Annotated in this window: 49 protein-coding genes, 2 tRNA genes and 3 pseudogenes (2 of these 54 only partly in view); 25 read left to right on the forward strand and 29 right to left on the reverse strand. The window is 62.5% G+C overall.

The features are described from left to right. On the forward strand, positions 1-733 hold the 3' portion of the coding sequence (gene glnL / locus N1078_RS07725; RefSeq protein WP_443218096.1) for a nitrogen regulation protein NR(II). It extends 353 nt beyond the left edge of the window; 733 of the gene's 1,086 nt are visible here — the last part of the coding sequence; its start codon lies off the left edge, out of view; the stop codon is at positions 731-733. Further along, a complete protein-coding gene (gene ntrC / locus N1078_RS07730) occupies positions 730-2,163 on the forward strand; it encodes a nitrogen regulation protein NR(I) (RefSeq protein ID WP_274087627.1) in 1,434 nt (477 codons plus the stop codon). The genes glnL and ntrC overlap by 4 nt, the downstream gene beginning before the upstream one ends. 289 nt (positions 2,164-2,452) lie before the next feature. Here the strand turns inward: ntrC and N1078_RS07735 are convergent, their stop codons facing one another. Continuing rightward, a complete protein-coding gene (locus N1078_RS07735) occupies positions 2,453-2,884 on the reverse strand; it encodes a hypothetical protein (RefSeq protein WP_274087628.1) in 432 nt (143 codons plus the stop codon). Here N1078_RS07735 and trmL point away from each other — a divergent pair. Next, positions 2,883-3,371, forward strand: a complete 489-nt coding sequence (trmL, locus tag N1078_RS07740) for a tRNA (uridine(34)/cytosine(34)/5-carboxymethylaminomethyluridine(34)-2'-O)-methyltransferase TrmL (RefSeq protein WP_274087629.1) — start codon at positions 2,883-2,885, stop codon at positions 3,369-3,371. The two genes, N1078_RS07735 and trmL, sit on opposite strands and share 2 nt — an antisense overlap. A 65-nt stretch (positions 3,372-3,436) precedes the next feature. Here the strand turns inward: trmL and secB are convergent, their stop codons facing one another. Genes secB through N1078_RS07755 form a run of 3 tightly spaced genes read right to left on the reverse strand, consistent with a single transcriptional unit; the run spans position 3,437 to position 4,633 of the window. Then, positions 3,437-3,922, reverse strand: coding sequence for a protein-export chaperone SecB (secB, locus tag N1078_RS07745; protein WP_274087630.1), 486 nt, complete (start codon positions 3,920-3,922; stop codon positions 3,437-3,439). 41 nt (positions 3,923-3,963) lie between these two features. Then, positions 3,964-4,218, reverse strand: coding sequence for a glutaredoxin 3 (gene grxC / locus N1078_RS07750; RefSeq protein ID WP_274087631.1), 255 nt, complete (start codon positions 4,216-4,218; stop codon positions 3,964-3,966). 1 nt (position 4,219) lies between these two features. Beyond that, positions 4,220-4,633, reverse strand: a complete 414-nt coding sequence (locus N1078_RS07755) for a rhodanese-like domain-containing protein (RefSeq protein ID WP_274087632.1) — start codon at positions 4,631-4,633, stop codon at positions 4,220-4,222. Positions 4,634-4,776: 143 nt separating this feature from the next. Here N1078_RS07755 and gpmI point away from each other — a divergent pair, with 143 nt between their 5' ends. From gpmI to N1078_RS07770, 3 genes are all read left to right on the forward strand, one after another. Beyond that, entirely contained in the window at positions 4,777-6,312 is a 1,536-nt protein-coding gene (gpmI, locus tag N1078_RS07760; RefSeq protein WP_274087633.1) for a 2,3-bisphosphoglycerate-independent phosphoglycerate mutase, read from the forward strand. A 125-nt stretch (positions 6,313-6,437) separates the two neighbouring features. Beyond that, the gene (locus N1078_RS07765) at positions 6,438-7,679 is read left to right on the forward strand and encodes a murein hydrolase activator EnvC family protein (RefSeq protein WP_274087634.1); all 1,242 of its coding nucleotides are present in this window, start codon (positions 6,438-6,440) and stop codon (positions 7,677-7,679) included. Between the two features lie 40 nt (positions 7,680-7,719). Continuing rightward, a complete protein-coding gene (locus tag N1078_RS07770; protein ID WP_274087635.1) occupies positions 7,720-9,021 on the forward strand; it encodes a S41 family peptidase in 1,302 nt (433 codons plus the stop codon). A 72-nt stretch (positions 9,022-9,093) separates the two neighbouring features. On the opposite strand, the gene N1078_RS07775 is transcribed toward N1078_RS07770, so the two are convergent. From N1078_RS07775 to N1078_RS07815, 9 genes are all read right to left on the reverse strand, one after another. Beyond that, complete coding sequence (locus N1078_RS07775) at positions 9,094-9,849, reverse strand: substrate-binding periplasmic protein (RefSeq protein ID WP_274087636.1); 756 nt, start codon at positions 9,847-9,849, stop codon at positions 9,094-9,096. A gap of 137 nt (positions 9,850-9,986) precedes the next feature. Next, complete coding sequence (locus N1078_RS07780) at positions 9,987-10,742, reverse strand: substrate-binding periplasmic protein (RefSeq protein ID WP_274087637.1); 756 nt, start codon at positions 10,740-10,742, stop codon at positions 9,987-9,989. Between the two features lie 364 nt (positions 10,743-11,106). Beyond that, positions 11,107-12,063 carry a stealth family protein gene (locus N1078_RS07785; protein WP_274087638.1) on the reverse strand — a complete coding sequence of 319 codons (957 nt, stop codon included), beginning with the start codon at positions 12,061-12,063 and terminating at the stop codon, positions 11,107-11,109. A 118-nt stretch (positions 12,064-12,181) separates the two neighbouring features. Further along, positions 12,182-12,952 (reverse strand): imidazole glycerol phosphate synthase subunit HisF, encoded by a 771-nt coding sequence (gene hisF, locus N1078_RS07790; protein ID WP_274087639.1) that lies wholly within the window; start codon positions 12,950-12,952, stop codon positions 12,182-12,184. Between the two features lie 112 nt (positions 12,953-13,064). After that, positions 13,065-13,802 (reverse strand): 1-(5-phosphoribosyl)-5-[(5-phosphoribosylamino)methylideneamino]imidazole-4-carboxamide isomerase, encoded by a 738-nt coding sequence (hisA, locus tag N1078_RS07795; protein WP_274087640.1) that lies wholly within the window; start codon positions 13,800-13,802, stop codon positions 13,065-13,067. Positions 13,803-13,838: 36 nt separating this feature from the next. Further along, complete coding sequence (locus tag N1078_RS07800) at positions 13,839-14,099, reverse strand: DUF2164 domain-containing protein (protein WP_274087641.1); 261 nt, start codon at positions 14,097-14,099, stop codon at positions 13,839-13,841. Further along, the gene (hisH, locus tag N1078_RS07805; RefSeq protein ID WP_274087642.1) at positions 14,100-14,738 is read right to left on the reverse strand and encodes an imidazole glycerol phosphate synthase subunit HisH; all 639 of its coding nucleotides are present in this window, start codon (positions 14,736-14,738) and stop codon (positions 14,100-14,102) included. It lies immediately after the preceding gene. Further along, entirely contained in the window at positions 14,738-15,331 is a 594-nt protein-coding gene (gene hisB, locus N1078_RS07810; protein ID WP_274087643.1) for an imidazoleglycerol-phosphate dehydratase HisB, read from the reverse strand. The genes hisH and hisB overlap by 1 nt, the downstream gene beginning before the upstream one ends. A 141-nt stretch (positions 15,332-15,472) precedes the next feature. Beyond that, positions 15,473-17,134: an OFA family MFS transporter gene (locus N1078_RS07815; RefSeq protein WP_274087644.1), complete on the reverse strand. Its 1,662-nt coding sequence runs from the start codon at positions 17,132-17,134 to the stop codon at positions 15,473-15,475. A 403-nt stretch (positions 17,135-17,537) separates the two neighbouring features. On the opposite strand from N1078_RS07815, the gene N1078_RS07820 reads away from it, so the two are divergent. The 10 genes from N1078_RS07820 to N1078_RS07865 all read left to right on the forward strand — a co-directional run bounded on the left by N1078_RS07820 (position 17,538) and on the right by N1078_RS07865 (position 26,413). Then, positions 17,538-19,763, forward strand: a complete 2,226-nt coding sequence (locus N1078_RS07820; RefSeq protein WP_274087645.1) for an AsmA family protein — start codon at positions 17,538-17,540, stop codon at positions 19,761-19,763. Further along, positions 19,760-20,833 carry an A/G-specific adenine glycosylase gene (gene mutY, locus N1078_RS07825; protein WP_274087646.1) on the forward strand — a complete coding sequence of 358 codons (1,074 nt, stop codon included), beginning with the start codon at positions 19,760-19,762 and terminating at the stop codon, positions 20,831-20,833. Before N1078_RS07820 ends, mutY begins: the two co-directional genes overlap by 4 nt. Beyond that, positions 20,830-21,102, forward strand: a complete 273-nt coding sequence (locus tag N1078_RS07830) for an oxidative damage protection protein (RefSeq protein ID WP_274087647.1) — start codon at positions 20,830-20,832, stop codon at positions 21,100-21,102. The genes mutY and N1078_RS07830 overlap by 4 nt, the downstream gene beginning before the upstream one ends. A gap of 287 nt (positions 21,103-21,389) precedes the next feature. After that, positions 21,390-21,465: transfer RNA gene (locus N1078_RS07835), tRNA-Phe, on the forward strand. A 248-nt stretch (positions 21,466-21,713) separates the two neighbouring features. Then, complete coding sequence (locus N1078_RS07840) at positions 21,714-22,487, forward strand: ABC transporter ATP-binding protein (protein WP_274087648.1); 774 nt, start codon at positions 21,714-21,716, stop codon at positions 22,485-22,487. 19 nt (positions 22,488-22,506) lie between these two features. Next, positions 22,507-23,259 (forward strand): ABC transporter substrate-binding protein, encoded by a 753-nt coding sequence (locus N1078_RS07845; RefSeq protein ID WP_274087649.1) that lies wholly within the window; start codon positions 22,507-22,509, stop codon positions 23,257-23,259. Positions 23,260-23,310: 51 nt separating this feature from the next. Next, entirely contained in the window at positions 23,311-24,006 is a 696-nt protein-coding gene (locus N1078_RS07850) for an ABC transporter permease (protein WP_090254729.1), read from the forward strand. Continuing rightward, entirely contained in the window at positions 24,003-24,773 is a 771-nt protein-coding gene (locus N1078_RS07855; protein ID WP_274087650.1) for an ABC transporter permease, read from the forward strand. The genes N1078_RS07850 and N1078_RS07855 overlap by 4 nt, the downstream gene beginning before the upstream one ends. Before the next feature lie 41 nt (positions 24,774-24,814). After that, a complete protein-coding gene (locus N1078_RS07860) occupies positions 24,815-26,089 on the forward strand; it encodes a methyltransferase (protein ID WP_274087651.1) in 1,275 nt (424 codons plus the stop codon). 248 nt (positions 26,090-26,337) lie between these two features. Further along, positions 26,338-26,413 (forward strand) — tRNA-Thr (locus N1078_RS07865). A gap of 899 nt (positions 26,414-27,312) precedes the next feature. Here N1078_RS07865 and N1078_RS07870 read toward each other — a convergent pair. Continuing rightward, positions 27,313-27,576, reverse strand: coding sequence for a helix-turn-helix domain-containing protein (locus N1078_RS07870; protein WP_143508064.1), 264 nt, complete (start codon positions 27,574-27,576; stop codon positions 27,313-27,315). 97 nt (positions 27,577-27,673) lie between these two features. Here N1078_RS07870 and N1078_RS07875 point away from each other — a divergent pair, with 97 nt between their 5' ends. The 3 genes from N1078_RS07875 to N1078_RS07885 all read left to right on the forward strand — a co-directional run bounded on the left by N1078_RS07875 (position 27,674) and on the right by N1078_RS07885 (position 29,184). Then, positions 27,674-28,135, forward strand: coding sequence for a hypothetical protein (locus N1078_RS07875; RefSeq protein ID WP_143508063.1), 462 nt, complete (start codon positions 27,674-27,676; stop codon positions 28,133-28,135). 15 nt (positions 28,136-28,150) lie between these two features. Further along, positions 28,151-28,558: a hypothetical protein gene (locus N1078_RS07880; RefSeq protein ID WP_143508062.1), complete on the forward strand. Its 408-nt coding sequence runs from the start codon at positions 28,151-28,153 to the stop codon at positions 28,556-28,558. A 227-nt stretch (positions 28,559-28,785) separates the two neighbouring features. Further along, positions 28,786-29,184: a DUF6957 family protein gene (locus tag N1078_RS07885; protein WP_260678994.1), complete on the forward strand. Its 399-nt coding sequence runs from the start codon at positions 28,786-28,788 to the stop codon at positions 29,182-29,184. Positions 29,185-29,312: 128 nt separating this feature from the next. On the opposite strand, the gene N1078_RS07890 is transcribed toward N1078_RS07885, so the two are convergent. Then, positions 29,313-30,269: an SDR family oxidoreductase gene (locus N1078_RS07890; RefSeq protein WP_274087689.1), complete on the reverse strand. Its 957-nt coding sequence runs from the start codon at positions 30,267-30,269 to the stop codon at positions 29,313-29,315. Between the two features lie 254 nt (positions 30,270-30,523). Between N1078_RS07890 and N1078_RS07895 the strand changes: the two are divergent. Next, positions 30,524-31,429, forward strand: a pseudogene (locus tag N1078_RS07895) (LysR family transcriptional regulator). 266 nt (positions 31,430-31,695) lie between these two features. On the opposite strand, the gene N1078_RS07900 reads toward N1078_RS07895, so the two are convergent. From N1078_RS07900 to malE (N1078_RS07930), 7 genes are all read right to left on the reverse strand, one after another. Beyond that, entirely contained in the window at positions 31,696-32,331 is a 636-nt protein-coding gene (locus N1078_RS07900; protein ID WP_274087652.1) for a glutathione S-transferase family protein, read from the reverse strand. Positions 32,332-32,438: 107 nt separating this feature from the next. Beyond that, positions 32,439-33,554: a maltose/maltodextrin ABC transporter ATP-binding protein MalK gene (gene malK / locus N1078_RS07905; protein ID WP_274087653.1), complete on the reverse strand. Its 1,116-nt coding sequence runs from the start codon at positions 33,552-33,554 to the stop codon at positions 32,439-32,441. 75 nt (positions 33,555-33,629) lie between these two features. Continuing rightward, positions 33,630-35,258, reverse strand: a complete 1,629-nt coding sequence (locus tag N1078_RS07910; RefSeq protein WP_274087654.1) for an alpha-glucosidase — start codon at positions 35,256-35,258, stop codon at positions 33,630-33,632. 257 nt (positions 35,259-35,515) lie between these two features. Beyond that, positions 35,516-38,260: an HTH-type transcriptional regulator MalT gene (gene malT, locus N1078_RS07915; protein WP_274087655.1), complete on the reverse strand. Its 2,745-nt coding sequence runs from the start codon at positions 38,258-38,260 to the stop codon at positions 35,516-35,518. 278 nt (positions 38,261-38,538) lie between these two features. Continuing rightward, the gene (gene malG / locus N1078_RS07920) at positions 38,539-39,429 is read right to left on the reverse strand and encodes a maltose ABC transporter permease MalG (RefSeq protein WP_274087656.1); all 891 of its coding nucleotides are present in this window, start codon (positions 39,427-39,429) and stop codon (positions 38,539-38,541) included. Positions 39,430-39,439: 10 nt separating this feature from the next. Beyond that, on the reverse strand, positions 39,440-40,963 hold the full coding sequence (gene malF, locus N1078_RS07925) for a maltose ABC transporter permease MalF (RefSeq protein ID WP_274087657.1): 1,524 nt from the start codon (positions 40,961-40,963) through the stop codon (positions 39,440-39,442). A gap of 100 nt (positions 40,964-41,063) precedes the next feature. Further along, complete coding sequence (gene malE / locus N1078_RS07930) at positions 41,064-42,251, reverse strand: maltose/maltodextrin ABC transporter substrate-binding protein MalE (RefSeq protein WP_274087658.1); 1,188 nt, start codon at positions 42,249-42,251, stop codon at positions 41,064-41,066. Between the two features lie 255 nt (positions 42,252-42,506). Between malE (N1078_RS07930) and N1078_RS07935 the strand changes: the two genes are divergently transcribed. Further along, positions 42,507-44,567, forward strand: a complete 2,061-nt coding sequence (locus tag N1078_RS07935; RefSeq protein WP_274087659.1) for an alpha-amylase — start codon at positions 42,507-42,509, stop codon at positions 44,565-44,567. An 86-nt stretch (positions 44,568-44,653) separates the two neighbouring features. Next, positions 44,654-45,733, forward strand: a complete 1,080-nt coding sequence (locus tag N1078_RS07940; RefSeq protein ID WP_274087660.1) for a hypothetical protein — start codon at positions 44,654-44,656, stop codon at positions 45,731-45,733. Between the two features lie 395 nt (positions 45,734-46,128). On the opposite strand, the gene N1078_RS07945 is transcribed toward N1078_RS07940, so the two are convergent. The 4 genes and pseudogenes from N1078_RS07945 to N1078_RS07955 form a co-directional block, all read right to left on the reverse strand. Next, a complete protein-coding gene (locus N1078_RS07945) occupies positions 46,129-46,662 on the reverse strand; it encodes an REP-associated tyrosine transposase (protein WP_274087661.1) in 534 nt (177 codons plus the stop codon). A 143-nt stretch (positions 46,663-46,805) separates the two neighbouring features. Continuing rightward, a pseudogene (locus N1078_RS19640) lies at positions 46,806-47,321 on the reverse strand (methyl-accepting chemotaxis protein); the annotation flags it as partial. Positions 47,322-47,660: 339 nt separating this feature from the next. Further along, a pseudogene (locus N1078_RS19645) lies at positions 47,661-48,845 on the reverse strand (HAMP domain-containing protein); the annotation flags it as partial. A 56-nt stretch (positions 48,846-48,901) separates the two neighbouring features. Beyond that, entirely contained in the window at positions 48,902-50,569 is a 1,668-nt protein-coding gene (locus N1078_RS07955) for a glucan 1,4-alpha-maltotetraohydrolase domain-containing protein (RefSeq protein ID WP_274087663.1), read from the reverse strand. A gap of 422 nt (positions 50,570-50,991) precedes the next feature. On the opposite strand from N1078_RS07955, the gene N1078_RS07960 reads away from it, so the two are divergent. From N1078_RS07960 to malE (N1078_RS07970), 3 genes are all read left to right on the forward strand, one after another. Then, complete coding sequence (locus N1078_RS07960; RefSeq protein WP_274087664.1) at positions 50,992-52,266, forward strand: maltoporin; 1,275 nt, start codon at positions 50,992-50,994, stop codon at positions 52,264-52,266. Positions 52,267-52,391: 125 nt separating this feature from the next. Then, positions 52,392-53,315, forward strand: coding sequence for a MalM family protein (locus N1078_RS07965; protein ID WP_274087665.1), 924 nt, complete (start codon positions 52,392-52,394; stop codon positions 53,313-53,315). Positions 53,316-53,469: 154 nt separating this feature from the next. Next, positions 53,470-54,702 carry a maltose/maltodextrin ABC transporter substrate-binding protein MalE gene (malE, locus tag N1078_RS07970; RefSeq protein ID WP_274087666.1) on the forward strand — a complete coding sequence of 411 codons (1,233 nt, stop codon included), beginning with the start codon at positions 53,470-53,472 and terminating at the stop codon, positions 54,700-54,702. Between the two features lie 259 nt (positions 54,703-54,961). Here malE (N1078_RS07970) and N1078_RS07975 read toward each other — a convergent pair whose 3' ends face one another. The 3 genes in view from N1078_RS07975 to pgl are tightly spaced (at most 19 nt apart) and all read right to left on the reverse strand, a layout consistent with a single transcriptional unit that may run on beyond the window. Then, positions 54,962-55,810 (reverse strand): aldo/keto reductase, encoded by an 849-nt coding sequence (locus N1078_RS07975; protein ID WP_274087667.1) that lies wholly within the window; start codon positions 55,808-55,810, stop codon positions 54,962-54,964. Between the two features lie 8 nt (positions 55,811-55,818). Next, positions 55,819-56,496, reverse strand: coding sequence for a bifunctional 4-hydroxy-2-oxoglutarate aldolase/2-dehydro-3-deoxy-phosphogluconate aldolase (locus N1078_RS07980; protein WP_274087668.1), 678 nt, complete (start codon positions 56,494-56,496; stop codon positions 55,819-55,821). A gap of 19 nt (positions 56,497-56,515) precedes the next feature. Further along, positions 56,516-57,085, reverse strand: partial view of a 6-phosphogluconolactonase gene (gene pgl / locus N1078_RS07985; RefSeq protein ID WP_274087669.1) — the 3' portion only. It continues 144 nt past the right edge of the window; only the last 570 of its 714 coding nucleotides appear in the window; the start codon falls outside the window, past its right edge; the stop codon is at positions 56,516-56,518.

The following is a 57,085-nucleotide window of genomic DNA, read 5'->3' on the forward strand; positions in this document are numbered from 1 at the left end:
GCGTATCACCAAGGAAGAGGCGCAGCTGTCAAAGCAGGAAACTACCAAAATGCTGGTGCGCGGCTTGGCCCATGAAATCAAGAACCCCCTCGGCGGCATCCGCGGCGCCGCGCAGTTACTGGCCCGCCAACTGCCCGAAGAGAGCCTCAAGGATTACACCAATGTGATCATCGAGGAGGCCGACCGCCTACGTAACCTGGTCGACCGCATGCTCGGTTCGAACAAGCTGCCCTCGCTGGCCATGACCAATGTGCATGAAGTACTAGAGCGCGTATGCAGCCTGGTGGAAGCCGAGAGCCAAGGCAGCATCATTTTGGTGCGTGACTACGACCCGAGCATTCCGGATGTGCTGATCGACCGCGAGCAGATGATCCAGGCGGTGCTGAATATCGTACGCAACGCCATGCAGGCACTCGCCGCGCAGAGCGACCTGCGCCTGGGGCGCATTACCTTGCGCACCCGCACATTGCGCCAGTTCACCATTGGCCATTGCCGCCATCGCCTGGTAACCAAAATCGAAATTATCGATAACGGCCCCGGCATCCCCGCCGAACTGCAAGAAACCATCTTCTACCCCATGGTCAGCGGGCGTGCCGACGGCACCGGGCTGGGCCTGGCCATTACCCAGAACATCATTAGCCAGCACCAAGGCCTGATCGAGTGCGAGAGCCATCCTGGCCATACCGTGTTCTCGATCTTCCTGCCTCTGGAACAAGGAGTAACGCCGTCATGAGCAGCAGTGAAACCGTCTGGATTGTCGATGACGACCGCTCTATCCGCTGGGTCCTGGAAAAGGCTCTGCAACAGGAAGGCATGACCACCCAGAGTTTTGACAGCGCCGACGGCGTCCTCAGCCGCCTGACCCGGCAGCAGCCCGATGTCATCCTCTCCGATATCCGCATGCCCGGCGCCAGTGGCCTTGAGCTGCTGGCGCGCATTCGTGAGATGCACCCGCGCCTGCCGGTGATCATCATGACCGCGCACTCCGACCTCGACAGCGCCGTGGCCTCCTATCAGGGCGGGGCGTTTGAATACCTACCCAAGCCATTCGACGTTGACGAAGCCGTCGCCCTGGTCAAGCGCGCCAACCAGCACGCCCAGGAGCAGCAAGGTCTTAGCGTACCGATCGAGCAGCCGCCCACGCCGGAGATCATCGGTGAAGCACCGGCGATGCAGGAGGTGTTCCGCGCCATCGGCCGCCTCTCACATTCCAATATCACCGTATTGATTAACGGTGAGTCCGGCACGGGTAAGGAGCTGGTTGCTCACGCCCTGCACCGCCACAGCCCGCGGGCAGCCTCACCGTTTATCGCCCTGAACATGGCGGCGATCCCCAAAGACCTCATGGAGTCCGAGCTGTTCGGCCATGAAAAAGGTGCCTTTACCGGAGCGGCCAATCAACGTCGCGGGCGCTTCGAGCAGGCCGACGGCGGCACCCTGTTTCTCGACGAAATCGGCGACATGCCGGCCGACACGCAAACCCGCCTGCTGCGCGTACTGGCGGACGGCGAGTTCTACCGGGTCGGTGGCCACACCCCGGTCAAGGTGGATGTGCGTATCATTGCCGCCACCCACCAGAACCTGGAAATACTGGTGCAAGCCGGCAAGTTCCGCGAAGACCTGTTCCACCGCCTCAACGTGATTCGCATCCACATCCCACGCCTGTCTGATCGCCGTGAAGATATCCCCACCCTGGCGCGGCATTTTCTTAGCCGCGCCGCGCTGGAACTGGCCGTTGAACCAAAACTGCTGAAAAGTGAAACCGAAAACTACCTGGCGCAGCTCCCTTGGCCGGGTAACGTGCGCCAACTGGAAAACACCTGCCGCTGGATTACCGTCATGGCCTCAGGCCGTGAAGTGCATGTCGGCGACCTACCGCCCGAGCTGCTCAGCCAGCCACAGGAAAACGCTCCGGCCAGCAGCTGGGAACAGGGTTTGCGGCAGTGGGCGGAGCAGGCACTGGGCCGCGGCCAATCCAACCTGCTGGATACGGCAGTGCCGGCCTTTGAGCGGATCATGATCGAAACCGCACTCAAGCACACCGCCGGCCGCCGCCGCGACGCGGCCGTACTGCTGGGCTGGGGGCGCAACACCCTGACGCGCAAGATCAAAGAGCTGGGCATGAATGTCGACAGCAGTGATGACGAGGACGGCGACGACTGAATCGCCGCCACGCCGCGCACCATACAAACGGGCCCATTACAGGGCCCGTTTTCATTACGTCGTCACTTACACCCAGCGTGCATCAAAGCAATGCACGCGCACCGCTGCGCTGCACAGCGGCGGTTCAACCACCAGCCCCCGCACGCTGCACAAGCCGCCCTATGTCACCTTAAACCCAGCATTTACAGGGCCTGCAGCCAACGTAATAAAACTGGCACACAGTCTGCATAGACTCATGCAATCCCAGTTTCGGGGACCTTGGTACAGGCAGGCCGGGGAATCCCCTCTTTTATTGCTCCACCAGGCTGACCAGCAGCCGCCAGCGCCCGTCCACCTCTTCAGCGCGCCACTCGCCGCGCAAAGGACGGGCAGCCAGCACTCGCAACAGCAAATCCTTTCTTTCACGCTGCAACCGCCAATTGGCCAAGCGCCCCTGCACCTGTAACTGGCCTTGTTGTTCGCGGCCAAAACTCTCTAGCCGCAGGATAAAAACACCTCCCGCATGCTCTTCGCGCGGCACCGGTTCGACGTTGAACCACAGCTCAAGCCCCTGCTCACGCACTTCAACGCGCTCCAACCAGAGCGGGTCTGGCTGGAAAAGCCGGCCGATCATCAAACCGATCAAAAAGCCAAATAGCGCCAACGAACCGATCACCCGCACCCACGGACGTGGCCGCGGGTCTGTAGAATGCTGCTCGCCTTCAAGCTCGGAGCCGCGCATGTTTCACGTCATCCTTTTTCAACCGGAAATTCCACCGAATACCGGCAACATTATCAGGCTCTGCGCCAACAGCGGCTGCCACCTGCACCTGATCGAACCCCTGGGCTTCGACCTGGATGACAAACGCCTGCGTCGCGCCGGCCTGGACTATCACGAATACGCCACACTGCAGCGCCACGCCGACCTAGCCAGCTGCCTGGCAAGCCTCGGTCAGCCGCGTGTATTCGCGTTCACCACCAAGGGCTCGCAACCCTTCCATCAGGTCAGCTATCAACCCGGCGACGCCTTCCTGTTCGGCCCGGAAAGCCGCGGCCTACCCCAGGAGGTGCGCGACAGCCTGCCCCCCGAGCAACGCGTGCGCCTGCCAATGCGCGACGGCTGCCGCAGCCTCAACCTGTCCAATACTGTTGCCGTGGCGGTGTACGAGGCCTGGCGCCAGCATGAGTTCGCCATGCCCGAGGCGATTACCGCAACGTCGCAGGAATAGACCGCCTTATTTTGACTGCCAATAAAAAAGCGCCCTCAGGCGCTTTTTTATTGCATGGCAGCGGCTCAGTGAGCAACGGCAGGCGCAGCGGCCTGCTGCATGCGCTGCAGCTCTTGCGCGTACAGCGCATCGAAGTTCACCGGGGCCAGCATCAGCGCCGGGAAAGAACCCCGCACTACCAGGCTGTCCAGCGTCTCGCGGGCATACGGGAAGAGGATGTTCGGGCAGAACGCACCGAGGGTATGGCTCATCGAGGCGGCGTCCAAACCCTGGATCAGGAAGATCCCGGCCTGCTGCACTTCGGCAATAAACGCCGTCTCTTCACCGTTTTTCACGGTTACCGAGAGCGTCAGCACCACTTCGTGGAAGTCACCGTCCAAGGACTTCTGGCGAGTGTTGAGGTCCATGGCGACGCTCGGCGTCCACTCCTGGCGGAAAATCTCCGGGCTCTTCGGCGCTTCAAAGGACAGGTCACGCACGTAGATGCGCTGCAGGGAGAATTGCGGGTTCTGTTCGCCCTGAGCGGCGCCGTTGCTAGCTTGTTCTGTCATGGCAAAGCCTTCTTGTCGTTAGGTACGGATAAACAGGGGAGTTAAACCTTGAGCAGCGCGTCGAGCTTGCCGGCGCGCTCCAGGGCATACAGGTCATCGCAGCCGCCCACATGGGTGGTGCCAATCCAGATTTGCGGCACCGAGGTCTGCCGTGCCTTGCGGGTCATTTCCGCACGCACATCCGGCTGACCGTCGACCTTGATCTCTTCGAACGCCACGCCCTTTTTCGCCAACAGCTGCTTGGCGCGGGTGCAATACGGGCACCAATCGCTGGAGTAGATGACGACAGGCTGCATCTCACTTCACCAGCGGCAGGTTGTCGCCACGCCAGCTGGCAATGCCACCTGACAGTTTGGCGGCAGTGAAACCGGCCTTTTTCAGGTCACGGCAAACCGTGCCGGCATGCTGACCCATGGCGTCGACCACGATCAGCGTCTTGGCCTTGTGCTTGTCCAGCTCAACCATACGACCGGCCAGCTTTTCGTAAGGGATATTCAGCGCACCGACGATATGCCCGGCAGAAAAATCCTTCTGCGCGCGAATATCCAGCACCAAGCCCTGCTCGCTGTTAACCAGCGCAGTCAGCTCGCGGCTGCTCAGGCTCTGCCCGCCCTTACGCGCTTCGGTGAAGATCAGCAGTGCAAGCACGGTCACAAACAACCCGCTCAGTACGTAGTGAGTAGTGGCAAATTCAATCAAGTTGGCGAGCATTGTGCGGTTCCGGGGCGGTAAAATGTCGGCCAGTATACACAGCCACACAGACCGGCCAAACCCCGCCCGACGGTGACGTTTGCTACACATGGCCGTAAAATGCCCAGCCTTTATTCGCCCCTCACGCAGAGCGAGCCTGCTTTATGAGCGCCACGCCCAAACCCTTGGTACTGATCATCCTCGATGGCTTCGGCCACAGTGACAGCCCCGAATCCAACGCCATCATGGCGGCCAACACGCCGGTCTACGACCATCTGCGCGCCACCCAAGCCCATGGTCTGATCTCCGGCTCAGGCATGGATGTCGGCCTGCCGGACGGCCAGATGGGCAATTCCGAGGTCGGTCATATGAACCTCGGCGCGGGCCGCGTGGTGTATCAGGACTTCACCCGGGTGACCAAAGCCATCCGCGATGGCGAGTTCTTCGCGAACCCAACCATCACCACGGCGGTGGACACAGCCGTTAGCGCCGGCAAGGCCGTGCACATCCTCGGTTTGCTCTCCGAAGGCGGCGTGCACAGCCATCAGGACCACCTGGTGGCCATGGCTGAGCTGGCCGCCCAGCGCGGTGCAGAGAAAATCTACCTGCATGCGTTTCTCGACGGCCGCGACACCCCGCCGCGCAGTGCGCAACCGTCCATAGAGCTGCTCGATGCGGCTTTCGCCAAACTGGGCAAGGGCCGCATCGCCAGCCTGATCGGCCGCTACTTTGCCATGGACCGCGACAATCGCTGGGACCGTGTCGAGCAAGCCTATCAACTGCTGGTCGACGGCAACGGCCAGTTCAATGCGACCACTGCCGTCGAGGGCCTGAACGCAGCGTATGCCCGCGATGAAAGCGACGAGTTCGTCAAAGCCACCACCATCGGCGAGCCGGTGCAGATGGTAGACGGCGACGCCGTGGTGTTTATGAACTTCCGCGCCGACCGCGCCCGCGAACTGACCCGCGCCTTTGTCGAGCCGGGCTTCAAGGAATTTGAACGCCCGCGTGTACCGCAGCTGGCCGACTTCGTCATGCTCACCCAATACGCGGCAAGCATCCCGGCACCCAGCGCCTACAAGCCAGAAGCGCTGACCAACGTACTCGGCGAATACCTGGCGAATAACGGCAAAACCCAATTGCGCATTGCCGAAACCGAGAAGTACGCCCACGTCACCTTCTTCTTCTCCGGCGGCCGTGAAGAACCCTTTGCCGGCGAAGAACGCATCCTGATTCCCTCGCCGAACGTCGCCACCTACGACCTGCAGCCGCAGATGAGCGCGCCGGAAGTCACCGACAAGATCGTCGATGCCATCGAAAATCAGCGCTACGACGTGATCATCGTCAACTACGCTAACGGCGACATGGTCGGCCACACGGGCGTGTTCGCCGCTGCCGTAGCCGCCGTGGAATGCCTGGACAGCTGCGTAGGCCGCATCGTCGCGGCGCTGGACAAGGTTGGTGGTGAAGCGCTGATCACCGCCGACCATGGCAACGTCGAGCAAATGGCCGATGAGAGCACCGGTCAGGCCCACACCGCTCACACCTGCGAACCGGTACCGTTTATCTACGTCGGCAAACGCCCGGCGACTATCCGCACGGGCGGCGTGCTGGCCGATGTGGCGCCGACCCTGCTGACCCTGATGGGCCTGCCAGTACCCGCGGAAATGACCGGCACCAGCATTGTCGAACTCAAATAACCCTGTACTCCGCAGGCCAGGTGCAACGCCTGGCCTGTGGGCTATCGCAACGTGACGTTGACCATGGCTCCAAGCCATTTTTTAGGCATACTAGGCAGGTTCTTCATTCAGGTGCTGCCAGCCCCATGTTTCGTGCCCTCGCTCTTATTTTCCTGACCCTACTGCTGACGCCTGCGATTGCCGACGAGAAGAGCGATGCGCAGAAAAAACTGGACGCCGCCCGCGCCGATATCAGCGAGCTCAAGCAACTGCTGGAGAAGCTGCAGCTGGAGAAATCTGGCGTGCAGAAAGACCTGAAAAAAACCGAAAGCGAAATGGGCCAGCTAGAAAAGCAGGTCAACGGTTTGCAGCAGGACCTGAAAAACAGCGAAGAGGAAATCCAGCGCCTCGATAACGAGAAAAAAAAACTCCAGGGCGCACGCCTTGAGCAACAACGCCTGATCGGTATTCAGGCCCGCGCCGCCTACCAGAGCGGCCGCCAGGAGTACGTCAAGCTGCTGCTCAACCAGCAAAACCCGGAAAAATTCTCGCGCACCCTGACCTACTACGATTACCTCAGCGAAGCGCGCATGGAACAACTCACCGCCTTCAATGAAACCCTGCGCCAGCTCGCCAATGTCGAGTTGGACATCGTCAACCAGCAAACAACGCTGCTCGAACAGAAAAGCGCCCTGGATGGACGCCGCGAACAACTCGCCAGCGTGCGCAAAGAACGTCAGCTGGCCCTGGCCAAACTGAGCAAGGAGTTCTCTGCCCGCGACCAGAAGCTCAAAGCCCGCCAGCAGGAACAAGCCAACCTGGCGCGGGTGCTGAAAACCATCGAAGCCACCCTCGCCCGCCAGGCTCGCGAAGCTGAAGCCGCGCGCCAGCAAGCCCTGCTCGCCGAACGCGAAGAACCGCGCAGTAGCACTAATCCCGCGCCGACGGGTCCATTGGTGAGTTCCGGCGCCAGCTTCGGCGGGCCATTCGCCAAAGCCCGCGGCAAGCTGCCCTGGCCGGTCAATGGTCGCCTTGTGGCCCGCTACGGCACGCCTCGCGGCGGTGATGCGCGCACCAAATGGGACGGCGTACTGATCGGCGCCACTGCCGGCAGCCAGGTGCATGCGGTGCATGGCGGGCGCGTAGTCTTTGCCGACTGGTTGCGCGGGGCCGGGCTTCTGGTCATTCTCGACCATGGCAACGGTTACTTGAGCCTCTATGGGCACAACCAAAGCCTGCTCAAAGACGCCGGTGACGTGGTCAAAGCCGGCGAAGCCATCTCCACCGTAGGCAACAGCGGCGGCCAAGATAGCTCGGCGCTGTATTTCGCAATTCGCCAGCAGGGTCGCCCGATTGATCCCGCACAATGGTGCCGCGCACAAGGATAAGTGCCGCGTTTATCGATTCTGGACCAGGAGTACGTTCAACATGCCGCATCTGTTCCGCCTCACCGCCCTCGCACTGGCTTTTACCCTGCTGGGCAGTACTGCCGCCTTCGCCGCACCGGCCGCAGCCCCAGCAACCGCCAATGACAGCGCGCCCTTGCCGCTGGACGAGCTGCGCACCTTTGCCGAGGTAATGGACCGCATCAAATCGGCCTATGTCGAGCCCGTCAGCGACAAGACCCTGCTGGAAAACGCCATCAAGGGCATGCTCAGCAACCTTGATCCGCACTCGGCGTACCTGGAGCCTGAGGCCTTCCGCGACCTGCAGGAAAGCACCAGCGGCGAATTCGGCGGCCTGGGCATCGAGCTCGGCAGCGAAGATGGCTTTCTCAAGGTGGTGTCGCCGATTGATGACACCCCCGCGTCTGCCGCCGGCATCCAACCCGGCGACCTGATTGTGAAAATTAACGGCCAGCCGACCAAAGGCCTGTCGCTGATGGAAGCGGTCGAGAAAATGCGCGGTAAAGCCGGCACAGATATCGAGCTGACCCTGCTACGCGAGGGAGGCAAACCCTTCGATGTCGAGCTGACGCGCGCAGTGATCAAGGTCAAGAGCGTGAAAAGCCAGCTGCTTGACGACGGTTACGGCTACATCCGCATCACCCAATTCCAAGTCAACAGCGGTGAAGAAGTCGGCAAAGCGCTGGCCAAGCTGCGCAAGGACAACGGCAAGAAGCTGCGCGGCCTGGTACTCGACTTGCGCAACAACCCCGGCGGCGTGCTGCAAGCCGCCGTGGAGGTTACCGACCACTTCCTCAAGAAAGGCCTGATCGTCTATACCGAAGGCCGCATCGCCAACTCCGAGCTGCGCTTCAACGCCGATCCGGCCGACGCCAGCGAAGGCGTACCGCTGGTGGTGCTGATCAATGGCGGCAGCGCCTCCGCCTCGGAAATTGTTGCCGGCGCCCTGCAGGATCACAAACGCGCCGTACTGATGGGCACCGACAGCTTCGGTAAAGGCTCAGTGCAAACCGTGCTCCCGCTGAACAATGACCGCGCCCTGAAGCTCACTACAGCGCTGTACTTCACCCCCAACGGCCGCTCAATTCAGGCCCAGGGCATCATCCCCGACATCGAGGTGGCACGTGCCAAGCTGACCCGCGAGCAGGCCGAGAGCGGCATCAAAGAAGCCGACCTGCAAGGCCACCTGGGCAACGGCAACGGCGGCGCAGATAAACCGAGCAAGAGCAAGACGCCGGCCAAAGCCAACCCGCAGGATGACGATTACCAACTGAGCCAGGCATTGAATTTGCTCAAAGGCCTGAACGTCACCCGCGGCGACTAAAGCCGCCAGGCAAGCACAAAAAAGCCCGGACTTGAGCCATCAAGTCCGGGCTTTTTTAATAGCGATCAGGCACTACAGGTAGTTATTGGTCATCTCGTCGACAAAGCCTTCAGCCCGCAGCTCGTCCAAGGCCTTTTGCAGGCGCTGCACCACTTCATCGGGGGTGTCTTTGTTCAGTGCCAGATACAGCTCTGCTTCGTTGAAGCGCAGCGCAGTATTCAAGCCACTGACGCCTTCCTGCTTGGCCAGGTAACGCCCAACCGGGTCAGTGGTGGCCCACAGGTCGATCTTACCGCTGAGCAGCTTTTTGATATTTTCCTGATCGCGCAGGGCGTTGTTCGGCGCCAAACCCTGGCTTTCCAAGTGCTGGCTGACGGCGTCGTTCTTGTATGCGCCAATCTGGTACTGCGCGGCGTCCTTAAGGTTGGTAACGCTGAGGTTATTCCCCGGCGCCGCTAACAGCACCCAACCGGTCTTGGCCAGCGGCCCGACCCACTTGAACAGCGGCTGGCGCTCAGGCGTGAAGGTGGTGGAGAACAGGCCGTAGTTGGGCTTATCCAGGGTCAGGCGATAGAGGCGATCCCAGGGAAAGCGCAAGGTCAGGGTGTAATTGATGCCGGCACGCTTGAACATCGCCCGGACGATCTCGGCGCTGATACCGTCAATGCCATCATCGCGGGCAAAGTTCTTGTCATCCACGGCCATATTGAACGGCGGGAAGTTCTCGGTCAGCAGCACCACTTTGTAATCATCTGGCAGCTCTGCGCGGGCTGCGCATGCGCTCAGCGCCAGGCCTAACAACAGGCCGGTTTTCAGGGTTCTCAACATAGGTCATTCCGCTCGCATGAATTGTGATTATGGCTAGCGGCATCCCTGCTCGGGCGCGGGCCCGGCGACGTAGGGTACTTGGCGTCAACCATCCTTGGTCGCGGACCGGCTTGTGACCGACCCGCCGGTTTTGCGCATTACAAGTAGTTGTTCAGAATATCGTCGACAAAGCCTTCGCTGCGCATCTTGTCCAGCTCGGCTTGCAGTTTCTGCACCACTTCATCTGGCACCTCTTTGTTTAGCGCCAAATACAGCTCGGCGCTGTCGAAGCGCAGAATAGTTTTCAGACCGGAAATGCCTTCCTGCTTGGCCAGGTAACGGCCGGCAGGGTCGCCCGTGGCCCACAGGTCAATCTGGCCAGCCATCAGCTTCTTGGCATTTTCTGTATCACGCAAGGCCGTGACCGGCTCCAGGCCTTTTTCCGCCAGGTGCTGCGCAATGGCGTCGCCCTTGTAGGCACCTATCTGGTACTGCTTGGCGTCTTCCAGGCTGGTTAGGGTAATGGGGCTATCGGCCTTGCCAAGCAGCACCCAGTCATCGGGGCCAATCGGCCCGACCCATTTAAACAGCGCCTCGCGGTCAGGCAGACGCGCGGTCACGAACACACCATAGCCGGGCTTTTCCAGCGCCAATTTGTAGATGCGATCCCAAGGGAAGCGCAGAGTCATGTTGTAGTGAATACCGGCACGTTTGAACATCTCACGGACAATATCCACCGCAATACCATCAATATTGTCTTCTTGCGCAAAGTTCTTGCCGTTGATCGCCATGTTGTACGGCGGGAAGTTCTCGGTCAGCAGGACCATGCGGTAATTCGGGTCGATTTCCGCCCGAGCACTGCCCGCGAGCACCATAACAGTGCCGGCAAGAGCGGCGAGTAGTTGCTTCAACATGACGTCTCACTTCGTTAGTAGGCCGGAGCTGCAAACGTACTCGGCCAAGTTGGCTTAACCCCGCCTGCAGTAAACCCAGGCACGGGTACATATTCGCTTTGCGTGGATGGCGCCTCGCTCGCGTTAAGTGCTCATTTTGAGCACTGCTGCTGCACATCGCCAGAGGCCGGTGGCCAGGGCAAATAACTACAGCGAACCGCACGCAAACAGGCCGATTTTAGCGAGACAGTCGACATTTAGCTGTCGACTACCCCGCAGCAGTGGTCAGCAGGTCTGCCAACCACGCGGCTTAATGCACTGGAGCAGACGACAACTGCCGGCCGCCATACCGGTCTAGGGCCGAACGCAGCAAGCGGTTAGCGGCTTAGGCATGCACCGAGGCGAGGCCACCTGCAGACTCAAAGTCACTGGGCCGAGGGAAAAGCTCTGAGCGGATCCGGTCTAGCTTGTCGCGCATTGTTGCGACGTCTGAGCGGTCGTCCGTTGTGTCGTTGATGCAGATACACAGGTGACGCCCGAGCGAGTCCAGCAGCGACGCGACCCGGTCATGCTCAACATCATCGGTGAACAGGTAGCGGCACTGCTCCCAGCCAATGTCAGCTCTGCCATGGGTTGCACACCAGTCGAGGTACAGGTTAGCCAGAATGCTCTGGCCAGTACGGCGCCTGAATTTCTCCTGACGAACCTCATCGAAGATTTCGGGGTGCGCCGCTTCAAGCTCCATCATCCAGCTCTTACGAATGCCTTTGGGCGCGTGCTCAGGGATAAATGCGATGCTCGATGCGCCATAGGTTGTTTGCATCCAATGCCGCGCGTTACTGGCATCGTTATGGCCCGACAGCTGTAGATCGGCATCACCGGTTGGGATGGGCTCTCGGGTTAAAAACACCATCGCGCCAACCGCGCTGAAAAAGTCTGCGGGCTTAACAGGCCGGGTCAGCATTTGATCGTCGTTGAATGAAACGAAATGCTCAGCCAAGTCGGGAATATGATGCAGCGCCGACTCGATCGCCCGGGATGAGAATGTCGGCAGGTAGCGCGCATCCAGAATCTGCGAATGATCAACGATGTGCAGCCGAGGGTGCTCCGCGATGAAGCTTGGCACTTGCTGATCGGTGACAATAAAGATGTTGCCGTCTATGCCCCAGAACTGTTCCATCGAGCGAAGCAAAAACAATAAATCGTCGTTATCTCGATAGCGTCCCTCGCCGTTGGCAAAGGGCAGCAGGTCGCGCTGTGGTTCACCCGAGTGATATTCGCGTTTGGCCCGCCAATTAGCGTCACCTCCATCAACCCACGTGATAACGGCATCAACTTGCATGTCTAATCCAGCTCTGATTCAGGGCAACTACAACAATCGTCATATGCGCACGGCTGAAAGTATGAAGCGCTGCACCCTGCGCACAAGGTAGCAGCGCTACTGCCCTGCCAGCGGCGGCTTAACGTACGACGATGCCGCGGCTAGCCATATAGGCCTTGGCTTCCGGCACGGTGTATTCGCCAAAATGGAAAATGCTCGCGGCCAGTACCGCAGCCGCCTTACCTTCGATAATGCCGTCGGCCAGGTGCTGCAGGTTGCCGACGCCGCCGGAGGCAATTACCGGGATGCCAACCATCTCGCTAATGGCGCGGGTCACACCCAGGTCGTAGCCGCTCTTTACGCCGTCCTGATCCATGCTGGTCAGCAGGATCTCGCCGGCGCCGAGGTCTTCCATTTTCTTCGCCCAGAGCACCGCATCCAAACCGGTCGGCTTGCGCCCGCCGTGGGTGAAGATCTCCCAGCGCGGGGTTTCACCCGGCTTAGAAACGCGCTTGGCATCAATCGCCACGACGATGCACTGCGAGCCGAAGCGCGAAGCGGCTTCGCCAACAAACTCCGGGGTGAACACCGCTGCCGTGTTGATCGAGACTTTATCGGCACCGGCATTCAGCAGGTTACGAATGTCCATTACGGTGCGCACGCCGCCACCGACGGTCAGCGGGATAAACACCTGGCTGGCCATGCGCTCGACGGTGTGCAGGGTGGTGTCGCGGCCGTCGACGCTGGCGGTGATGTCGAGGAAGGTAATCTCGTCGGCACCTTGCTCGTCATAGCGCCGGGCGATTTCCACCGGGTCGCCAGCATCGCGGATGTTCTCGAACTGCACGCCCTTGACCACGCGACCGTTGTCGACGTCGAGACAGGGAATAATGCGTTTTGCCAGTGCCATAACGATGCTCTCGTTGGATGGGGCGGGCGGCGTTCCGCTGAGCGCAGCGATACCCATCGATAAAGTGGTTGGCGATGGGTTACGCCGCTGCGCGGCTAACCCATCCTACGGCTTAGCCCTTGAAGGAATCGCAGAAGGCTTGAGCTTCAGCCACATCCAGGGTGCCTTCATAGATAGCGCGGCCGGTGATCGCACCGATAATGCCAGGCGAGCGCGCCAGCAGCAGCTTCTCGATATCACTCAGGTTGTGGATGCCGCCCGAGGCGATCACCGGAATGCGGCTCGCCGCCGCCAGGGCCGCAGTGGCCTCGACGTTACAGCCCTGCATCATGCCGTCTTTGGCGATGTCGGTATAAACGATGGCGCTCACACCGTCGGCCTCAAACCGCTTAGCCAAATCAGTGGCCTGCACGGTGGACACTTCGGCCCAGCCGTCGGTGGCGACGAAGCCGTCTTTGGCGTCGAGACCGACAATCACCTTGCCCGGGAAGGCTTTGCAGGCATCGGTGACGAACTGTGGATCTTTCACCGCCTTGGTGCCGATGATCACGTAGCTGACCCCCGCACGCACGTAGTGCTCGATGGTTTCCAGTGTGCGGATGCCACCGCCAATCTGGATCGGCAGGTGCGGGTAACGCTTGGCGATGGCCGTCACCACCTCACCATTAACCGGCTGACCTTCAAAGGCACCGTTGAGGTCGACCAGGTGCAGACGACGGCAACCGCCCTCCACCCACTTGGCGGCCATGCTCACCGGGTCATCGGAAAACACCGTGGAGTCTTCCATGCGGCCCTGGCGCAAGCGCACGCAGGCGCCGTCCTTCAAATCGATCGCGGGGATAATCAGCATCGGTTGAACCTGCTCAAGTCGTGTGAATTCGGTGGGTCAGCTCTTTTCGAGTGCCCAGAGGTCGCTTTCGATGCTCTCGAACCGTTCTTTCAGGTGAGTCTGCACATCGAAAATCGCCCGATTGTAATAATGCGGCGCAATTTCTCGGCTAAACAGTTCGAGTATTTCAGCCACCTCGAAACTGCCCAGCTCCAGCTCAAAACGCTCAGCCATAAAGCGCTTGAGTACCTGGCAGGCGTCACGCTCCTGCTCGGTGCTCAAGGTCATGATTGGCGGCTTAAGCTTGGCCCTGGCCATTTACCAGCGACCATCCCAGGCGGCGAAGTTCTGCAGCAACTGCAGGCCATGGGTGTGGCTCTTTTCCGGGTGAAACTGCACGGCAAAACGCGAGCCGTCGGCCAGCGCCGCGGCGAAATCCTTGCCGTAATGCCCGCGCCCGACCACCTGCTTGGGGTTGCCGGCTTCGATGTAGTAACTGTGCACGAAGTAGAAGCGCGCCAGGTCCGGGATGTTGTGCCACAGCGGGTGTTTCACCGCCTGCGCCACTTCATTCCAGCCCATGTGCGGGACCTTCAGCGGCTCGCCATCCTCAACCATATCCTTGCCGAAGAAGCGCACCTTGCCGGGAAACAGGCCGATGCAATCAACGCCGGCGTTCTCCTCGCTGTGCTCCAGCAAGGCTTGCATGCCTACGCAAATGCCGAGAAACGGCCGATCCGCGCTGACTTCACGCACCAGGCTGTCGAAGCCCAGGCGCTTGATCTCGGCCATGCAGTCGCGGATCGCGCCCACGCCGGGGAACACCACGCGATCCGCCTCACGAATCACTGCGGCATCGCTGGTGACCAGCACCTTGCCGGCCCCGACGTGCTCAAGTGCCTTGGCCACCGAGTGCAAGTTGCCCATGCCGTAGTCGATGACGGCAACCGTTTGCATCAGAGCACGCCCTTGGTCGACGGCATTTGCCCGGCCATGCGCGGGTCCAGCTCAACCGCCATGCGCAGCGCGCGACCGAAGGCTTTGAACACCGTCTCGATCTGGTGGTGGGTGTTGGTGCCACGCAGGTTATCGATGTGCACGCTGACCAGCGCGTGGTTAACGAAACCCTGGAAGAATTCCTGGAACAAGTCGACATCGAAGCCGCCCACCACTGCACGGGTGAACGGTACGTGCATCTGCAGGCCCGGACGGCCGGAGAAGTCGATCACCACGCGTGACAGCGCTTCATCCAGCGGCACGTAGGAATGGCCGTAGCGGGTCATGCCTTTTTTGTCGCCGATGGCCTTGGTGAACGCCTGGCCGAGGGTGATACCCACGTCTTCCACGGTGTGGTGGTCGTCGATATGCAGGTCGCCCTTGCACTGGATATCCAGGTCGATCAGGCCATGCCGGGCAATCTGATCAAGCATGTGTTCAAGGAACGGCACGCCAATATCAAACTTGGCTTTGCCCGTACCATCCAGGTTGATCGAGACCTTGATTTGGGTCTCCAGGGTATTGCGCTCGACAGATGCCGTACGCTCGATCATCACCAGCTCCACAAAGTCGTTGTGCCAAAGGGCGGCCATTATAGGCCGATAAGCACACAACCTTGAAGCAAGGCCCGCAGATAGCAAAAATCCCGCTGACGAACACAGCCGCCAGCGGGATTTTGCGGTGCTACGCGCGACTTACTGGAACAGCGTCGCGGTCTTTTGCAGGGTGATCCAGATGCCCCATGCCAGCGGCAGCCCGACAACCAGCCAGGCGGCAATGGCCAGCGGCTTGGACGCCGGATCGGCCGACCATTCCAGCACAGCCACTTCACCGCGTTTGGCGTCATGGCTCAGCGCACGCTCGGCAGCCAGTTCGGCTTCGCTCATGAAGTACTTGTCCGCTACCGGGCGCACCAACAGGTTGCAAATAAAGCCCAGCACCAGCAGGCCGGCAAGGATGTACAGGGTGATGTCATAGGCAGCAGCGCGCTCGACGCCAATGCTCAACTGATACTCACGCAGGTAGTTGACCAGCACCGGTCCCAGCACCCCAGCTGCCGCCCACGCGGTGAGCAAACGACCGTGAATAGCACCGACCATCTGCGTGCCGAACAAGTCGGCGAGATAGGCCGGCACCGTGGCAAAGCCACCGCCATACATCGACAGGATGATGCCAAACGCCAATACGAACAGCGCCAGGCTGCCCAACTGCCCCAACAGCGGCACGGCGGCATAGAGCGCAAAGCCCAGGCCGAAGAACACGAAGTAGGTGGCTTTACGGCCGATAAAGTCCGAGCAAGAGGCCCAGAAGAAGCGACCACCGATATTGAACAGGCTGAGCAGGCCAGTGAAACCGGCTGCAATGGCCGCAATCTGCCCCAACTGCACGGCGCTCAACTCGTTAAACGACAGCTCATTACCCAGCAACTGCCCGGCAAACACTTCCTGTAACAGCGGTGACGCCATGCCGATAATGCCGATACCCGCCGATACGTTAAGGCACAGCACCGCCCAGACCAGACGGAACTGCGGGGTTTTCCAGGCAACGCTGACGTGCACGTGGCGATTGGTGATCATGCTGTTACCCGCCTTAGCCGCAGGCGCCGTCCAGCCGGCCGGTTTCCAACCAGTAGGCGGCACACGGTAGGCCAGCGCGCCGCCAACCATAAAGACGAAGTAGATGATCGCCATGACCACGAAGCTCTGCCATACACCAACGCCCGTGTCGCTGGCGAAGTGACTCATCAGCTCAGCCGCCAACGGTGCACCCACCATTGCCCCGCCACCGAAGCCCATGATCGCCATACCGGTGGCCATGCCGCGCTTGTCCGGGAACCACTTAATCAGCGTCGACACCGGCGAGATATAGCCCAGACCCAGGCCAATACCACCGATCACCCCAGACCCCAACCACAGCAACCAGATTTGGTGATGGTAGATACCCAGCGCGGAAATCAGCAAGCCACCGCACCAGCACATAGCCGATACCAAACCAGCCTTACGCGGGCCGGCATGCTCCAACCAACCACCCCAAACGGCCGCAGAACAGCCGAGAAAAACGAAGAACAGCGTGTAGATCCAGCCCAGCATGGAAATCTGCCAATCGCAGTTGCTGGCAAAAATCCGCTCAAAGAAGCCAATATCCGCCGCACAAGCCAGCGGCGCATCGATACCGACAGCCTTTGACAGCGGCAACCAGAAGACCGAAAAACCATAAGCCATACCAATACACAAATGGATGGCCAATGCGGCTGGCGGCACCAGCCAGCGGTTGAAACCAGGCGTCGCGATGATGCGTTCCTTAGACAGAAAGGCAGGCGCCGCCGAAGCGCCGTCTAGGACGAGAGCGTCAGTCATAGCAATGCTCTCTTCTTATAGTGTGCAGGCAAGGCACTGGGCTTTAACGCGGGCAGAATAGCTCGCGCAGCGGCGAGACTAGCATTGCAGCGATACGCCTCGGACACATGGCGCATTATTCATTAGTCGTATAGCAACCACCAGGCAACGGCGACCCGCTAACAGTACGCACACCGCAGGGAACCGGCCGTCAACCTGCCTATCCAAGTGCCACAGCAGAACGCCCAGCAATGCACCACAGCCTGCTTGCTCACGCTCAACGCCTTGGCGCAGCGGTAAAAGCCGCTTGCAAAAAACGCCAGGCAAACGCAAGTGTCGGCGGCCCGGACAAAAACACTGCCGCTATACTGACCGGCTTAAATTGCTGCTCTTTACTCTTCAGCTTCGAAACAAGGATTCGCACATGAAAGCGCTCGGCAAAATTATCGGCCTGTTTTTTCTAGGGCTCTTGCTGATCATCGTGGCGCTGGGCTTTGCCCTCACCCACCTGTTCGATCCCAACGATTACAAAGACGAAATCCGCCAACTGGCCCGCGACAAGGCCAATCTAGAGCTGACCCTCAAGGGCGATATCGGCTGGAGCCTGTTCCCCTGGCTCGGCCTGGAGCTGACCGACGCCAGCCTCGCCAGCCTCAGCACCCCAGAGCAACCTTTTGCCGACCTGCGCCTGCTTGGCCTATCGGTGCGCGTGCTGCCGCTGCTGCGCAAAGAAGTGCAGATGAGCGATATCCGCATCGACGGCCTCAACCTCAATCTACAGCGCGACGAAAAAGGCCACAGCAACTGGGAAGATGTCGGCAAACCGAAAACCGCCGAGACCACACCTGACGCCGTGACGGGCGACAGCGCACAAACTGCAAGAGCAACACCTGAGCCAGAGAACAACAGCCAGCCACTAAAACTGGATATCGACAGCCTGATCGTCAACAGCGCCCGCATCGACTACCTCGACGCACAGAAGGGCCAACAATTCAGCGCCGAAAGCATCCAGCTGACCACCGGGGCCATCCGTGAGGGCGCCGGCATACCCGTCAAACTCAGCGCCTTCTTTGGCCTCAACAAGCCGGTATTGCGCGCCCGCAGTGAACTGCAGGGCGAACTACGTTTCGACCGGGCGCTCAAGCGCTACCAGCTGGAAGATGCCAAGTTCTCCGGCGAAGTCTCCGGCGAACCCTTTGACGGTCAAACGCTGACCTACTCCGCCCAAGGCCAACTGCTGGTTGACCTGGCCGCCCAGGTCGCCGAATGGAATGGCCTGAAACTGTCCGCCAATCAGCTGCGCGCCCTCGGCGAGCTGAAAGTGCGCGACCTCGACACCCAGCCAAAACTCAGCGGCGGGCTGTCCATCGCCCCGCTCAACCTGCGCGAGTTCCTCACCACTATCGGCCAGAAACTGCCGCCGATGAATGATGAGAAAACCCTCAGCCAATTCGAACTGGTCACCCGCCTCAGCGGCACCGCCAACAGCCTGACCCTCGAAGACCTCAAGCTAACCCTCGACGACAGCCATTTCAGCGGCCAGCTGGCGATTGCCGACTTCGCCAAGCAAGCCCTGCGCATGCAACTCAAAGGCGACCAACTGAACCTCGACCGCTACCTGCCAGCCCCGGCCAAAGACGCCAAAGACGCCGGCGCGGCGCGCCAGGCCGAAGTTAAAGCCAGTGTCGCCAGTGCCGGCGAAAGCGGCAGCACACCACTGCCCGACGCGCCGACGCAGCATGCCTGGAGCAGCAGCGAAATCCTGCCGATCGCCACCTTGCGCAAACTCGATGCACAGCTCGATCTCGACCTAGACCAGTTCACCGTACAGCAACAAGCCATCAGCAACTTCAGCGCCAAAGCACAGGCCAAAGCGGGCTTGCTGACCCTTGAAAACGCCCGCGGCAGCATTGGTAACGGTAGCTTCGACGCCAAAGCCAGCATCGACGCAAGACCTGCCACGCCACTGCTCAGTGTGCAAAAGAACCTGCGCGGCATTCAGATCGAACCCTTCCTGAAAAAGCCCGACCAGCCTTCCCCGGTCAAAGGCCTGCTCGACCTCAACGCCACCCTCAGCACCAGCGGTAACAGCCAGCGCGCCTGGGTGGACGGACTCAACGGCGACGCCAGCTTCCTGCTCAATGACGGCGTGCTGGTCGACGCCAACCTGGAACAGCAGCTGTGCCGCGGCATCGCCACCCTCAACCGTAAGGCCCTGAGCAGCGACCCGCGCGGCAAAGACACGCCCTTCGAAACCCTGCAGGGCAGCCTGACCGTGCGTAACGGCGTGGCCCACAACCCAGACCTCAAGGCGCGCATTCCAGGCTTGGCGGTCAGCGGTAATGGTGATGTGGACCTGCGCATCCTCGGCCTCGATTACCGCGTTGGCATCACCATTACCGGTGATCAGCGCGAGATGCCCGATCCGGCCTGCCAGGTCAACGAACGCTATGTCGGTATCGAATGGCCCGTGCGCTGTCGCGGTCCGCTGGAAATGGGCGGCAAGGCCTGCCGCCTGGATCAGGACGGCCTGGGTAAAGTCGCCGCCAAACTGGCCGGCAACAAGCTCAACGAGAAGATCGAAGAAAAACTCGGTGACAAGGTCAGCCCCGAGCTGAAAGACGCACTCAAGGGCCTGTTCAACCGATGAGCCCTGTACAGTTTTCTACCGCTGTACTCGACTGGTATGACAGCCACGGACGCAAGGACCTGCCCTGGCAACAGGGCATCACCCCTTATCGCGTGTGGGTCTCGGAGATCATGCTGCAGCAGACCCAGGTCAGCACCGTACTCGGCTACTTCGACCGCTTTATGGCCGCATTACCGACGGTGAGCGACCTGGCCGCCGCGCCGGAAGACGAAGTGCTGCACCTGTGGACCGGCCTCGGTTACTACACCCGCGCACGCAACCTGCAAAAGACCGCACAGATCGTAATGCGCGAGCATGCCGGTGAGTTCCCCCGCGATGTCGACCAGCTCACCGAGCTTCCTGGTATCGGCCGCTCCACCGCCGGCGCCATTGCCAGCCTCAGCATGGGCCTGCGCGCACCGATCCTCGACGGCAACGTCAAGCGCGTACTGGCGCGCTACGTAGCTCAGGAAGGCTATCCGGGCGAACCGAAAGTAGCCAAGCAGCTGTGGGATGTGGCCGAGCGTTTCACCCCGCAGGCGCGGGTGAACCACTACACCCAGGCAATGATGGATCTGGGCGCCACCCTCTGCACGCGCAGCAAACCCAGCTGCCTACTCTGCCCGTTAAAAAGCGGCTGCCAGGCGCACCTACTCGGCCTAGAGATTCGTTACCCCATCCCCAAGCCCCGCAAAACGCTGCCGCAAAGGCGCACGCTGATGCCGATCCTCGCCAACCACCAAGGCGAGGTCTTGCTCTACCGCCGCCCTTCCAGCGGCCTTTGGGGCGGCCTATGGAGCTTGCCCGAGCTCGACAACCTGCAAAGCCTGGACGACCTGGCCAGCCGTCACGGCTTGCAGCTGGGCACGCGCCAGATGCAAGCCGAACTGACCCACACCTTCAGCCACTTCCAGCTGGCTATCGAACCCTGGCTGATCCAAGTCGACGCCGCGCCGACCGCCGTGGCCGAGGCCGATTGGCTCTGGTATAACCTCGCCACCCCGCCGCGCCTGGGCCTTGCCGCCCCAGTAAAGAAACTGCTGAAACGCGCGGCCGATGCACTCGCAGCCAATACTGGAGAAACGCCATGACCCGCACCGTACAGTGCCGCAAACACAAGCAAGAACTCCCCGGCCTGGAGCGCCCACCATACCCCGGCGCCAAAGGTGAAGACATCTTCAACAACGTCTCCAAGCAAGCCTGGGAAGAGTGGCAAAAACACCAGACCCTGCTGATCAACGAGCGTCGCCTGAACATGATGAACGCCGAAGACCGCAAGTTCCTCCAAACCGAGATGGATAAATTCCTCTCCGGCGAGGAGTACGCCCAGGCCGAAGGCTACGTGCCGCCGAGCGCATAACCCGGTATACCGTGGGCGGCATGTTAGCGTGCGACCTCATCCGCAATACGCGCGACTAACTAAAAGCCCCGCCCACGACCCACACCCTGCAACCGCAGGGCCGATGCCGCTTCACCCTCCCAGCAAACCGCATATCACCGCCTACAAACATCCTCCCGGACAGCATCCAAACCACCCCGCGTCACCCACCATTTCCCACCATCCGAACCTAACCGCCCGTATTAATTAAATATTTTTTAAACTCACGCTTGACACACACCCTTCAAATCCGTCTAATACGCCCCGTTGCCCGGGTAGCTCAGTCGGTAGAGCAGGGGATTGAAAATCCCCGTGTCGGCGGTTCGATTCCGTCCCCGGGCACCAAAATACCGAGAAACCCCAAGCGAAGTTAAATTCCTTGGGGTTTTTTATTGCCTACGATTTTTTGCGCCCCACTCAGCGCCACAATTGTGTGCGAGCGACAGCCAACTGCAGCAAGGCGACAGGCTGACCAGCTAAGCGCCCCACGTCAGGTAAACGGCTTGGCGGTCAGCGAAACGCTATGCTAGCTTGGCGCCTCGCCAGGAACGCTACGAAAGGCCTGAGCGCCCCGAATAACAAGAGGACACCCCATGGCCGAGGCCACGCCTGCGCTGGAAATTCGCGATCTGCATAAACGCTACGGCGACCTTGAGGTGCTCAAGGGCATTTCTCTCACTGCCCGCGACGGCGATGTGATTTCCATCCTCGGCTCCTCAGGCTCCGGTAAGTCGACCTTTCTGCGCTGCATCAACCTGCTGGAAAACCCGCACAAGGGGCAGATCATTCTTGCCGGCGAAGAGCTCAAGCTTAAAGCGGCGAAGAACGGCGACCTTATTGCCTCCGACAACAAGCAGATCAATCGCCTGCGCAGCGAAATTGGCTTTGTCTTCCAGAATTTCAATTTGTGGCCGCACATGAGCGTGCTCGATAACATCATCGAGGCACCGCGCCGCGTATTGGGGCAGAGCAAAGCTGAGGCCATTGAAGTGGCCGAAGCGCTGCTGGCCAAGGTCGGGATTGCCGACAAGCGCCACATTTACCCGAATCAACTGTCTGGCGGCCAGCAACAGCGGGCGGCGATTGCCCGCACCCTGGCCATGCAGCCGAAAGTCATCCTGTTCGATGAGCCCACTTCGGCTCTTGACCCGGAAATGGTACAAGAAGTGCTTAATGTGATCCGCGCACTCGCCGAGGAAGGCCGCACCATGCTGCTGGTGACTCACGAGATGGGCTTTGCCCGCCAAGTATCCAGCGAAGTGGTGTTCCTGCATCAAGGCCTGGTCGAAGAACAGGGCTCCCCGGAGCAGGTGTTCGACAACCCGAACTCGGCGCGCTGCAAACAATTCATGTCCAGCAATCACTAAACACACGGAGCAACTACGCATGCAGAACTACAAGAAAATCCTGCTGGCCGCTGCCGCCACCCTGGCTTTCGGCACCAGCGCCGTCGCTGCTGACAAACTGAAACTTGGCACCGAAGGCGCCTACCCACCGTTCAACCTGATTGACGCCAGCGGCCAGGTCGGCGGCTTTGACGTAGAAATCGGCCAGGCCCTGTGCGCCAAGATGAAGACTGAGTGCGAAGTGGTCACCTCCGACTGGGACGGCATCATTCCAGCCCTGAACGCGAAGAAGTTCGACTTCCTGATCGCCTCCATGTCGATCACTGACGAGCGCAAAGTAGCCGTTGACTTCACCGACCCGTACTACACCAACAAGCTGCAGTTCATCGCCCCTAAAGGCGGCGACTTCAAAACCGACAAAGCCAGCCTGAAAAACAAAGTGATCGGCGCACAGCGCGCCACCATCGCCGGCACCTGGCTGGAAGACAACCTCGATGGCGTGGTCGATATCAAGCTGTACGACACCCAGGAAAACGCCTACCTCGACCTGTCTTCGGGCCGTCTCGACGGCGTCCTGGCTGACACCTTCGTCAACTGGGAATGGCTGAAGAGCGATGCCGGTAAAAACTTCGAGTTCAAGGGCGAGCCGGTATTCGACAACGACAAGATCGGCATCGCCGTGCGCAAGGGCGATGCTCTGCGCGAGAAGCTGAACGCCGCCCTTGCCGAAATCGTGGCTGACGGCACCTACAAGAAAATCAACGACAAGTACTTCCCGTTCAGCATCTACTAAGCTGCCGGCACTGCGTCGCCCGCCCGGGCGGCGCAGGCTTCTGAGCCTCCTATGAATTTCGATCTTTACGGATTCGGTCCAGCCCTGGCTGCCGGCACCCTGATGACTATCAAGCTGGCGCTCAGCGCGCTGTGCCTGGGTCTAGTGCTCGGTTTGCTCGGCGCCCTGGCCAAGACTTCCCCGTACAAGCCGCTGCAATGGCTTGGCGGTACGTATTCGACCATCGTGCGCGGCATTCCCGAGCTGCTCTGGGTATTGCTGATCTATTTCGGCACCGTGCAACTGATGCGCAACCTGGCAGACCTGCTCGGCATCGAAAGCCTTGAGCTGAACGCCTTCGCCGCCGGCACCATCGCCCTCGGCATCTGCTTCGGCGCGTACGCCACCGAGGTGTTTCGCGGCGCAATCCTGGCCATCCCCAAAGGTCACCGCGAAGCCGGCCAAGCGCTGGGCATGTCCAAGCCGCGGATTTTCTGGCGGCTGATCCTGCCGCAGATGTGGCGCATCGCCCTACCCGGTCTCGGCAACCTGTTTATGATTTTGATGAAGGACACCGCGCTGGTGTCAGTGATCGGCTTGGAAGAAATCATGCGCCGCTCGCAAATCGCCGTGACCGCCAGCAAGGAACCTTTCACCTTTTATATGGTGGCGGCCTTTATCTACCTGGGCCTGACCGTGCTGGCGATGATTGGCATGCACTTCCTGGAAAAACGCTCCAGCCGTGGCTTTGTCAGGAGCGCGTCATGAAAAAGACCTCTGAAATAGCCGCCTGGTCGATTGCCGTAGCGCTGATTGCCTACGCACTCTGGGGCGGCCTAACCGCCCTTAACTGGGACGTGATCATCAAATGGCTGCCGCGCCTCTCTGAAGGCGCCCTGCTGACCCTGGAGCTGGTGGCCATTGCGGTTCTCGCCGGGCTGATCCTGGCACTGCCAATGGGCATCGCTCGCGCCTCGCGGCACTGGTATGTGCGCGCCCTGCCCTACGGCTACATCTTCTTCTTCCGTGGCACGCCACTGCTGGTGCAGCTGTTTCTGGTGTATTACGGCCTGGCACAGTTCGATGCGGTGCGCGAAGGTCCGCTCTGGCCCTACCTGCGCTCCCCATACTGGTGCGCTGTACTGACCATGACCATGCACACTGCGGCCTATATCGCCGAGATTCTGCGCGGTGCAATTCAAGCCGTGCCGCCGGGCGAGATCGAAGCCGCCCGCGCTTTGGGCATGTCGCGCGCCAAGACCATGTTCTATATCGTCCTGCCACGGGCGGCGCGTATCGGTCTGCCGGCTTACAGCAACGAAGTGATCCTGATGCTCAAGGCCAGCGCCCTGGCCAGCACCGTGACCCTGTTGGAACTGACTGGCATGGCGCGCACCATCATCGCCCGCACCTACCTGCCAGTGGAGATCTTCTTCGCCGCCGGGATGTTCTACCTATTGATCGCCTTCATCCTGGTCCGGGGCTTTAAGCTGCTGGAGCGCTGGCTGCGCGTCGATGCCTGCCAGGGCCGCTGATTGCCTGAGGGCCAGCGCCCTCAGGCAACACGCCACGTCATATGCCAACGACCACGCCCGCCCTGCCACTCGAAAACGCTGACCTCCTGCAGCGGTTTAACGCACTCGATCGTTTCCTCAGTGAACATCAAGCACTGTGGCGACCACGGCCCTTTGTGCACTATCCGGCGATCCCTTGGGAAGCCGAGCACCCGCAGCTGGCAGCCTGGCTAAAAGCACAGAGCCTCGAGCACGCAGAAGCGGCGCACAACCAGCCACACCTGCTACAAGCGCCCGCACCCTTTGCACAACTAGCGGCACAGGCTCACCAACTGGGCCAAGTGGGCGAATTGGCGCCGCTACCAACACCCGCTTTGCCCGCACGCTTCAGCGCGGACGTACCCGGCCGGAAGTGGCAGCAAATCGACGCCTTCGCCCACCGCCTGAACTTCACCGATAAGCCACTGCACTGGCTGGACTGGTGCGCTGGCAAGGGCCACCTCGGCCGGCGACTGGCGCATAACGGCGCAGTGCTGACCTGCCTGGAATACAACCCAGAACTGATCAAGAGCGGGCAACAACTCAGCAAAAAACTCGGTATCGACGCCGCGCATATTCAGCAAGATGTGCTGGCTGATACTGCGGCAGCGCAGCTACGCGCTCACCACACCCCCGTGGCACTGCATGCCTGTGGCGACCTGCACACGCGCCTGCTGCAACTCGCCAGCCAAGTCGGCTGCCAGCAACTAGCCGTGGCGCCGTGCTGCTACAACCGCATCCGCACGGCGCTCTATCAACCACTGTCGACAAGCGCCCAAGCCTCAGCACTGCAACTGTCCATCGACGATCTAGGTCTGCCGCTCAGCGAAACCGTAACCGCCAGCGCACGGGTACGCCGCCAGCGCGATCAATCCATGGCCAGGCGCCTGGCCTTCGACCTGCTGCAGCGCCAGTTACGCGGCATTGACGCTTACCTACCGATCCCGTCCCTGCCACCCGCCTGGCTGGACAAGCCCTTTGCCGATTACTGCCAAGACCTTGCCGCACTCAAGCAACTGCCCGCAACAACCACAGAGGATTGGCAACAACTGGAGCAAAGGGGCTGGCAACGTCTGGCAGAAGTGCGCAACCTGGAGCTGCTGCGCGGCCTTTTCCGCCGCCCACTGGAAGTCTGGCTGCTACTCGACCGCGCCCTGTTCCTGCAAGAGCAGGGTTACAGCGTGCGCCTTGGCACCTTCTGCGCCCCCCAACAGAGCCCGCGCAACCTGCTACTGCTCGCAGAACGCCAGCCCAAGTTGCCCACAACATCTGTGGATAACTCTGTTGACAGATTCTGAGCAAACCACGCAAACGCCCACCACGGACCGCTAGCACCGAACTGTACATTTTTTTAACCTGTAAATATTTCTCGTAAAAACATGTACTTATCAAATACCGAGAGGTAGCTCACAAAGACTGCGTACGAACGTGCTGAAAACACCTCACATGTGCATAAGCATTTCGCTGCTGATAACTGCCCCCGCATAAAACCCTGCTCGGGCCGCTTTACACGCGCAAATGAATCGATATAATGCGCCCCACAAATGCCGGTATAGCTCAGCTGGTAGAGCAACTGACTTGTAATCAGTAGGTCCCGGGTTCGATTCCTGGTGCCGGCACCATACAAATCAAAGGGTTACGTGAAAACGTAGCCCTTTTTTGTGCCTGAAATTCGGCCCGGGGTAGGATTGGGGTAGGGATTTGACACCCCATGTCCTGCTGGTTAGAAAAAGTCCGCGCCAACCAAAGAACCGCTTGTCGGGAAAATCTCACGCCCAAGCCCATCCTGCGGTGCATTTTCTTTATACGACAACATCGCAAAATGACTTTTTAGCCATCTTGAAGGCCATTCATGGTGAAGGCCTTTTTCGTCCGGATGCCGTAAAGTAGGGTCTTGCACAGCCCCTGAGAGCTGAATAGTGTGAATGGACGGGTCAACAGACCTGACTCCAGGATCACCATGAGCAATTCGTTATGGTGGCTGTATGCGGGGCGCTTCGGCGCACCGAGTTCCTAGAGTCTCGGTCTTCCACACCCGCATACAGCCGCCACCCATCACGTGGAAGTGATGCTGGCGGTCTCTAAAACTCTAGAGGTATCCCTATGCACCCGAGCGACTCATCCCCAGGCTTTACCCCACTCCATGCCAATGAGCACGACAGCCTGCTTGGCTATCGAAGCGACGCCCAAGCTGCCGAACTCTATGACGAAGCCAGGAAACGACAGCACGCTGTTTTAGGCTTACTCTGCGCGCTCAGTGGTACATCCATTTTGAATGAGCTTTCAGACGAGCCACTAGGTGGATGCATGCAAGCGATTCGACTGTTGTGCAGCGATGCTGCAGGTTTGTACTCAGCGGCATGGGAGAGCATGCCGCGAGGCACCGCCTAAAGCACGGTGACCACTTACAAGGGCGTATCCGCCCTACTCAAAGACGAACCCTCACTGGCATCCAGTAACTGGGTAATGTTCGGAGCGGCCACGGAGCAAACCGCTCGTCCATGTTCAAAAGAGGCAGGTGTTACTGACCCGCCCCTTTTGAAACCGAAAGTTCATCCTCAAATCGCTTTACGAACTCAAGCAGATCAAGGCTCAGCACGTGACAGATGTCCCGCAACTGAACAAGGTCGAGCCGGCGCAAACCACGCTCGATATCACTTGTGAAAGACTGGGGCCTGCCAAGCGCTTCGGCGAAGCGCGCCTGAGTCATCCCAGCATCCACGCGACATTGCTTCAGCAGCCTGAGCAAAACCAAATTTTCGTCTCGGTATACTGACTTTTCCAAAAGCCACTCTCCTCCCGACTTGACAGCGTACAAAGGTATATCTAATCTTCATATATCTGATTTATGGATATTCAGATTTAAATTATCGGAGACGCCCATGATCACCACAACACAAACCACATCTGCAGGCGGCAAGCTTCAGCTCAAAATGAACATGGAATCGCTGCAACTCCGTGTGGAACTGAAATCACTGCTTCAGTCGTTCGGCGCACAGCCATCTCTGGCAGAGCTTGCCATCACAGAATTTGGAGGCGAACTCCTTATTGAAGAGACACCGGAAGCTGGGAGCTCGCTCTACTACTTGCCGCTCCGTCTAGCTCCAGATTTTATTGATCACATCCTTGATCAACTCTGTCCGGATAGCAGGCCCGCAGCCATTGAGTGCTTGAACAAGTATCGCGCTGCATGGAGTAGGGCAGATCAAGACACCGAACAGATGCTGGAGAAAAATTCTGATCTACGAAGATCACTACAGCTGCTCAAGAGACAAGATCAGATGGCCTACACCCTGAAGAGGATGCTCTCCTCGCTTCAAAAAAACCGCCAACCGGCCCTCTAAATCAGGGCTGCGATCATGACCACCAAACGTCCAAAAGAGTTTTTAACTCCCACGCCCCAAGAAATCCTGAACGCAATAACCCTCTGGCAGAGCATGCACGGGGCCCCAAACGGGCAAATTACGCGGGTCGCAAGGATGGAACGGGAATTCACGACAGCTTTTGGGGGCAGCTTCGGCACCGTCTCGGTTAATCAATTGCCGCAGGCAATTGATCTACTGTGCAACGTCATTGCCAACCTGGAGCGGTTTAGTTTCAGGACTGCCACCGAGAGACTGGAGCTGATCATGGAGCACCTGGTCACGACAATCGGAAAAGGTTCGGGGCGCGCAGGCTTCGCCGATGCAGAAGCCCTGACGAGCGCACTACAACTCGCGCGACTGGATCCCAACTTCCCTTACACGTACCCCGGTTGGGCTAAATGATATGACCGACCTCAGTCCATTGGCTGAGCTTTTCCGGGTATCAGCCGGCCTATTTCCGGCAGCTCGATGCCGGATAAAAAGGCTCTCAGCTGCGCCTGCAAGCACTTTCCTAGCACGTCAGGCCTGCAACATACAGCAGACGCTATGGCGGTAGTGGGCAGCTAGCTACCTCAGCTATTGCCCGGAATGTCACAAGCCATCCTCAGGGGATGTGGATCACATCAACCATGAATTCACTAAAAGAAATCACAGAGCAACTGAACGCTGTAGGGGTGTCCATGCCCGGCAGTTCCATGTCCGACGAAGAGGCACTCAGCTATGCCCGAAAGAACTTCCCCTATGGAAATTTTTGCCTGGTGCGTGACTGGCTGTGGCTCGATATAGAGACCACGGACGCTCAACGGCATGCCCTGGAGAAGACACAACGCCAGCCGGCTTTGATCTATGCGCACCAGGTTGTCTTCGACAGCGAGCGACGATGGGATGTCGGCGACTTCGTGAGAACTTCGCTACTGCATCAGTTCAGCGAGGGATTTCATTTCAGAACGCTCAATTCTGTGTACCTGCTACTGGGCCCCGGTACTCGCAAGCCTGCTAGCGCCGACACCATCGCATGCCTGATATAAGCCATGGAGTATCCCGGAGAACACACGGGCGTCAACCCGGAGTTGATCATTGATCTGTGAGGAGCAGTAATGCGCCCAATTTCTCCCGAGAATATGCAGAAGGCATGATGACTCTCCTGGCGCAAGGCTCAGCGGTAGCTGACACCGGTCAACTGTTCGCTCAGCGTCCACAGGCGAGCGGCCACTGCAGCGTCTTTCGCGGCTGCCGGTACGCTGGCAAGCCCCAAGGGTCCACGCTTTTCCTCCTCACCGATCGGCCCGTAATAGGCACCGGCCTGCGCCTCGGGCGCAGTGGCTGCGTACAGGGTCGGCAATGCGCCCTGAGCGGCTGTGTGGTAGCGCTCGCGATCCTTGGCCCAGTTGCGTCCGAATTCGCTGTCCAGGCCCGGGCCGCGCTCAATCAGCGAGGTCACGGCGACCCCAGGGTGCGCGGCAAGGCTCTGAATCCCCCAGCCTTGCGCCTCGCTGCGGCGTTGCAGCTCGAAGGCAAACATCAGCGTGGCCAGCTTGGACTGTGCGTAGGCCCCGAACGGGTTGTAGGCCTGCTCGGACTGCAGGTCGTCGAAGTTGATGGCACCGCGCGCGGCCGCGATGCTGGACAGCGTCACCACCCGTGCGCCGTCGCTTTTGCGCAGTAGCGGCAACAGATGGGAGGTCAAGGCGAAGTGGCCCAGGTAGTTGGTGGCCAGTTGCAACTCGAAGCCATCAGCCGAGGTGCCACGCTGTGGGGGGGACATGATCGCTGCGTTATTGATCAGCCCATCGAGGCGCGGCAAGGTGGCGCTAAGGCGTTCACCCAGCACCTTAACCGAGGCCAGATCGGCCAGATCGACCGCCTCGAACTGCACCTGGGCGTCGGTAACCTCCTGCTTGATGCGGGCAATCGCTTCCTCGCCCCGCTGCGGGTTGCGCGCAGCAATCACCACCTGCGCGCCAGCCGCTGCCAGGGCCTTGGCGTCTTCATAGCCCATGCCGCTGGTGCCGCCGGTGACCAGAAAGATACGCCCGCTCTGCGACGGCATATCCGCCAGGCTCCAATCCGGCTTGGGCTGACTCTGGGCGCTGGCGATGCCGACTTCCAGCATGCAGCTCAAGGCCAGGCCAATAGTTGCCAGGCCTTTGCGCCAAGCAGTGCTGGCGGTACGTATGGGTTCCATCTGCAGGGTTGTGCTTGTCATTGTTCGATCCTCACGTAGGGAATGACCTGACGAACCGCTACAAGGCGGCGCGTCGACCTGAGGCATTGTTCACCCATGGATTGCTAGCGATAAGCCGTACTGAAATGGACGCTGTGTACGGCCAGCCGTACAATCCGCGTTTCCTCTTTTGGAGAACGGCCATGCGCCAGCCCAACCTGACCGATGTCGCACTCTTTGCAGCGGTAGTGGAAGCCGGCGGTTTCCGGGTGGCGGCGCAGTAAAGGGGCATGTCCGCATCGTCCATCAGCGATTGTGTCCGCCGGCTGGAAAGTGATCTGGGCATCAGGCTGCTCAATCGCAACACCCGCAGCGTATTCCCGACAGAAGTCGGTGCTCGTCTGCTGGAGCGGCTACGCCCTGCCCTCGATGAAATCGGCGCAGCCTTCAACGACCTCGATGACAACGCGCTCCGCCCGGTCGGCACCCTGCGCCTTAACGTGCCGGTTCCTGTCGCGCGCTTCGTACTGCCCAAGCTGATCCCCAGATTTCTCGAGCACTACCCTGGGGTCAGCGTGGAAGTGGCGATGGATAACACCTTTATCGATGTCATCGCTGCCGGCTACGACGCGGGCGTGCGCTACGAGGAAAGTCTGGCCAAGGACATGATTGCCGTGCCCATCGGCCCGCGGTACCAGCGCTTCGTCGCCGCCGCATCGCCCGAGTATCTGCAGAAAAACGGCACACCGCTGCACCCCCGCGACCTGCTCAACCACCGCCTGATCGGTCATCGCTTCGAGAGCGGCAAACTGGGGGTGTGGGAGTTTGAAAAAGACGGCACCACCATACGCGTGCCGCCGCAGGGGCCACTGCTCAGCTCATCCCAAGACCTCGAAGTAGGTGCCGCGATAGGCGGTGTGGGGATTATCTACACCTTCGAGGAATACCTCGGGCCCTTGATCAAGCAAGGCACGCTATTGCCGGTACTGGAAGACTGGTGGCAAGCCTTCGACGGCCCCTACCTGTATTACAACGACCGTCGGCATGTGCCTTCGCCACTTAGGGCATTCGTGGATTTTCTCAAAACCGAGGCCCAAGCAGGCCTTTAGAGGATGTGTTTGTGGGCAGCGGACGCTGATATCTCGGCCGGCGTGCCGCCGGAATCACTGAGTTCTTCCAGGCGGGATTGATGCATGGGTGGTTTTGCACGCTGACGCCTGGGATTCCCCGCCCCGGCAGCAGAACGCAGTCGATATAGGCGAGCGCTGACGCGGGCTGCACCGCCGGGCAACGAGCACTGGTGCGCGCAGCACACCCTACGGGTAAAGCATGGGCGCGCAATCCGCTGTAAGAGCGCCGCCGGCCTTGTTGGCGATCAGGCCGAGGCGCTGCAGGTGCCGATACCGTGGGGCGCGGCGCGAAAGGACGGCAGGCGTTCGGCGCGAGCTGAAAGCTCGGCCAGCGCCGGATACTGCGCCGGCTCGATCAGTTCGGGCAGCATCTGCACCGCGAACTGCCAAGCCACCGCGGTGGTCACTGCGGCCTGGTCGATAGTTGCCTCGCTCAACTCAGGCACCCGCCCCGCCCACTCATCCTGCAGCGCCTGGCAGGCCGCTCGCAGCTGGCCGACCACCCGATCCAGCCAGGGCTGGTGCAGATTCTCCTGCGGTCGCAGATTGTGCTCGTAGACCACTTGCACGCTTTTCTCGCAGGCGGCCAGCGCCAGGCCGATGATGCGCAGCGCCCGCACTCTTTCCACCAGCCCACTTGGCATCAGGCTTCGGGGAGCGGCCAGGGTTTCGGCGTAGTCGAGAATCAACCCGGAGTCCATCAGCACGGTGCCGTCGTCGCAGATCAGCGTCGGTGCCTTGACCAGCGGGTTGATCCGCTGGAATTCAGCGAAGGTGCTGAACACCGAGAGCGGCCGGTGCTCGAAGCGCAACTCAAGCAATTGCAGGGAGATCGCCACACGGCGGACGTAGGGTGAGTCGAGCATTCCGATCAATTGCATGGCGGCTCCTTGCGCACAAGAGGGTAGCGCCGCAGCTTACCCCGTAGAGAACACCGCGCGCACCACTGCTCCTTGCCCTGGCACACGCGGTCTCCACACCCCTGGTTTCAGCCGTAGATCGCCGGCTCGCGGTAGTGCCGTGGGCAGGCCTGGCCGTTGGCGCGGAACAGGTGGCATTTGCTGGCCATCAGGCCGGCGGCGAAGGTCTGCCCGACCGCAACCCGCAGGTTGCCGTCGCCACGCACCGTGACCATCTCATCGACCCCTTCCAGGGTCAGGTAGATCAGGTTGTGATCGCCCAGGCGCTCGGCCACGGCGACCTCACCGTGGAAGGCAAAATCGGCCTGTTCGGGGGCGACGAAGTGCTCCGGACGCACGCCCAGGGTCATCTCCTCGCCGACTTCCACGGCACTGCCGTCGACCAGCACCGGCATGCGGTAACCGCCGGGCATCTCGATCTCCACCGCCTCGCTGCTGGCGGCGAGCGCCCTGACCTTGAGGAAGTTCATCTGCGGCGAGCCGAGGAAGCCGGCGACGAACTGGCTCTGTGGATAATGGTAGAGCTGCAGCGGCTGGCCGATCTGGACGATCTCTCCGGCGTTGAGCACCACAATCTTGTCGGCCATGGTCATGGCTTCGACCTGGTCGTGGGTGACGTAGACCATGGTGGCCTTGAGGCGCTGGTGCAGGCGCGAGATCTCGATACGCATCTGCACCCGCAGGGAGGCATCGAGGTTCGACAGCGGCTCGTCGAACAGGAACACCTTGGGCTCGCGCACCAGGGTGCGGCCGATGGCCACGCGCTGACGCTGGCCGCCGGAGAGGTCCTTGGGCCGGCGCTCAAGCAGCTTGTCGAGCTGCAGGATGCGCGAGACCTCGGCGACCTTGCGCTGGATCACGCCCTTGTCGACCTTGGCCAGCTTGAGGCCGAAGGCCATGTTTTCGGCCACCGTCATATGCGGATAGAGGGCATAGGACTGGAACACCATGCCCACCGACCTGTCCATCGGCGGCAGCTCGTTGACCCGCTGACCGTCGATCAGCAGGTCGCCAGACGTGATGTCCTCGAGGCCGGCGATCAGGCGCAGCAGGGTCGACTTGCCGCAGCCGGAAGGACCGACGAAGACCACGAATTCACCGTCCTCGATGTCCAGGTTGATATCGCGGGTAATCGCGGTGCCGTCGTAGCTTTTGCAGATATTGCGCAGGGTGAGACTAGCCATATGATTTCTCTCGAACAGGGCCTGGCGGAATAAATTCGGCCAGGCCAAAAAGCCTTCAGGAACCTGTAGGAGCCTTCAACCCAGCAGGCGGGCGAAACCGAAGCCGTGGGCCGGCAAGTTTACCCAGCTGCCGAGAAACTCGGCAGTGCTGGCCGGTACGCCATCCAGGGGCTCGACCATCAGCGGCAGGTCGTAGCGGCGCGGCGCGGCGCTCATATTGAACAGGCACAACCAGGCTTCGTCACCCAGGCGACGTTCGAACACCAGCAGCGCGTCGTCATGGTGGCGCATCTGGATATCGCCCTCGATCAGCAGCGGCTGCTGCTGACGCCAGGCGAGAAACTGCCGGTAGGTATTGAGCATCGACTGCCCATCCTGCTCCTGCACATCCACCGCCAGGGCTCGATGGCTCTCGGCCAGGGGCAACCAGGGCTGCTGCGCGGAGAAGCCGGCATAGTCACCTTCGCGGGTCCAGGGCATCGGCGTGCGGCAGCCGTCGCGGCCCTTGAAGTCCGGCCAGAAGCGGATGCCATAGGGGTCGACCAGATCCTCATAGGCCAGCTCGGCCTCGCCCAGGCCCAGTTCCTCGCCCTGATACAGGCAGACGCTGCCGCGCAGCGACAGCAGCAGGGCCATCAGCATGCGCGCGCGCGCTGGGCTTTCCTCACCGGCCAGTGCCCAGCGACTGATCACCCGCACCACGTCGTGATTACCCACCGACCAGCAGGGCCAGCCGTCGCCCAGCTCGCGCTCGATATTCTCCACCGTGTGGCGGATAAAAGCCGGGCTGCACTGGGCGGTGAGCAGGTCGAAGGAATAGGCCATGTGCAGGGTGTTGCCGCCGCCGGTGTAGGCGGCCATGGTGCGCAAGGAATTGTCGCAGCCGATTTCCGCCACCGTGGCGGTGCCCGGATAAGCCTCCATCAGCGCGCGCAGGCGGCGCAGGAAGGTGAGGTTTTCCGGCTGGGTCTTGTCGTACAGATGGCGCTGGTAGGCGTAGGGGTTGTCGGCGCGCACGCCGATGCCGCCTTCGCGGATATCCGGGTTGGGCGGATTGCTGCGCAGCTGCAGGTCGTGGAAGTAGAAGTTGGCCGCATCCAGACGGAAGCCGTCGACGCCCAGTTCCAGCCAGAAGCGCATATCGTCGAGCAACTGCTGCTGCACCGCCTCGCAGTGGAAGTTCAGGTCCGGCTGGCTTGCCAGGAAGTTGTGCAGGTAGTACTGCTTGCGCCGGCTGTCCCAGCTCCAGGCGGAACCGCCGAACACCGACAGCCAGTTGTTCGGCGGCGTGCCGTCCGGGTTGGGCTCGGCCCAGACGAACCAGTCGGCCTTGGCATTGTTGCAGCTGCTGCGACTCTCCTTGAACCACTCATGCTGATCCGAACAGTGGTTGAGCACCTGATCGATGATGATGCGGATGCCACGCTCGTGGGCGGCGGCCACCAGCGTCTGGAAGTCTTCCAGAGTGCCGAACAGTGGATCGACGCCGCGGTAGTCGCTGACGTCGTAGCCGAAATCCTTCATTGGTGAAGTGAAGAACGGCGACAACCAGATGGCATCGACATTCAGGCTGGCGATGTAGTCGAGCTTGTGCAGCACGCCTGGCAGATCGCCGATACCGTCGTCGTTGCTGTCGTAGAAACTGCGCGGGTAAACCTGATAGATGACGCCACCGCGCCACCAGTCCTTGCGGATAACAGCCATACATCAATGCCTTATATGTTCGTGATGACGGCTTCACTCTAGGCAAGCATGGCCGCCGTCACATCCTCCCCGCCGGGCTTTTCGCGGGCGTAGCTTGAGCCCGCCGAGGGGGAGGAGTTTTTGCCCCGTAGGGTGCGCTGTGCGCACCAATGACTGCGACACCACAACCCGGGCACGGCACAAAAAGAAGCGCCAACGCCAATCCCGATGGTGCGCACGGCGCACCCTACACAGCGGACCGAGTTGGGTACCCCGCCCTACTCGCCCTGAATCTTGCTCAACAAACTGCGCGCCAGCTGTACCGCCTCGCTGCGCTGGGTGATGGCGAGCTTCTGGTAGAGGCTGCGGATATGGGTCTTGATGGTGGTCGGGGCAACGTTAAGGTGCTCGGAGATCTGCTCGTTGGACAGCCCGGCGTGGATCAGGCTGAGCACCTGCCATTCGCGGCGGGTCAGCGGCGAATGGCGGATCAGCTCGGGTACGTCGGGGCGGTTGATGATGTCCTGGATCACCGCCTCGTCGAGGGTGATGCGGATCGCCCGGCTGAAGTCGCGCTGCTGCTGGGCCAGCTGGATCAGGCGGTCAGCGCGCTGGCTTTCCAGCTCGTCGAGCTGGCGTTCGTGCTGCAGGCCCTTGAGCATCGCAATCAGCGGTTTGCCGATGCGCAGGAAGCTGCCGATCGCCCCGGTGCTGCTGGCCAGGCTCAGGGCCTTGTGCAGGTGGTCAAGGGCCGCCTGGCGCTCCTCGCGTTGCCAGAACAGCTGGGCCTGGAGGATATGGTTGCGGTTCTGGTCCATCACCAACTGGTGGCGCTCGGCATCCACCTGCAACTGGCGCAGGATCGGCAGCGCGCGTTCGCTCTGGTTCAACGCCAGGTAGGCGCGCACATGGTTGCGCGCATTGCCCTGGGCGAAGTGGTTGGCCCCGGGTTTGAGCGGCGGCGCGGTGCTCAGCCACTGCTGGATGCTGTCCTTGTCCTGGGTCGAATCCCAGTAGGTGAGCATCACCACATGGGCATTGGCCAGCCAGTCGATATGGTAGTTATCGCCGGCCAGCAGGCTCTGGATCTTGCCGATATAGTCGGCGCACACGCTCTGCTGGCCGCGGGCGTGGGCGACCCGGGCGAGCAGTACATAGCACTGCAAAAACCAGTGATCGCCCACCGCATCGAGGATCTCCAGGCCCTGCAGGGCGCACTGCTCCACCGCATCCAGGTGGTGCCATTCGAGCAGCACCTGGCCACGCACGCGGTGGATAAATTCCATGATAGGGGTCACCGGCAGCTGTTCCTGCTCGATGTATTGCAGCGCCCGTTCCTGCAGGTTGTAGGCCTTCTGCAGATGGCCCTGGGCGACGGCGATCTCGGACAACTGGCCGAGGCTCCACAGCACCGGGTGGGTGGCATTGATCTGCTGGGCGCGGCGCACGGTTTCCTCGTGCTGCTGCTGGGCCTTGACCAGCTCGCCCTGGACGAAATGTACCTCGGCCAACACCGACATTGCCGCCACCCGCGAGGTGCGCATGGTCAGCGGCTCGAAGGCCAGGGCCTCGCGGGCGAAGGCCATGGCATGGTGCAGGTCGCCCTGATTGATCGCCACCTGGGCGCGCACCGCCTTGAAGTCTGCCTCGATGCGCTGCCACTGCTCGGGGCTGTACTGGCCTTTCTGCGCCGCTTCGCCGGCCTGCAGCCAGCGCTCGACCTGCTCGCTCTGGTACTGGTTCTGCGTGGCCCAGGCCTGCAACAGGGTGAACAGCGGCGACTCGGCGATGGCGCTTTCCGGCAACACCGCCAGGCAACGCTGCAGCAGAGCCAAACGGCCCTGGCGATAGAACTGGCGGCCATGCGCCTCGAGGATCTGCGTCACCCGTTGTGGATCGCCGGCGAGCACCGCGTGACGTGCCGCCTCCTCCGGCATCTGCTCTTCCAGCAGCGCCTCGGCCGCGCGCAGGTGCAGCTCGGCCACGCGTTGCGGCTGATGGGTGCTCAGCTCGTTCTGCAGAAAGCAGGCGAACAGCGGATGGTAGGCGAACCACTGGCGCAGGCCGTCGACGGGCTGGATAAACAGGCCGGCACGCTCCAGCGCTTCGAGCATCTCGCGGCCGTTGCAGCTTTCGGTCAGACGATCGGCCAGGGCCGCGCTGAAGCGTTCGAGCAGGCAGGTGGCCTGGAGGAACTCCTGGGTCGGCGCATCCAGGCCGTCGAGCACCTGTTCGCGCAGGTAATCGCGGATATAGGGGTGACCGAGCTGCAGGCTTTCGAGGAACAGGTCCATGCCACGCCCGGTCTGCACTTCCTGCTGGGCCAGCTGCAGGGCGCAGGGCCAGCCGCCGATACGCCGATTGAGGCGCTCGACCTGCTCGCGGTTGATGCTGATCGGCAGGCTCAATTCCAGCAGGGCCTGCACCTCGTCGTGCTCGAAGGCCAGCAGGCCGGCATCCAGTGCCAGCAGCTGGCGCTTGACCCGCAGTTCGGCCACGCCCAGATCCGGCAGGCCGCGACTGCACACCAGCAGGGTCAGCCAGTCGGGCATATTGCGCAGGAAGAAACGCAGCACGGCGATCAGCTCGCGGTTGTGCAGCACCTCAAACTCGTCGAGCACCAGCAGCAGCGGCGCATGTTCGGCCGGCAACTCGGCGAGCAGGCGGGTAAGCAGGCCGTCGAGGTCCTCCTCACCCCGCTCGGCGCGGGCCAAGCTTTGCCCACAACCGCCGTCGAGGCGGGCATGCAGGGCGTTGAGCAGGTAACGGCCGAACTGGCGCGGGTTGTTGTCCTTGTCATCCAGGTTGACCCAGACCACCGCACCGGCGAAGGCCGCCGCCCACTGGCCGGCCAGCACCGTCTTGCCGCAACCGCTGGGGGCCTGCAGCACGGCCAGGCGCGCCAGGGGCAGGCGCTGCAGCCATTCATCGAAACGCGGCCGGGCGAGCAGACCGGGATGCAGGGCCGGCGCACAGAGCTTGGCCGGAATCAGCGGCAGCGGCTGAGCTAATGCAGCATTCATACGATCACTCCCGTTAATTGTCTTTGTATCGGGTAGCAGCGAATCTTACGCAACTTGCAAGCTCAAGCCTGCGCTATAAACAGCAAAAAACGGCATGCCCCGATTGAGGCCATGCCGGTGGGAGGACCAACCCCGTACACATCGATAGATGCCGCGAGGCCACAACCCGTAGGGTGTGCCGTGCGCACCTATTAGAGCCGCGACACCACAATCCGGGCGCAAGCAGGGCCAGGGTGCCAATTCCAATGGTGCGCACGGCCTAGGCGGTCCCACACACCCTACCCTTTGACTCCGCCTGCGGTCAGGCCGCCGACTATCCACTTCTGGCAATAGAGGAACACCGCGGTGATCGGCAGGCCGGAGAGCACGGCGGCGGCGGCGAAGTCGCCCCACAGGTAGTTCTGCTCGTAGAGGTACTGCTGGGCACCGACCGACAGGGTCAGCTTGTCGACGTCCATCAGCAGCACCGAGGCAATCGGGTATTCGGTGATGCTGGTGATAAAGGCGAGGATAAACACCACGGCGAGGATCGGCACGCTCATCGGCAGGAGAATGTGCACGAAGGCCTGCCAGGTGGTGGCACCGTCGACGATGGCAGCCTCTTCCAGGGAGGCGTCGATGCTCTCGAAGTAGCCCTTGATGGTCCAGATATGCAGGGCCATGCCGCCGAGCGAAGCGACTATCACCGCGCCATGGCTGTTCACCCCGAGCCAGCCGGCGTGCTTGCCCAACTGGTCGAACAGCGCATAGATGGCCACCAGCGACAGCACCGGCGGAAACATCTGGAAGATCAGCATGCCCTTGAGGATCGGCCCCTTGCCGACGAAGCGCATGCGCGCAAAGGCGTAGGCGCTGGTGGTCGACAGCATAAGGATCAGCAGCGAGCTGATCAGGGCGATCTTCAGCGAGTTCCACAGCCAGGTCAGCACCGGGAACGGCGGATTGAGCACGGTGCCGTTGTCCAGGGTGTAGGGAATACCCAAGGCCAGCGACCAGTGTTCCAGGGTCGGGTTATCCGGCAGCAGGCTGCCGGTGGCGAAGTTGCCCTCGCGAAAGCTGATCGACACCACCATCAGCAGCGGAAAGACGATCAGGGCGATAAACCCGAGCAGCCCGGCATGGGTCAGCCAGAGGCGGTATTTCACGGATTGCGGTTGCACCATGGCCATGGCAGGGTCCTCAGACTTTGACTTTCGAGAGTTTCAGGTTGAGCCAGGCCATACCACCGACCACCAGGAAGATCAGGGTGGCGATGGCCGCCGCCAGGGCGAAGTTCTGCCCGGAATCCTGGAAGGCGATACGGTAGGTGTAGCTCACCAGCAGGTCGGTGGTGCCGGCCGGAGTGGTCGCGCCGATGATGTCCGGGCCGCCGCGGGTCAGCAGGGTAATCAGCACGAAATTGTTGAAGTTGAAGGCGAAGCTGGCGATCAGCAGCGGTGCCAGCGGTTTGATCAGCAGCGGTAGAGTGATCTTCAGCAGGTTATCCAGGGGCGTTGCGCCGTCCATCGCCGAGGCTTCGTAGAGGTCACGCGGGATCGCCTGCAACAGGCCCATGCTCAGCAGCAGCATGTAGGGATAACCCAGCCAGGTGTTGACGATCAGGATCATGCTGCGCGCCAGGGTCGGGTCGCTGAACCAGTCCGGACGCACGCCGAACAGGCTGTCGAGCAGCAGGTTGATCTCGCCGAAGTTCTGGTTGAACAGACCGCGGAATACCAGGATCGAGATAAATGCCGGCACCGCATAGGGCAGGATCAGCATGACCCGGTAGAACGCCTTGCCGCGAACCAGGTCCCACTGCAGCAGGCTGGCCAGAACCAGGCCCAGGGCCAGGGTGAAGAGCACGGTGAGGCCGGCGAAGGCCAGGGTCCAGACGAAGATTTCGAGGAAGGGATCGCGGATGCTCGGCTCGCTCAGCACCCGGGCGAAGTTGCTCCAGCCGGCATACACGGTAAAACCGGGGGCCACTTTGTTGCCGTGGCTGTCGATATAGAAGCCGCTGCCCTGATCGGCCTCCAGGCGCTCACTGCTGCGGGTATTGAGCAGGTCGCCATTGTCCAGCAAACGGTACAGCGGCTTGACCGCCGCCACCTCGCGCAGACCATAGAGGCGCAGCAACTCGCCCTCGCTACCGCGCAGCACCCACTGTTCCAGTTCGCCGCGGCGCTGGATCACTTCGCGCAGCGGCAGGGCTTCGGCCAGGCTCACGGCGCTGTCCGGCAACAGCTGCAGCGGCTCGCTGACAAGCGGATTGCCCTGCAGCGGCGGCGAAACGAATACGCCCTGCTCGCCCTTGTCCACCCGCAGGCGCAGCGCGCCGTCATCATCCGCGTGCAGGCTGAAAGCGTAGCGCTCACCGGCCACATAGGTCTGATTGAGGTGATAACGCTGCACCTGCTCGAAACTCAGCAGGTTGGTCGCGCTGTAGTTGGTAAAGCCGATACCTACCGTGTACAGCAGCGGGAAGATCACGAACACCAGCATGCCCGCCACCGCCGGGTAGATATAACGGTGGGCATAGGCCTTCTTGCTGATAAACACGTAACTGGCGATACCAGTGACCACTAACCCGAGCAGGGCGAAAGCAACCTGCTGCTGGGCGTAGAGCGCCACCACGAGGTACAGCGCCAGGGCATTGAACAGACCCCAGACAGACCAGCGCAGAGGCTGGCGCAGGTACGCAAAAGCGGATGTTCGGGTCATGGCAGGACGGACCGGAGCAATTGAAAATTCCAGGGCTGACATCTTGTTATAACCTCAAGCAAGGCGGCCACCGACGCCAAGCGTCGGCAACCGCCGGTTGTCACTTGGCGATACGCTTGGCAGCGTCATCCAGCGCAGCGTCCACGGTCTGGCGACCGGAGGTGATATTGGTCAGCGCCGGGGCCATGGCCGACCAGAAGCTGCCCATTTCCGGGACATTGGGCATCGGCCGGCCCATGGCGGCGTTGTCGAAGGTGGCCTTGATCAACGGGTCGTTGGCCAGCTCGGCCATATAGACCTTGTTCGGCACAGCGCCCAGGGGCACATCGGCATTCACCATCTTCAGGCCTTCGACCTGCAGCAGGTAGCTTTCGAGGAACTCCACGGCCAGGGCCTGGTTGGGGCTGGCGGCGTTCAGGGTCGCGGCCATTACTCCGGTGAACGGCCGGCTGGCGGCCTCGCCCACTGCCGGGATCGGCGCGACGCCGAACTCGATGCCGCTCTTCTGGATGTTCGACCAGGCCCAAGGCCCGCTGATAAACATCGCCGACTCACCCTTGTTGAAAGCCGCCTCGGCTGCGCTGTAATCCGCACCCTTGGGCATCACCCCGGCATCGATCAGCGCCTTGAGGGTGGCCGCGCCCTGCTTCGCTCCGGCGCTGTTGACCCCGGTCTTGCTGACGTCGTAACCGCCGTCAACTTCGGCGAAGGCATAACCGCCGTTGGCGGCCAGCAGCGGCCAGGTGAAGTAGGTGTTGTTGTAGTCCCAGAGGATCGCGCGCTTGCCGTCTTTGGCCAGCTCGACGTTGAGCGCCAGCACTTCATCGAAGTTTTGCGGCGGGGTCGGCACCAGCGCCTTGTTGTAGATCAGGCCGGTGGCTTCCACGGCCATGGGGTAGCCCCACAGTTTGCCCTGGTAGGTCACCGCGTCCCAGGCGAAATCCTCGATGGCCTCCTTGCTCTTGGCGCTCGGATTGATCGGCGAGATCAGCCCGCTCTGTGCCCATTCGCCGAGGCGGTCGTGGGCCCAGATAAAGATGTCCGGGCCGTTGCCGGTGGCGGCGGCCTGCTGGAACTTGTCGGTGGCGCTGTCGGGGTGCGCCACTTCGACCTTGATCCCGGTGTCGGCGGTGAATTTCTCGCCAACTTGAGCCAGGCCCTTGTAACCCTTGTCGCCGTTGATCCAGATAACCAGCTTGCCTTCTTCGATGGCCGCCTGGGCCGATAGCGGTAGGCCCAGGGTGCTGGCCAGACTGATGGCGACTGCAGTAAGTAACTTCTTGTTCATGGGTGAGAGTCCTCGTGGCTTCTTATTGTTGATCCACAACCGCTGCAGGCCGGTGGGTGGTCGCGCAGCCCTTGCATCCTCGGGCAGAAAAACAGGCGCCACATCCTCCCCCGATGCAGCTCGCGAGGGCGTAGAGATGGGGGCGTAGTCTGCCAGCCGCGGGCGAAAAAAAGTATGCGCACCGGCCCTTTCCACGCCTGCCGCAGGTGGCAAAAACCGACTTCAATGGCGGCTCAACCGTACCGGGAGAAGTCCATGCGCCGCTCGTCACCGCTGCTCGCCAGCCTGCTTATCGCCCTACTCAGCCCGCTCGCCCTGGCGGCCCCGCAGTTGCAGGCCTGGCTCGACCAACAGCCCCTGCAGTTACGCTGGCAAAGCGAAGCCGGGCAGCGTTACAGCAGCGAACTGGCGTTGCAGCCCGGTCTGTTGAGCCTGCACGGCCCCACCGCGACACAGCCGGCGCAAAGCCTGCTGCCCTACCAGCGCCATGCCTGGCAGGCCGACAGCCACCTGAGCATGCAGGTGCCGACAGCCGGACGCTATCGCCTGCTGTTCCAGGACGGCGACGACGCCCACCTGCGCCTGCTGCCGATCAAAGCGCCCCCCGTCAGCCAGGTCGCCTGTACAGCCTGGCAGGGTCAGGCCCTAAGCGTCGACGTCAGCCGGGTATTCGCCGATGGACAGCCAGTGCGCGATGCCTATAGCGGGCAACTGGCAACAGTCGAGAATGGCCAGGTGCGGATGACCCCGGCTCCCCAGAGCGGCGGCCTGCTGTTGCTCGAAGCCGCCGCGGCGCAGGCCCAGCCGGCCCACGACTGGCGCAACGCCACGGTGTATTTCGCCCTTACCGACCGCTTCGCCAATGGCGACCCGAGCAACGACCACAGCTACGGTCGCCAGCCCGACGGCGAGCAGGAGATCGGCACCTTCCACGGCGGCGACCTCAAGGGCCTGACCGGCCAGCTCGACTACTTGCAGCAGCTTGGGATCAGTGCCCTGTGGATCAGCGCGCCCATTGAACAGATTCATGGCTGGGTCGGCGGCGGCGACCAGGGCGACTTTCGTCACTACGCCTACCACGGCTACTACGCCCTGGATTTCACCCGCCTGGACGCCAATATGGGCAGCGAGAACGACCTGCGCGAACTGATCGCCCAGGCCCACGCCCGCGGCATCCGCGTGCTGTTCGACGTGGTGCTCAACCACCCCGGCTACTCGACCCTGGCCGATATGCAGGAACTCGGCTTCGGCGGCTTGCGCGACGGCATGGCTCAGTACCTGCCGCAGCGCTGGAGCGACTGGCAGCCAGAGAGCTACGAGAATCTGCACGCCTACCACAACCTGCTCGACTACCAGCACCCGGACTGGAAGCAATGGTGGGGCAAGGACTGGCTGCGCGCCGGCATCGCCGACTACGATCAGCCGCCCAGCGTGCTGGTCGACCCGCTCAAGGGCCTGCTGGCGTTTCTTCCCGACTTCAAGACCGAGAGCGAACAGGCCGTGGCGCTGCCGCCCTTTCTGCTGCGCAAGGCCGATACCCGCGCGGTGCCGCGCGAGGGCTATCGGGTGCGCGACTACCTGGTGGAATGGCTGACGTTCTGGGTGCGCGAGTTCGGCGTCGACGGTTTCCGCGCCGACACCGTCAAGCATGTCGAGCTGGACACCTGGGCGGCGCTGCGCCGGGCGGCCGATCAGGCCCGTGCCGAGTGGTCGGCCGCCAACCCCCTTGATCCCATGAGCGGCAGCCCGTTCTGGATGGTCGGTGAAGTGTTTGGCCACGGCCCCCAGGCCAACGTCTACCAGGACAACGGCTTCGACGCCCTGATCAACTTCGCCTTCCAGGGCGAGCTGGCGGCCAAGGCCAGCGACTGCCTGAGCCAGGCCGATAGCGGCTACGGCGAATATGCCGGGCTGCTGCAGAGCAACCCCGGGCACAACTTTATGAGCTACGCCTCGTCCCACGACACCTCGCTGTTCTTCGCCGAACAGAACAACGACCTGAAGCGCCAACAGGGTCTGGCCGCGGCCCTGCTGCTCAGCCCCGGCGCGGTGCAGATCTACTACGGCGACGAAAGCGCCCGCCCCCTCGGCCCCAGTGGCTCCGACCCGTACCAGGGCACCCGCTCGTCGATGAACTGGGCGACGCACCAGCAGCCACCCATCGCCGCCCTGCTCGAGCACTGGCGCATCCTCGGCCAGTTCCGCGCGCGCCATCCGGCCATCGGGGGCGGCAGCCATCAACGCTTGTCCAGCCAGCCCTACACCTTCGCCCGCCGCCTCGGCGACGACAAGGTGGTGATAGTTCAAGGCCCGTGATGCGCCACAGCAACCTTCACCAACGCCAACGCCAACGCCAACCCCGTAGGGTGCGCCGTGCGCACCACTTTCTACGCGGTATTACCATGACCCCGGAACAACAACGCCAACAAACCCAACTGACCTTCGCCGCCAGCGGCTCGGACATCCAGGTCGGCCAAGCCGCCGACTGCCCGCTGCCCATCGAACAACTGCTGGCCACCGAGGCCACCAGCCCCTGGGTACGTCGCCACTTCGCCAGCGGCCTGACCGCCGAGGTCTACCAGATCGAGGCCGACGGCAAGCTCTGGACCCTCAAGCGCGCGCGGGCGCAGTGCAAGGTGCAGAACCTCAACGGCCAGACCTCCTTTCTCAACGAGGTGCAGCGCCGCGCCGAGCTGCAGGCCTTGAAACAGCAACCGGCCTGGGCTGCGGCCCTGAGCGGAATAGTCGCCACCCAGTACGCCAGCTACCGCCAGGGCCTGCTGCTGTCGCCCTGGATCGCTGGCGAGGCCGTACAGGAATGGGACGAACGTCGCCTGCTGCAGCTGTTCGCCAGCCTCTCGGCGCTGCTGCAACTGGGCTTCTTCGACTGGGACCTGTGCCCGGGCAACCTGCTCGACGACGGCCAGATCCGCCTGTTCGACTTCGGCTATATGTACCGCTTCGATCCCTTGCGCGCCTGCAACAGCAACGGCCTGCTGACCCCGCAGTGCCACGCCGCCGAACGCTTCGAAACCCGCAGCTACTACGCCTACCTGCTCGACCTGGAACAGCGCCAGGGCAGCGCCGCCGCCCTTAGCGCCCTGGAGCTGGAAAAACGCATCGCCCTGGAGTGCTACCAGCACCTGCGCCAGACCCTGGCTCAGCGCGGAGCGAGCAGCGACGTACTGGCCTGGCTGGATGGCATTATCGGCGACTGGCAACAGGCCCTGCGCCACGACCTCGCCCGCCTCTACCTGCGCGAAGCCTGGCGCTCGCACTGGAGCGACCTGGACGACGACCTGCAGGGACAGACCTGCACCCCCCTGACCCTGCAACGCCTGGATTGGCTGACGGAATGCCTGGACGCACAGGCTACGGACTTGCAACGCCTGAACCTGCTGCAAGACAGACCCGTGGCTGCCTGGCGACAACAACTCGAACAGGCCAGGGAGCAGGCTATGGCCTGGCAGGTCAGCGGTTAACCCCGGTGCGCGCGGCGCACCCTACGGGACTATCTAAACCCCGGCACGATGCCGCACTCGTAGGGTGCGCCGTGCGCACCGCGGCTTACGCGGTTATTCGCCATATGCATCTCCATCCAACGACAACCGCCTGGCCGGCCACTCGCCTGACAGATCGGTATTTAACCCCGATGCGCGCAGCCTAGGTGGCCCCGCACTCCCTACGGGACCGCTACCACCCGCACGATGCCCACTCGTAGGGTGCGCCGTGCGCACCGCGGCTTACGCGGTTCTTCACCACCTGCATCTCCATCCAACGACAACCGCCTGGCCGGCCACTCGCCTGACAGATCGGCGTTTAACCCCGGTGCGCGCAGCGCACCCTACAGAAGCGTCGCGCCCCGCGCCTTGCGCGGTCACTCGCCGAACGTGCCCTCTGCTTCCCCGGCACCGCCCCAATCCGCCGGGTATATGCCTTCGCGCACCAGGCGGTGGTAGCTGGACCAGGGCCAGTCGGCCACCCGCTCGACCAGACCATGGCGCACCGGGTTCCAGTGCAGATAGTCCAGGTGGCGGCGGTAATCCTCTTCATCGCGAATACGGTGTTCCCAGAAGCGCCGCTGCCACAGCCCGGACTCGCGGCGCAGGCAACGGCTCAGGCTGATCGCCCCCGGCGTGCGGGGGAGCGCCTGGCTAGTCAGGCGCTTGATCAGCGACCAGCGCAGGCCGAAGTCGGCATCGCCCGCGGGCAACTGCCACAGGCAATGCAGGTGATCGGGCAATAACACCCAACCCGCAATGGTGAAGGGATAACGCTGACGCACCTGGACGATGGCCAGGCGCAGAGCTTCACGCAACCTCGGTTGGGTCAGCAGCGGCCGGCGCTGCTCGGTCACTAGGGTAAAGAAATAGCAGGCACCCGCATCCTGGGCGCGGCGATAGTCGGACATTCCCTGTCTCCTGACGCTGATTGCCTGTACAGGATAGCCGCTGGTGCGCGCAGCCTAGGCGGCCCCGCACCCCCTACGGGACAACTGGCCCCCGGCACGATGTTGCCTTCGCAGGGTGCGCCGTGCGCACCGGGCGTCGCACCTCAGGTCAGGTAGCGGCCACACAGTGCCTGCTGTTCGGCGACCATCGCGGCCTGGCGCATGCTGGTTTCGCTGATGCCGACGAGGCGCTGCATATTGCATTCGGCCACCGTGTGAATGGCATGCATGCTGCGCGTCACCTCCTCGGCCGCCTGTTGCTGCTGGGCGGTGGCCTGGCTGATCTGCCGCGACATGCCGGCGATATGGCCGACCTGTTCGCGGATCTGCTGCATCACCCCATCGGCCTGACCGACCTGGGCAAGGTTGGCCTGCATGCGCTGGCGGCTCAGCTCCACCGACTGCACCGCCAGCTGGATGCCCTGGACCAGACGCTCGATACGCGACTGGATCTCCCCGGTCGAGCTGGCCGTGCGCAGTGCCAGGTTGCGCACCTCGTCGGCGACCACGGCAAAGCCACGGCCCTGTTCGCCGGCGCGGGCGGCCTCGATCGCGGCGTTCAGGGCGAGCAGGTTGGTCTGCTCGGCGATGCCGCGAATCACCTCGAGGATCTGCCCGATCTGGGCACTGAAGGCCTCGACCTTGGCGATTTCGTCCACGCTGCCCTGCAGCTGCTCGGCCAGTTCGCGGGTGCTGCCGATGGTGCCGGTCATGATGCGGCTGCCGTCGCTCACCCGATCCTCAACGCTGCCGACCCGCGCGGCCGTGTCCTCGGCATGCCGGGCGACCTCGGCGAAGCTCGACTCCAGCTGGGTCAGGCTGGTCGCCAGCGCACCGATGCTCGAACGCTGCTGTTCCAGGCCCTGGCGCGCCTCGGCGCAGGAGCCGGTATTGCTGCGGGCGATGGCGTCCTGTTCGTTGGCAGCACAGCCCAGCCGGGCCAGGGCATCGCGCAGGTTGCCGGCGACCCGGTTGACGTCCGCCGCGACCCGGCCGAATTCATCTGCGCGGCGGTAATCGCACTGGCCGCGCAGGTCACCCTCGGCCAGCTGGTTCAACGCACCGGAGACCGCACCCAGAGCCCGGCGCATGGTGCGGCTGAGCCACACGCCCATGCCCAGGGCGATGCCGAGCGACAGCGCGGCCAGCCACAACAGGCGGTCGAAACCGCTGCGGTAGGTCGCCCGCGCCTGCTCGAGCTGGGCCTGGGCGTCCCGCTCGCCCGCCTCGATCAGCCGCTCGACCTGCTCACCCATCTGCCCCTGCAAGCCCTGCAGCAGGCCCTTGCGCTCGAGGTTGCGCTGCTTGTCGGCGAGCCAGCCGGCGTACTGGGCCAGGGTGCCCTGGCCGTCGAGGAGGATGTTGCGCTCGATCTCGGCAAATTCGCCCAGGTAGGTGTGGGCGTAGTCGGTGCGGCTGTCCTGGTGCGGCTTGAGGTCGTCGAGCACGTTGGCCAACTTCTTGTGCAGATTCGGCAGGCGCTCCCGGACCTTGACCTCGGCCTGCGCCAGGCGCTGCGCCGATGCGCTGCCGACGGCATCGAAGACCAGCGCCTCGACCTGTTCCAGGGGAATGATGAACTGCTTGAGCGAGTAGGCGACGTAGTCGTCCTTGGTGTCGGCCTGCACCCTGAGCAGATCCTGCTTGAAGCGCGACAGCTGCAGCTGCAGGTCGCGCAGCGCCACCGCAGTCTTGTCGACCCGCTCCAGCAACTGGCGCTGCGCCTGCAGCAGCGCCTGGCTCTGCGCATCCAGCTGCGGCAGCAGCTGCACCAGCAGCGCCAGGGCCAGCTGGTGCGGGCTGCCGTCACTGTCGTGCATGCGTTCGAGGCGCGTGGCGACCTGCTCGGCGCGCTGCCGGTGCTCGGCGGCGAACGCATCGAGATCCTCGGCGCGCTCCGCGCCCAGGGCATTGGAAATATTCTGGGTCAGACCCTGCAGGGCGCTGAAAAAGTTCTGACTGGCCTGCAGCCGCGCAGCGGTGTGCGCGAGGCGCTCACTGTTGCCCTGCAGGTCGGCGATGGCGGCCAGGCTGCTGCCGCCCAACAACACCAGCAACAGCGCCAGTGCCGCGATAAGTAGATAGAGCCGGGACAGGAAGCCGAACTCGAGCGCGGCGAACCTGTTGGTAATGGAGGACAACATCCTTCTCTCCAATCGATAAGGCCGGGCCGGCGGGTTGCCCCGGCGGCCCGGCAGGCTCAGAAGCTGCCCGAGGTGCTGGCTCCAGCGCTGACGGTCAGGCTGTTGTTGGCACCGGCTTGCCAGGTCTTGACCTGGGTCGGGTTGCTTTCATTGCGGATGATGCACTTCCACTCCACCTGTTGCTGGGCCGGCAGGCTGATGCTGCCCTTCCAGGTCGGGTAGGCGCTGGTATCGGTCAGGCGCACGGCCGCTGCCGCGCTCCAGTTGCCCAGCTGGCTGACATTGCCCACCGCGTAGACGCTGTCGCCCCATTGGGTGATGCCGTTGTCGCAGCGAAAATTCACGCTGACCAGATCGCCACCGCCATCGCCAGCGCTGTCCGTGCGCCAGATACGCACCTGCCCATTGTCGCTGGTCAGCGCCTGGGTGAAGTTGCCGCTGGCCACCTGACCGGGGGAACCCAGGTTCGAATCCAGGGCGATCAGCAACTGCTGATCGCTGCCGCTGACGGTCGCCACCAGGCCGCTGAAACCCGTGTGGAACTCGATCGCCGAGTCGGCCTTGATCCCCGCCGTACGGCGGATCTGGATCAGCTGGCGGATAAAGTCTCCGTAGCCCCAGTCGTACATGTGCGACCAGTAGACCACCGGCGTGCCGGGGCTGGAGAGGATATAGGCATAGGCCCGCTTGAGCAGGTGATCGGGCAACGGCCAGTGGTGCTGCCCGCCGTTCTGGCCAGGCGAATACCCTGTGTCATGGTTGTCGACAAAGGTCACCGCCACCTCGCGCCAGCGCGGGTCGGGGTTGCCGTTCAGGCCATTGCGCCAGTCGCTGACGCTGCCGTTCTGCATGCGCTCCTTGAGGGCGAAGTCGAAGATGGTGCACTGGGCCCGGTCCGACCAGTCCTTGAGGATCTGCTGCCAGCTCGCGCCGTTGCGCCAGTCCCAGCTCGGGTATTCGCCCGGGGCCTTCCACAGCTCGCCGACGCAGAAGCCGTCGTCGTGGGCCTGGTCCATCCAGCTGTCGACCCGCTCGCCGGCGTAGCCACGGACGAAATCGAAACGAAAGCCACCGGCACCGTACTGGTTGCGCAGGTTGGCGAATTCGTCGCGGAACATCGCGTAGTTCTGCGGGTGGGCAGTATTGAGGTCGGCGTCGCCGCCCATAAAGCGGTCGCCATCATCGCAGTCGTTGGCATAGTTGCCCGGGTCACTGCAATCGTGACGCCACAGGCCCTGGCCGGCCGGCAGATTGATTTCCTTGTGCGGATAGCCGCGGTTCATGTGGTTGGGCACCACATCGTAGATCGGCTTGACCCCGGCCCCGTTCAGCGCGCTGGCGGCCTGCTTGAGCTGGCTGTCGCTGCCGTAGCGACCGTTCTTGTTGAAGTCGTGCCAGAAGTAGCCCTCGCCGCCGCCCGAGGTGCCGTTGCTGGAATCGCTCCAGCTGGAGAAGTCGCGCCAGGGTACCGGCATCCAGATGGCGCTGAAGCCGTCCGCGGCGATGCTCGGAGCCATGCTGGCGAGGGTGCTGTACCAGGTGTTGGGGGCAGTGCGCACGACGTTCCAGTGAAAGCCTTGCAGGATGATTTCGTCGCCGCCGTGGTAGCGCACGCCATTGGGCGATTTGCCCGCGGCTTCGGCCGCCTCGAGCAGGCTGCCGTAGGGGTACGCCAGGGGCGTCAATGCCAGGACCAGCCCGGCAAGTCGCAGGTATCGTTTCATCGTAGAGCTCCATTTTGTTGTTGTAGAGAGCATCCGACTACAGGGGATGTGTTGCGCGGGCGGACGCCTGGGTCCACTCAGCCGCGCCAGCTTGGCGCTGCACGCGCCAGCGCCATACCTCCCCTGGGTACTTTTCTTGCGGCGTAGCTGGCAGGCGTAGCCGCCACCTCCCCCTACCTGCCTGCGCGGCGCTACGCCCCGGACACTCAGCCTTGAAAAAAATGGCCGGGGAGGATGTGGCGTGAGGGGCGATCCATGACGCTTAACCCAGCCGCCGCCCTTGGTACCTCCTTGGTGCGGTCGAGCCTGCGGGGCAAGTGTCGGCACGCCAACGAGGACACCCTCCCCGCCGGCAAATGTCCGAACGGGCAGTGCGCAAGGCTCCGGCAGCCCTGAATCCAAAAACAAAAAAAGGCCCCACGATGAACAAGATCCAACCTGCACAGCTGTTTCGTCCCAGCGCCCTGCTCGCCGCCATGCTGCTGGCCAGCCCGGTCCTGGCCGTGGACTTCCATGGCTACCTGCGTTCCGGCATCGGCGCGACAGCCGGCGGCGGCGACCAGGCCTGCTTCCAGGCGGCCGGCGCGGCGGCCAAGTACCGCCTGGGCAACGAATGCGAAACCTACGCCGAGATCGGCCTGGGCAAGGAAGTGTGGAAGGAAGGCGAGCAGAGCTTCTACGTCGACAGCATGATTGCCTACAAGTCCGACCAGGCCAACGACTGGGAAGCAACCGACAGCGACAGCAACCCCTACGCCAATGGCACCAGCTCGATCCGCCAGTTCAATGTGCAGGCCAAGAACTTCCTCCCCGACACCCTGCCCGGTGCCACCCTGTGGGCCGGCAAGCGCTACTACAAGCGCCATGACGTGCATATCAACGACTACTACTACTGGGACGTTTCCGGGCCGGGTGCCGGCATCGAGGACATCGACCTGGGCTTCGCCAAGGCCCACGTGGCCTGGATGCGCAACACCGATGGCGACTGGACCTATAACGGCGCGGGCACCGGCACCAACGTGGCCAACGACACCCTGGATTTTCGTCTCAACGACATCGAGTTCAATACCGACGGCAAGCTGGAGTTCGGTTACAACTACGGCAAGGCCAACCTCTCCGATATCCAGGAAAAAGATCCCGGCTATAGCGACCAGAAAGGCCACCTGGTCACCGTCGAGCATGTCCAGGGCAACTGGTTCGGCGGCTACAACAAGCTGGCCCTGCAGTACGGCACCGACGGCATTATCGGCAGCACCGGGCGCAACACCACCGGTAACAGCAACGGCAGCATGGTCCGCCTGGTCAACCAGGGCGTGGTCAGCCTGAGCGACAACATCGAAATGATGTATGTGCAGATCCACGAAGACAAAGATTTCGACAACGACTCCGGTCAGGCCTGGACCTCCTTCGGCGTGCGCCCGGTGTACAAGTGGAACGACACCATGAGCACCGCCCTGGAGTTCGGCTACGACTACGTCGACCCCCAGGCCGATGGCGAAAAATCCCGCGACCTGAAGAAGATCACCCTGGCCCAGCAATGGTCCGCCGGCCGCAGCTTCTGGGCCCGTCCGCAAATCCGCGTCTTCGCCACCTACGCCATGTGGGACGGCGGCCGCTACAACGCCGCCAGCGAATCCATCGAGCCGGGCGACGACAACGGCCTGACCTTTGGCGTACAGGCCGAAGCCTGGTGGTAAGCGAATCGGGGCCCGTTGCATCCGGGCCCTGAACGAAGTTGTAACGCTGCTCCTGTGGTTATTTGCCCCGGACCTGCAACAGGCCGGGGCCCTTTTACAGGCGTGAACAATAAGAGGAATAACACATGCCGCACTATCGACTCACCGGCCTTGCCCTGCTCGGCCTGCTGCTGACCGGCTGCGCGGGCGAACCGCTGCGCCGCTTCGACGCACTGACCCAGACACCCGCCCCGCTGCAGACTTCCCAGCAGGGCGGCCAGCACGCGCTGGCCGCTGCCAAACCTTGCTGCAGCAGCCTGCAACAACTGCCCTATATGCCGATCCCGGCCAACTTCTCCGGCGACGTGGTCATCGACCCCAGCGCCCCGGCTTTCGAGTTCCAGAGCGGCAAAAGCTTTCTGCGCGCCTTCGCCCTGCCGAGCAACAGCCGCTCGTTCGAAATCCGCCTGTACAGCCAGGCCGGCAACACCGTGCTGGCTCCCAGCGCCATGCTGCTCGACAGCCAGTTCCGCCTGACCCGTCTGCTCGGCAGTGAGGATTTCGTCTACGAACCGGCCGCCGGTCTCAAGGGCGACAGCCTGGATGCGCGCCTGCGTATCGACCGCCTCTATCACGACAACCCCGGCAACGAGCAGTACCTGATCCTGTTCACCAGCGAGCGCCAGCTGGCCGGCCAGACCGTCCTGCAACACCCGGCCAAGGCCCATGCCAAGGCCCACGGCAACGAGCCGCCAAATATTCCCGATCCCGTCGCCCGGCATGCCCCGGTGGGGGTGATCAAGATGGTGCTGATCGAGGACGGCAGCGCCAGCCAGCAGGCCAACAGCTATGTGCCGCCGCGCAGCATCGGCATGGAAATGGGCAATCGCCTGCCCACCACCCCAGTGCCGGCCGTGCTGCCGGAGACCCAGGCCTACTACCGCCAGGGCATCGACGCCGCCCTGGCCGGCCAGGACCTGGAACGCGCCCTGCGCCTGGCCGATGAAGCCGCCCGGGTCGGCGACGACAGCGCCAAGGCCTACCTGCTCGAGCGTATCCAGATCAAGTGAAGCCAATCCCTCCAGGGATATTTTCGGGCGGCCTCAGGCCGCCTTTTTTTCGCCTGCCATCCCTGGCGGCCACCCTGCTAACCGCCGCTAGGCGACGTTGAAAATCTTTCACCTGCCACACGAGGCACCCCATCCCCCACACGAGACCCTCAGGATGAAAACAACAATAATCCTCGCACTCCTGCTGCTTATGCCCGTCCTGCTCCCCAGCGTCCATGGCTTCGAGAAAGGCACGCTGACCATCTGGATCAACCCGGACAAGGGTCACGACGGCCTGCGCCAGGTCGGCGAACGTTTCACCCGCGACACCGGCATGCCGGTCAAGGTGCTGGCCCCGGAGGACCTGGCCAGCCGCTTCGATCGCCTCGGGGCCACCGCCCAGGGACCGGACATCGTGATTTTCGCCCATGACCGCTTCGGCTCCTGGATCAACGCCGGCCTGTTGCAGCCCCTCGTCCCCACTGCCGCCGCCCTGCAGCGGGCACCGACCTTTGCCTGGGAGGCGCTGCGGGTGGGTGCCGACTTTTATGGTTACCCCTTGGCCGTCGAGACCATCAGCCTGATCTACAACCAGCAACTGGTCACGCAGCCGCCACGCGACCTGGAACAACTGGCCGCCCTGGATCGCCAGCTACGCGCCCAAGGCAAGCGCGCCATCGCCTGGGACTACCGCAATCTGTATTTCTCCTGGCCCTTTATCAACGCCGGCGGTGCCTACAGTATCGGCAAGCACGGCGGCCTCTACGACCTCGGCGACCTGGGCATCGCCGGCCCCGCGGCGATTGCCGGGGTGCAGAGCATCAAAGCCCTGCTCGACAGCGGCGTGCTGGCGCACGACAGCGACTACGGCTCGATGATGGAAGACTTCAAGCGCGGCGAGGTGGCGATGATCGTCAACGGCCCCTGGGCCTGGAACGAGTTGCGCGATGCCAGGATCCCCATCGCCCTGGCCGCGGTGCCCGGCCCCAGCGCCGAGCAACCGGGACGGCCCTTTATCGGCGTGCAGGCCGCCGCCCTGAACCGCCACAGCCGGCACAAGGCGCAGGCCCAGCGCTTTATCGAGGACTACCTGAGCAGCGCCGAGGGGCTGCGTACGATCGACGCGGACAAACCCCTGGGCGCACCGGCCAACCTCGAGCTGATGGCGCAGATGCAGGACGACCCGCTGATCGCCGCCACCTACCAGGCCGCCGAGCGCGGCGAGATCATGCCGGACATCCCGGAGATGAAACGCTTCTGGAGTCTGTTCGAGGCGCGCCTGGAACCCATGCTGCTGGGGCAACGGCCAATCCCCGAGACCCTCGCGGAAATCGCCCGGAGGCTGCACGCCGCCGGGCGCATGCAAGGCCAACGCCGCCTGCACTACCCATCCGCGGACGGTTCCTGAGGTAAGAGGGGGTTGAAAGCGGTGGCAGGGACTTCAATGGCGCGAGGCGAAAGCCCGTTCAGCCATAAGAAACCCGCCACCCGCGGTGCGCACGGCGCACCCTACAGATATCGGCTGCCGGCAGGGCTTGCCCCTCACCCCGCCCCTCTCCCCCTGAGGGGCGAGGGAGTTGAATATGCCTTGCAGCCGAAGGTGCGCGCGGCGATCCGCCGTTTGTAGGGTGCGCTGCGCGCACCGGGGGTAACGATGGAGAGGCGACTCAGGGAGCCTTGATGCCCCGTGCGGCTTCGGCCAGGTAGAACCAGGTCGGCGCATCCAGTTGCAGCTCGCTGCCGGCCAGCGCTTCGTCGATACGCGCCTGGCGCAGGCTGCCGAGAATCGGTAGCGGATTGCCGGGCAAGCGGCGCAACCAGGCCAGGGCGACCTGGGTCGGGGTCGCCTGCAGGGCCGTGGCGACTTCGCCCAGGGCCTGCTGCAAGGCCGGTGGAAACTGCCCGCCAGCCAGCGGCGACCAGGCCAACACCTGCAGCCCGGCGGCCTGCATGGCCTGCAACTGACCACCCCAGGCCGGCTGCTGGGCCAGCAGCGACAGCTCGATCTGGTTGCAGCGCAGCGGCAGTTCCCTGGCCAGCACCTGCCAGTGCAGAGGCTCGGCATTGGACAGGCCGATCCAGCCCACCTTGCCGCTGGCCAGCATGGCCTGCAGCGCGCGGGTCACCTCCTCGACCTGCAACAGCGGGTCGGGGCGGTGCAGCAGAAAGCCGTCCAGGCGCTCGACGCCCAGGCGCGCCAACGAGGACTCCAGGGCCTGATTGAGGTAGCTCGCGGCGCTGTTGTAGTGCTTGACCCGCCAGCGCGACAGGTCCAGGGACGACGGAACTATATCGGCCTTGCTGATCAGTTCGAGGTCCTGACGCAGCTGCGGGCGCAGCCTCAGGGCCGCGCCGAAGCGCGCCTCGCACTCGCCCAGGCCGTAGATATTGGCGTGGTCGAAGCCGTTCAGGCCACGCTCCACGCAGCGCTCGATAAACCCCAGCAAGGCCTGGGGCGCGGCCAGCTCGGGGTAGTCGAGCAGGCGCATCATGCCCAGCAGCAGGGGTTGCCGCATTGCCTGGGTCACAGGCTTTCGAGCAGCTGCAGAGCCTCGCTGCTGCATTGCTGAATCCGCGCCCAGTCGCCGTTCTTGACCCACTCGCTGTCGAACATCCAGGTGCCGCCGACGCACATCACGTTGGCCAGGGCCATATAGCGCTGCACGTTGTCCGGGTTGATACCGCCAGTGGGGCAGAATTTCAACTCGGCAAACGGACCGCCCAAGGCCTTGAGCGCCGCGGTGCCACCGCAGACTTCCGCGGGGAACAGCTTGAAGCGGCGGTAGCCGAGGGCATAGCCGAGCATGATATCGGAGGCGCTGCTGACACCGGGCAACAGCGGTACCGGGCTTTCCAGGCTGGCCTCGAGCAATTGCCGGGTCGAGCCCGGAGTGACGATAAACTGCGCACCGGCCTCGAGCGCCGCATCCAGCATCGACAGATCCAGCACAGTGCCGGCACCGACGCACAGCTCGGGGCGCTGCTCGCGCAGCAGACGAATGGCGTTGAGGCCGTGGGCCGAGCGCAGGGTCACTTCCAGCACCGTCAGGCCACCGGCAGCCAGGGCATCGGCCAGCGGCAGGATATCCGCCTCGCGGGCGATGGTGATCACCGGCATGATCCGCGCACGGGCGCAGATGCTGTCGATCTGGGCGATCTTCTCGGCCATGCGGGCCTGCGGGGTATTTTCGTTGTGGGTCATATCGGCTGGTCCTTCGGCCCTAGGGGCACCAGTAAATCTCAAGGGGGGAATGCAGCAAGGCGCGGATCGGCATATCTGCCACGTCGCCGCCGGCCAGGGCCGCACGCAGCGTGGCCAGCTTGTCCGGGCCCTGAATCGCCAGCAGCGGCAGACGCGCCGCCGCCAGCAGCGGTAGGGTCAGGCTCAGGCGCTGGGCCGGCGCACTGGGGGCCTGCATCGGCAACACCCGGCGCGGGCAATCGGCCTGCAGGGCCAGGTCCAGATTGGGGCTGGCCGGGAACAGCGAGGCGGTATGGCCGTCGTCGCCCATGCCCAGCACCAGCACATCGATCGGCGGCAAATCGGCCAGGGCCTGATCGGCCAGCTCGGCGGCCTGCTCCAGGCTGGCCGCTACCTGGTACAGGCTGAGAAAACGTGCCTCGGCGGCCGCGCCACGGAGCAGATGACGGCGCACCAGCGCCTCATTGCTGCTGGCGTGATTGACCGGCACCCAGCGTTCGTCCGCCAGGCTGATCAGCACCCGCTGCCAGTGCAGCGGCTGTTGTGCCAGGGCCTCGAAAAAGGCAATCGGGCTGCGCCCGCCGGACAC

The sequence above is a fragment of the Pseudomonas sp. MIL19 genome (assembly GCF_028680365.1).
Lineage (GTDB): Bacteria > Pseudomonadota > Gammaproteobacteria > Pseudomonadales > Pseudomonadaceae > Aquipseudomonas > Aquipseudomonas spirodelae.

Excerpts from the sequence above, each read along its gene's own strand:
- N1078_RS07940 (WP_274087660.1), top strand. The coding sequence starts at position 44,654 with ATGACCCCGGAACAACAACGCCAACAAACCCAACTGACCTTCGCCGCC.
- malT (WP_274087655.1), bottom strand. The coding sequence starts at position 38,260 with ATGAATGCTGCATTAGCTCAGCCGCTGCCGCTGATTCCGGCCAAGCTC.
- N1078_RS07830 (WP_274087647.1), top strand. The coding sequence starts at position 20,830 with ATGACCCGCACCGTACAGTGCCGCAAACACAAGCAAGAACTCCCCGGC.
- N1078_RS07960 (WP_274087664.1), top strand. The coding sequence starts at position 50,992 with ATGAACAAGATCCAACCTGCACAGCTGTTTCGTCCCAGCGCCCTGCTC.
- N1078_RS07975 (WP_274087667.1), bottom strand. The coding sequence starts at position 55,810 with ATGCGGCAACCCCTGCTGCTGGGCATGATGCGCCTGCTCGACTACCCC.
- hisF (WP_274087639.1), bottom strand. The coding sequence starts at position 12,952 with ATGGCACTGGCAAAACGCATTATTCCCTGTCTCGACGTCGACAACGGT.
- malE (WP_274087658.1), bottom strand. The coding sequence starts at position 42,251 with ATGAACAAGAAGTTACTTACTGCAGTCGCCATCAGTCTGGCCAGCACC.
- secB (WP_274087630.1), bottom strand. The coding sequence starts at position 3,922 with ATGACAGAACAAGCTAGCAACGGCGCCGCTCAGGGCGAACAGAACCCG.
- N1078_RS07900 (WP_274087652.1), bottom strand. The coding sequence starts at position 32,331 with ATGCAATTGATCGGAATGCTCGACTCACCCTACGTCCGCCGTGTGGCG.
- N1078_RS07815 (WP_274087644.1), bottom strand. The coding sequence starts at position 17,134 with ATGACTGACGCTCTCGTCCTAGACGGCGCTTCGGCGGCGCCTGCCTTT.
- N1078_RS07880 (WP_143508062.1), top strand. The coding sequence starts at position 28,151 with ATGACCACCAAACGTCCAAAAGAGTTTTTAACTCCCACGCCCCAAGAA.
- N1078_RS07770 (WP_274087635.1), top strand. The coding sequence starts at position 7,720 with ATGCCGCATCTGTTCCGCCTCACCGCCCTCGCACTGGCTTTTACCCTG.
- N1078_RS07910 (WP_274087654.1), bottom strand. The coding sequence starts at position 35,258 with ATGGCTGTTATCCGCAAGGACTGGTGGCGCGGTGGCGTCATCTATCAG.
- N1078_RS07860 (WP_274087651.1), top strand. The coding sequence starts at position 24,815 with ATGCCAACGACCACGCCCGCCCTGCCACTCGAAAACGCTGACCTCCTG.
- gpmI (WP_274087633.1), top strand. The coding sequence starts at position 4,777 with ATGAGCGCCACGCCCAAACCCTTGGTACTGATCATCCTCGATGGCTTC.
- N1078_RS07800 (WP_274087641.1), bottom strand. The coding sequence starts at position 14,099 with ATGGCCAGGGCCAAGCTTAAGCCGCCAATCATGACCTTGAGCACCGAG.
- hisB (WP_274087643.1), bottom strand. The coding sequence starts at position 15,331 with ATGATCGAGCGTACGGCATCTGTCGAGCGCAATACCCTGGAGACCCAA.
- N1078_RS07875 (WP_143508063.1), top strand. The coding sequence starts at position 27,674 with ATGATCACCACAACACAAACCACATCTGCAGGCGGCAAGCTTCAGCTC.
- N1078_RS07755 (WP_274087632.1), bottom strand. The coding sequence starts at position 4,633 with ATGCTCGCCAACTTGATTGAATTTGCCACTACTCACTACGTACTGAGC.
- N1078_RS07855 (WP_274087650.1), top strand. The coding sequence starts at position 24,003 with ATGAAAAAGACCTCTGAAATAGCCGCCTGGTCGATTGCCGTAGCGCTG.
- N1078_RS07765 (WP_274087634.1), top strand. The coding sequence starts at position 6,438 with ATGTTTCGTGCCCTCGCTCTTATTTTCCTGACCCTACTGCTGACGCCT.
- N1078_RS07945 (WP_274087661.1), bottom strand. The coding sequence starts at position 46,662 with ATGTCCGACTATCGCCGCGCCCAGGATGCGGGTGCCTGCTATTTCTTT.
- N1078_RS07735 (WP_274087628.1), bottom strand. The coding sequence starts at position 2,884 with ATGCGCGGCTCCGAGCTTGAAGGCGAGCAGCATTCTACAGACCCGCGG.
- N1078_RS07775 (WP_274087636.1), bottom strand. The coding sequence starts at position 9,849 with ATGTTGAGAACCCTGAAAACCGGCCTGTTGTTAGGCCTGGCGCTGAGC.
- mutY (WP_274087646.1), top strand. The coding sequence starts at position 19,760 with ATGAGCCCTGTACAGTTTTCTACCGCTGTACTCGACTGGTATGACAGC.
- trmL (WP_274087629.1), top strand. The coding sequence starts at position 2,883 with ATGTTTCACGTCATCCTTTTTCAACCGGAAATTCCACCGAATACCGGC.
- N1078_RS07780 (WP_274087637.1), bottom strand. The coding sequence starts at position 10,742 with ATGTTGAAGCAACTACTCGCCGCTCTTGCCGGCACTGTTATGGTGCTC.
- N1078_RS07840 (WP_274087648.1), top strand. The coding sequence starts at position 21,714 with ATGGCCGAGGCCACGCCTGCGCTGGAAATTCGCGATCTGCATAAACGC.
- N1078_RS07965 (WP_274087665.1), top strand. The coding sequence starts at position 52,392 with ATGCCGCACTATCGACTCACCGGCCTTGCCCTGCTCGGCCTGCTGCTG.
- malF (WP_274087657.1), bottom strand. The coding sequence starts at position 40,963 with ATGACCCGAACATCCGCTTTTGCGTACCTGCGCCAGCCTCTGCGCTGG.
- N1078_RS07785 (WP_274087638.1), bottom strand. The coding sequence starts at position 12,063 with ATGCAAGTTGATGCCGTTATCACGTGGGTTGATGGAGGTGACGCTAAT.
- N1078_RS07955 (WP_274087663.1), bottom strand. The coding sequence starts at position 50,569 with ATGAAACGATACCTGCGACTTGCCGGGCTGGTCCTGGCATTGACGCCC.
- N1078_RS07850 (WP_090254729.1), top strand. The coding sequence starts at position 23,311 with ATGAATTTCGATCTTTACGGATTCGGTCCAGCCCTGGCTGCCGGCACC.
- N1078_RS07890 (WP_274087689.1), bottom strand. The coding sequence starts at position 30,269 with ATGCTGGAAGTCGGCATCGCCAGCGCCCAGAGTCAGCCCAAGCCGGAT.
- malG (WP_274087656.1), bottom strand. The coding sequence starts at position 39,429 with ATGGCCATGGTGCAACCGCAATCCGTGAAATACCGCCTCTGGCTGACC.
- grxC (WP_274087631.1), bottom strand. The coding sequence starts at position 4,218 with ATGCAGCCTGTCGTCATCTACTCCAGCGATTGGTGCCCGTATTGCACC.
- ntrC (WP_274087627.1), top strand. The coding sequence starts at position 730 with ATGAGCAGCAGTGAAACCGTCTGGATTGTCGATGACGACCGCTCTATC.
- N1078_RS07935 (WP_274087659.1), top strand. The coding sequence starts at position 42,507 with ATGCGCCGCTCGTCACCGCTGCTCGCCAGCCTGCTTATCGCCCTACTC.
- hisA (WP_274087640.1), bottom strand. The coding sequence starts at position 13,802 with ATGCTGATTATCCCCGCGATCGATTTGAAGGACGGCGCCTGCGTGCGC.
- N1078_RS07980 (WP_274087668.1), bottom strand. The coding sequence starts at position 56,496 with ATGACCCACAACGAAAATACCCCGCAGGCCCGCATGGCCGAGAAGATC.
- hisH (WP_274087642.1), bottom strand. The coding sequence starts at position 14,738 with ATGCAAACGGTTGCCGTCATCGACTACGGCATGGGCAACTTGCACTCG.
- malE (WP_274087666.1), top strand. The coding sequence starts at position 53,470 with ATGAAAACAACAATAATCCTCGCACTCCTGCTGCTTATGCCCGTCCTG.
- N1078_RS07885 (WP_260678994.1), top strand. The coding sequence starts at position 28,786 with ATGAATTCACTAAAAGAAATCACAGAGCAACTGAACGCTGTAGGGGTG.
- malK (WP_274087653.1), bottom strand. The coding sequence starts at position 33,554 with ATGGCTAGTCTCACCCTGCGCAATATCTGCAAAAGCTACGACGGCACC.
- N1078_RS07820 (WP_274087645.1), top strand. The coding sequence starts at position 17,538 with ATGAAAGCGCTCGGCAAAATTATCGGCCTGTTTTTTCTAGGGCTCTTG.
- N1078_RS07845 (WP_274087649.1), top strand. The coding sequence starts at position 22,507 with ATGCAGAACTACAAGAAAATCCTGCTGGCCGCTGCCGCCACCCTGGCT.